The sequence below is a fragment of the Halorubrum sp. Atlit-28R genome (assembly GCF_003665955.1).
GTDB classification, from domain to species: Archaea; Halobacteriota; Halobacteria; order Halobacteriales; family Haloferacaceae; genus Halorubrum; species Halorubrum tropicale.
The window spans coordinates 1-56,199 of record NZ_QPLS01000014.1 but is presented as its reverse complement, the minus strand read 5'-3'; the positions used below and the strand labels follow the sequence as shown (position 1 = coordinate 56,199).

Annotated in this window: 51 protein-coding genes, 3 tRNA genes and 2 pseudogenes (1 of these 56 only partly in view); 20 read left to right on the top strand and 36 right to left on the bottom strand. The window is 69.8% G+C overall.

Annotation, left to right across the window (positions count from 1 at the left end; all coding sequences use genetic code 11):
* From DVK06_RS16010 to DVK06_RS16000, 3 genes are all read right to left on the bottom strand, one after another.
* A protein-coding gene (locus DVK06_RS16010; protein ID WP_121601036.1) for a glycoside hydrolase family 97 catalytic domain-containing protein crosses the window boundary here: on the bottom strand, positions 1–982 show its beginning. It extends 2,903 nt beyond the left edge of the window; the window shows 982 of its 3,885 coding nt (coding positions 1–982); its start codon is at positions 980–982; the stop codon falls past the left edge of the window.
* Positions 983–1,164: 182 nt separating this feature from the next.
* Entirely contained in the window at positions 1,165–2,649 is a 1,485-nt protein-coding gene (locus tag DVK06_RS16005; RefSeq protein ID WP_121601026.1) for a DUF402 domain-containing protein, read from the bottom strand.
* 2 nt (positions 2,650–2,651) lie between these two features.
* On the bottom strand, positions 2,652–3,044 hold the full coding sequence (locus tag DVK06_RS16000) for a hypothetical protein (protein WP_121601025.1): 393 nt from the start codon (positions 3,042–3,044) through the stop codon (positions 2,652–2,654).
* Positions 3,045–3,212: 168 nt separating this feature from the next.
* Between DVK06_RS16000 and DVK06_RS15995 the strand changes: the two genes are divergently transcribed.
* The gene (locus tag DVK06_RS15995) at positions 3,213–4,223 is read left to right on the top strand and encodes a PrsW family intramembrane metalloprotease (protein ID WP_121601024.1); all 1,011 of its coding nucleotides are present in this window, start codon (positions 3,213–3,215) and stop codon (positions 4,221–4,223) included.
* 27 nt (positions 4,224–4,250) lie between these two features.
* Here DVK06_RS15995 and DVK06_RS15990 read toward each other — a convergent pair whose 3' ends face one another.
* The 4 genes from DVK06_RS15990 to DVK06_RS15975 form a co-directional block, all read right to left on the bottom strand.
* On the bottom strand, positions 4,251–5,228 hold the full coding sequence (locus tag DVK06_RS15990) for an ROK family protein (RefSeq protein WP_053770225.1): 978 nt from the start codon (positions 5,226–5,228) through the stop codon (positions 4,251–4,253).
* A gap of 87 nt (positions 5,229–5,315) precedes the next feature.
* Positions 5,316–5,774 carry a universal stress protein gene (locus DVK06_RS15985; protein ID WP_053770224.1) on the bottom strand — a complete coding sequence of 153 codons (459 nt, stop codon included), beginning with the start codon at positions 5,772–5,774 and terminating at the stop codon, positions 5,316–5,318.
* 182 nt (positions 5,775–5,956) lie between these two features.
* Positions 5,957–6,340, bottom strand: coding sequence for a DUF5611 family protein (locus DVK06_RS15980; RefSeq protein WP_053770223.1), 384 nt, complete (start codon positions 6,338–6,340; stop codon positions 5,957–5,959).
* Between the two features lie 90 nt (positions 6,341–6,430).
* Positions 6,431–7,498, bottom strand: coding sequence for a hypothetical protein (locus DVK06_RS15975; protein WP_121601023.1), 1,068 nt, complete (start codon positions 7,496–7,498; stop codon positions 6,431–6,433).
* Positions 7,499–7,658: 160 nt separating this feature from the next.
* On the opposite strand from DVK06_RS15975, the gene DVK06_RS15970 reads away from it, so the two are divergent.
* Positions 7,659–7,973: a 2Fe-2S iron-sulfur cluster-binding protein gene (locus DVK06_RS15970; protein ID WP_053770221.1), complete on the top strand. Its 315-nt coding sequence runs from the start codon at positions 7,659–7,661 to the stop codon at positions 7,971–7,973.
* A gap of 183 nt (positions 7,974–8,156) precedes the next feature.
* Here DVK06_RS15970 and DVK06_RS15965 read toward each other — a convergent pair whose 3' ends face one another.
* Entirely contained in the window at positions 8,157–8,351 is a 195-nt protein-coding gene (locus DVK06_RS15965) for a cold-shock protein (protein WP_004599158.1), read from the bottom strand.
* Positions 8,352–8,536: 185 nt separating this feature from the next.
* Here DVK06_RS15965 and DVK06_RS15960 point away from each other — a divergent pair, with 185 nt between their 5' ends.
* Positions 8,537–9,127 carry a hypothetical protein gene (locus DVK06_RS15960; RefSeq protein WP_121601022.1) on the top strand — a complete coding sequence of 197 codons (591 nt, stop codon included), beginning with the start codon at positions 8,537–8,539 and terminating at the stop codon, positions 9,125–9,127.
* Positions 9,128–9,159: 32 nt separating this feature from the next.
* Here DVK06_RS15960 and DVK06_RS15955 read toward each other — a convergent pair whose 3' ends face one another.
* Both DVK06_RS15955 and DVK06_RS15950 read right to left on the bottom strand, forming a co-directional pair.
* Positions 9,160–10,155, bottom strand: coding sequence for a phosphotransferase family protein (locus DVK06_RS15955; protein WP_121601021.1), 996 nt, complete (start codon positions 10,153–10,155; stop codon positions 9,160–9,162).
* A complete protein-coding gene (locus DVK06_RS15950) occupies positions 10,152–10,871 on the bottom strand; it encodes an HAD family hydrolase (protein ID WP_121601020.1) in 720 nt (239 codons plus the stop codon). The genes DVK06_RS15955 and DVK06_RS15950 overlap by 4 nt, the downstream gene beginning before the upstream one ends.
* Positions 10,872–10,930: 59 nt before the next feature.
* Here DVK06_RS15950 and DVK06_RS19100 point away from each other — a divergent pair, with 59 nt between their 5' ends.
* The 3 genes from DVK06_RS19100 to DVK06_RS15940 all read left to right on the top strand — a co-directional run bounded on the left by DVK06_RS19100 (position 10,931) and on the right by DVK06_RS15940 (position 18,018).
* The gene (locus DVK06_RS19100; protein ID WP_199241373.1) at positions 10,931–11,101 is read left to right on the top strand and encodes a hypothetical protein; all 171 of its coding nucleotides are present in this window, start codon (positions 10,931–10,933) and stop codon (positions 11,099–11,101) included.
* 87 nt (positions 11,102–11,188) lie between these two features.
* Complete coding sequence (locus DVK06_RS15945) at positions 11,189–11,482, top strand: zinc ribbon domain-containing protein (protein ID WP_053770217.1); 294 nt, start codon at positions 11,189–11,191, stop codon at positions 11,480–11,482.
* Between the two features lie 557 nt (positions 11,483–12,039).
* On the top strand, positions 12,040–18,018 hold the full coding sequence (locus DVK06_RS15940; protein WP_121601019.1) for a PGF-pre-PGF domain-containing protein: 5,979 nt from the start codon (positions 12,040–12,042) through the stop codon (positions 18,016–18,018).
* 207 nt (positions 18,019–18,225) lie between these two features.
* On the opposite strand, the gene DVK06_RS15935 is transcribed toward DVK06_RS15940, so the two are convergent.
* From DVK06_RS15935 to DVK06_RS15900, 8 genes are all read right to left on the bottom strand, one after another.
* Positions 18,226–18,299, bottom strand: a tRNA-Phe gene (locus tag DVK06_RS15935).
* 76 nt (positions 18,300–18,375) lie between these two features.
* Positions 18,376–18,446 (bottom strand) — tRNA-Pro (locus DVK06_RS15930).
* A 49-nt stretch (positions 18,447–18,495) separates the two neighbouring features.
* Positions 18,496–19,515 carry a DUF5305 family protein gene (locus DVK06_RS15925; protein WP_147438129.1) on the bottom strand — a complete coding sequence of 340 codons (1,020 nt, stop codon included), beginning with the start codon at positions 19,513–19,515 and terminating at the stop codon, positions 18,496–18,498.
* Positions 19,516–19,643: 128 nt separating this feature from the next.
* Complete coding sequence (locus DVK06_RS15920) at positions 19,644–20,477, bottom strand: hypothetical protein (protein ID WP_147438128.1); 834 nt, start codon at positions 20,475–20,477, stop codon at positions 19,644–19,646.
* On the bottom strand, positions 20,474–21,565 hold the full coding sequence (locus tag DVK06_RS15915) for a signal peptidase I (protein WP_121601016.1): 1,092 nt from the start codon (positions 21,563–21,565) through the stop codon (positions 20,474–20,476). The genes DVK06_RS15920 and DVK06_RS15915 overlap by 4 nt, the downstream gene beginning before the upstream one ends.
* Positions 21,566–21,628: 63 nt before the next feature.
* Positions 21,629–22,222: a hypothetical protein gene (locus DVK06_RS15910; protein WP_121601015.1), complete on the bottom strand. Its 594-nt coding sequence runs from the start codon at positions 22,220–22,222 to the stop codon at positions 21,629–21,631.
* A gap of 90 nt (positions 22,223–22,312) precedes the next feature.
* The gene (locus DVK06_RS15905; RefSeq protein ID WP_121601014.1) at positions 22,313–24,313 is read right to left on the bottom strand and encodes an ATP-binding protein; all 2,001 of its coding nucleotides are present in this window, start codon (positions 24,311–24,313) and stop codon (positions 22,313–22,315) included.
* The gene (locus tag DVK06_RS15900) at positions 24,310–25,419 is read right to left on the bottom strand and encodes an FIST signal transduction protein (RefSeq protein ID WP_121601013.1); all 1,110 of its coding nucleotides are present in this window, start codon (positions 25,417–25,419) and stop codon (positions 24,310–24,312) included. The genes DVK06_RS15905 and DVK06_RS15900 overlap by 4 nt, the downstream gene beginning before the upstream one ends.
* Before the next feature lie 337 nt (positions 25,420–25,756).
* On the opposite strand from DVK06_RS15900, the gene DVK06_RS15895 reads away from it, so the two are divergent.
* The 3 genes from DVK06_RS15895 to DVK06_RS15890 are packed head-to-tail and all read left to right on the top strand — an operon-like array spanning position 25,757 to position 28,242.
* Entirely contained in the window at positions 25,757–26,647 is an 891-nt protein-coding gene (locus tag DVK06_RS15895) for a winged helix-turn-helix transcriptional regulator (RefSeq protein WP_199236335.1), read from the top strand.
* The gene (locus DVK06_RS19095; RefSeq protein ID WP_199236336.1) at positions 26,634–27,110 is read left to right on the top strand and encodes a response regulator; all 477 of its coding nucleotides are present in this window, start codon (positions 26,634–26,636) and stop codon (positions 27,108–27,110) included. Before DVK06_RS15895 ends, DVK06_RS19095 begins: the two co-directional genes overlap by 14 nt.
* Before the next feature lie 46 nt (positions 27,111–27,156).
* Positions 27,157–28,242 (top strand): hybrid sensor histidine kinase/response regulator, encoded by a 1,086-nt coding sequence (locus DVK06_RS15890; RefSeq protein WP_137710712.1) that lies wholly within the window; start codon positions 27,157–27,159, stop codon positions 28,240–28,242.
* 330 nt (positions 28,243–28,572) lie between these two features.
* Here DVK06_RS15890 and DVK06_RS15885 read toward each other — a convergent pair.
* From DVK06_RS15885 to DVK06_RS15855, 8 genes are all read right to left on the bottom strand, one after another.
* Positions 28,573–28,643, bottom strand: a tRNA-Pro gene (locus DVK06_RS15885).
* Between the two features lie 72 nt (positions 28,644–28,715).
* The gene (locus DVK06_RS15880; protein WP_121601011.1) at positions 28,716–30,770 is read right to left on the bottom strand and encodes a DEAD/DEAH box helicase; all 2,055 of its coding nucleotides are present in this window, start codon (positions 30,768–30,770) and stop codon (positions 28,716–28,718) included.
* Positions 30,771–30,908: 138 nt separating this feature from the next.
* Positions 30,909–31,439, bottom strand: a complete 531-nt coding sequence (locus DVK06_RS15875; RefSeq protein WP_053770214.1) for a 50S ribosomal protein L16 — start codon at positions 31,437–31,439, stop codon at positions 30,909–30,911.
* Between the two features lie 128 nt (positions 31,440–31,567).
* Positions 31,568–32,320, bottom strand: coding sequence for an endonuclease NucS (gene nucS, locus DVK06_RS15870; protein ID WP_121601010.1), 753 nt, complete (start codon positions 32,318–32,320; stop codon positions 31,568–31,570).
* 89 nt (positions 32,321–32,409) lie between these two features.
* Complete coding sequence (locus DVK06_RS19090; RefSeq protein WP_017341828.1) at positions 32,410–32,559, bottom strand: hypothetical protein; 150 nt, start codon at positions 32,557–32,559, stop codon at positions 32,410–32,412.
* A 73-nt stretch (positions 32,560–32,632) separates the two neighbouring features.
* A complete protein-coding gene (locus tag DVK06_RS15865; RefSeq protein ID WP_121601009.1) occupies positions 32,633–33,922 on the bottom strand; it encodes an adenosylhomocysteinase in 1,290 nt (429 codons plus the stop codon).
* 123 nt (positions 33,923–34,045) lie between these two features.
* Entirely contained in the window at positions 34,046–35,425 is a 1,380-nt protein-coding gene (locus DVK06_RS15860; RefSeq protein WP_147438127.1) for a DNA primase, read from the bottom strand.
* A 567-nt stretch (positions 35,426–35,992) separates the two neighbouring features.
* Positions 35,993–37,312, bottom strand: a complete 1,320-nt coding sequence (locus DVK06_RS15855) for an amidohydrolase (protein ID WP_121601007.1) — start codon at positions 37,310–37,312, stop codon at positions 35,993–35,995.
* A gap of 108 nt (positions 37,313–37,420) precedes the next feature.
* Here DVK06_RS15855 and DVK06_RS15850 point away from each other — a divergent pair, with 108 nt between their 5' ends.
* From DVK06_RS15850 to DVK06_RS15840, 3 genes are all read left to right on the top strand, one after another.
* Positions 37,421–38,653: an LEA type 2 family protein gene (locus DVK06_RS15850; protein ID WP_121601006.1), complete on the top strand. Its 1,233-nt coding sequence runs from the start codon at positions 37,421–37,423 to the stop codon at positions 38,651–38,653.
* Positions 38,654–38,718: 65 nt separating this feature from the next.
* The gene (locus DVK06_RS15845; protein ID WP_121601005.1) at positions 38,719–39,096 is read left to right on the top strand and encodes a dihydroneopterin aldolase family protein; all 378 of its coding nucleotides are present in this window, start codon (positions 38,719–38,721) and stop codon (positions 39,094–39,096) included.
* A 68-nt stretch (positions 39,097–39,164) separates the two neighbouring features.
* Entirely contained in the window at positions 39,165–39,662 is a 498-nt protein-coding gene (locus tag DVK06_RS15840) for a hypothetical protein (protein WP_053770208.1), read from the top strand.
* Between the two features lie 64 nt (positions 39,663–39,726).
* Here the strand turns inward: DVK06_RS15840 and DVK06_RS15835 are convergent, their stop codons facing one another.
* The 6 genes from DVK06_RS15835 to DVK06_RS15810 all read right to left on the bottom strand — a co-directional run bounded on the left by DVK06_RS15835 (position 39,727) and on the right by DVK06_RS15810 (position 47,924).
* A complete protein-coding gene (locus DVK06_RS15835) occupies positions 39,727–41,091 on the bottom strand; it encodes an ABC transporter ATP-binding protein (RefSeq protein ID WP_053770207.1) in 1,365 nt (454 codons plus the stop codon).
* Positions 41,088–42,209, bottom strand: coding sequence for an ABC transporter ATP-binding protein (locus tag DVK06_RS15830; RefSeq protein ID WP_053770206.1), 1,122 nt, complete (start codon positions 42,207–42,209; stop codon positions 41,088–41,090). Before DVK06_RS15830 ends, DVK06_RS15835 begins: the two co-directional genes overlap by 4 nt.
* 1 nt (position 42,210) lies before the next feature.
* Positions 42,211–43,197 (bottom strand): ABC transporter permease, encoded by a 987-nt coding sequence (locus DVK06_RS15825; protein WP_053770205.1) that lies wholly within the window; start codon positions 43,195–43,197, stop codon positions 42,211–42,213.
* Positions 43,197–44,192 carry an ABC transporter permease gene (locus DVK06_RS15820; RefSeq protein WP_255410388.1) on the bottom strand — a complete coding sequence of 332 codons (996 nt, stop codon included), beginning with the start codon at positions 44,190–44,192 and terminating at the stop codon, positions 43,197–43,199. The genes DVK06_RS15825 and DVK06_RS15820 overlap by 1 nt, the downstream gene beginning before the upstream one ends.
* Before the next feature lie 206 nt (positions 44,193–44,398).
* A complete protein-coding gene (locus DVK06_RS15815) occupies positions 44,399–46,054 on the bottom strand; it encodes an ABC transporter substrate-binding protein (protein ID WP_053770203.1) in 1,656 nt (551 codons plus the stop codon).
* A gap of 220 nt (positions 46,055–46,274) precedes the next feature.
* Positions 46,275–47,924 (bottom strand): GTPBP1 family GTP-binding protein, encoded by a 1,650-nt coding sequence (locus tag DVK06_RS15810; protein ID WP_121601004.1) that lies wholly within the window; start codon positions 47,922–47,924, stop codon positions 46,275–46,277.
* Between the two features lie 128 nt (positions 47,925–48,052).
* On the opposite strand from DVK06_RS15810, the gene DVK06_RS15805 reads away from it, so the two are divergent.
* The gene (locus DVK06_RS15805) at positions 48,053–48,898 is read left to right on the top strand and encodes a DUF6293 family protein (RefSeq protein WP_053770201.1); all 846 of its coding nucleotides are present in this window, start codon (positions 48,053–48,055) and stop codon (positions 48,896–48,898) included.
* Positions 48,899–49,238: 340 nt separating this feature from the next.
* Here the strand turns inward: DVK06_RS15805 and DVK06_RS15800 are convergent.
* Positions 49,239–49,946, bottom strand: a pseudogene (locus DVK06_RS15800) (transcription initiation factor IIB family protein); the annotation flags it as partial.
* A gap of 207 nt (positions 49,947–50,153) precedes the next feature.
* Between DVK06_RS15800 and DVK06_RS15795 the strand changes: the two are divergent.
* On the top strand, positions 50,154–51,170 hold the full coding sequence (locus DVK06_RS15795; RefSeq protein ID WP_121601003.1) for a tyrosine-type recombinase/integrase: 1,017 nt from the start codon (positions 50,154–50,156) through the stop codon (positions 51,168–51,170).
* 73 nt (positions 51,171–51,243) lie between these two features.
* Positions 51,244–51,477, top strand: coding sequence for a hypothetical protein (locus tag DVK06_RS15790; RefSeq protein WP_121601002.1), 234 nt, complete (start codon positions 51,244–51,246; stop codon positions 51,475–51,477).
* 241 nt (positions 51,478–51,718) lie between these two features.
* Here DVK06_RS15790 and DVK06_RS15780 read toward each other — a convergent pair whose 3' ends face one another.
* Positions 51,719–52,273, bottom strand: a complete 555-nt coding sequence (locus DVK06_RS15780; protein WP_121601000.1) for a hypothetical protein — start codon at positions 52,271–52,273, stop codon at positions 51,719–51,721.
* Positions 52,274–52,616: 343 nt separating this feature from the next.
* A complete protein-coding gene (locus DVK06_RS15775; RefSeq protein ID WP_121600999.1) occupies positions 52,617–53,318 on the bottom strand; it encodes a hypothetical protein in 702 nt (233 codons plus the stop codon).
* A 559-nt stretch (positions 53,319–53,877) separates the two neighbouring features.
* On the opposite strand from DVK06_RS15775, the gene DVK06_RS15770 reads away from it, so the two are divergent.
* The 5 genes from DVK06_RS15770 to DVK06_RS18735 all read left to right on the top strand — a co-directional run bounded on the left by DVK06_RS15770 (position 53,878) and on the right by DVK06_RS18735 (position 56,077).
* Positions 53,878–54,099, top strand: a complete 222-nt coding sequence (locus DVK06_RS15770) for a hypothetical protein (RefSeq protein WP_121600998.1) — start codon at positions 53,878–53,880, stop codon at positions 54,097–54,099.
* Positions 54,099–54,392 (top strand): hypothetical protein, encoded by a 294-nt coding sequence (locus DVK06_RS15765; RefSeq protein WP_121600997.1) that lies wholly within the window; start codon positions 54,099–54,101, stop codon positions 54,390–54,392. Before DVK06_RS15770 ends, DVK06_RS15765 begins: the two co-directional genes overlap by 1 nt.
* Positions 54,393–54,394: 2 nt before the next feature.
* Positions 54,395–55,111 carry a hypothetical protein gene (locus tag DVK06_RS15760; RefSeq protein ID WP_121600996.1) on the top strand — a complete coding sequence of 239 codons (717 nt, stop codon included), beginning with the start codon at positions 54,395–54,397 and terminating at the stop codon, positions 55,109–55,111.
* A gap of 86 nt (positions 55,112–55,197) precedes the next feature.
* Complete coding sequence (locus DVK06_RS15755; protein WP_147438126.1) at positions 55,198–55,926, top strand: hypothetical protein; 729 nt, start codon at positions 55,198–55,200, stop codon at positions 55,924–55,926.
* Entirely contained in the window at positions 55,919–56,077 is a 159-nt protein-coding gene (locus DVK06_RS18735) for a hypothetical protein (RefSeq protein ID WP_158600097.1), read from the top strand. Before DVK06_RS15755 ends, DVK06_RS18735 begins: the two co-directional genes overlap by 8 nt.
* Before the next feature lie 6 nt (positions 56,078–56,083).
* Here the strand turns inward: DVK06_RS18735 and DVK06_RS15750 are convergent.
* A pseudogene (locus tag DVK06_RS15750) lies at positions 56,084–56,199 on the bottom strand (IS630 family transposase); the annotation flags it as partial.

Genomic DNA, 56,199 nt, shown 5'->3' with positions numbered 1-56,199 from the left:
TGTCGGGGCCGTTCCCCGCGGTCGGCAGCGCCGACTCGTCGAGCGAGTCCGCGAGCAGCGGGACGAGCTGCGACTCGATCAGCTCGCCCGGCCGGTCGACGACTTGGATCGTCCGCCACGGCGTCGCCGCCGGCAGATCGAGCGAGGCCCGCGACCCGTCGGGCAGCGGGGTGAGCTCGGTCGCGAACGCCGTCCCGCCGCCGTCGCTCCGGGGCGCGAGCGTCGCGGCCGCGTAGTCGTCGAGGTTCGCCTCGTGGACGCTGAGGTACGCGTCGCCCGCGTCCACCGTGAGCGGGGTGTGCGCGCCCTCTCGCATCGGCGTGCCGTTCGGTCGCCGGTTCTCGACCCCGCCCGGGATCTCAGACAGCGGCGTCTCGGCGTACTCCTGCTCGAACCGGGGGTTCGTCACCGCGTTCGCGATCCACCAGGCGTCGTAGTCGTCCGCGAAGTCGACTCCGGTGTTCTCCGCGTCGATCACCGCCTTCTCCGAGTTGCTCGCGAACTCCTCGCGCAGCACCGTCCGGAACCCGATCCCGTCGTCGAACACGCGGACTTGGAGGGTGGCGGTGCGGCCGTCCTCGGCGGGGGAGCCGTCGGCGGCCGCGTCCGCGAGCCCGACGCTGAGGGCGTTGTACTCGGCCTCGACCTCGTCGTAGGCGCCCCACACCGGCTCCCACTCCTCGGTCGAGACCGCCCGGATCGTCCCGGTGACCGCGACCGGCCCGTCCGCCCCCCCGGCGCTCGCGCCGAACGCCGACTGGTTCCGGAAGTCGAACCCGAGCCGCGACGGGCCGACGTAGGTCGTTCCGTTCCGCGCGACCTCGTAGGTCGGGACGCCGTCCGAGACGTCGACCGTCACCGCGATCGACCCGTCCGGCGATTCGATCGTCTGAACCGGGTCGTCGGCGTCGTTGGCCACCGGCGCGGCGTCGTCGGCCGACACGTCCCGCGAGTAGGCGGCCGCCGCCACAAGCGCCCCCACGCTCCCGAGGAAGCCGCGGCGCGTCGTCCCGCTCGACGTTTGCTGTGATCGTTTCTCACGCATTCCGTCAACACCGTGTATACGATGAATAATAATGCTATTGTAACCAATCGAAGTGATTGGATTTCGAAACGACCGAGCCGACGCCCCCGTCGATCGCCGTGCCGTCCGCGGATCGGTCGCTACAGCGCGTTCTCCAGCGCCGACGCGACGCGCCGCGCCTTCTCGGCCAGCGGCTCCGGCGTGCGCCCCGCGGCGACCGACTCGTCGAGTTCGTCGTCGTCGACGCGCTCGACCGTCCCGTCCGGCCGCTTCACCACGTCGACGTGGAGGTCGACGTAGCGGGCCGCGTCGGGGAACACCTCGACGGGCGTACAGACGTTGACGTACGTCCCGCGGACGCTCCCGTCGCGGCCGCGATACGTCGTCGGGTACCACCAGCGCCCCTCCTTCAGGCTCGTCTCGGCGACGTCGCCGGCCACGCGGTCGACCCCGAGCCCGTCGTAGGTGCCGCCGCCGCTCATCTCCCGCTCGACGGTGACGGTCCCGTCGGGGTCGACCCCCGTGACGGTCGCCTCGCCGAGGGTGATCAGCCGCCCGTCGGGCTTGCCGTGGTCGATCCGGAGCGCGTCGCCCTCCCGGGGCCCGAACGCGTCGCTCACGACCGCGAACGGGAACTCGGCGTCGGCGTCGGGGTCACAGAGCGCCTCCGCGAGGTCGACGCCGGCCGAGGCGTCCGCCGAGCCCGCCTTCACGCGGTGATGGCCCGGCATCGTCGCGGTCGCGCCCCGGCGCGCGTCGTCCAGCCCGAACCGGCTCTCGCGGCCGAACCAGACCCAGACGCCGGCGTCCGGCGCGGCGACCGGCGCGTCGCGGAGCCGACCCCGGTCGTCGAGGACACCGAGCCCCGACGTCGTCCCTTCCGTCGGCGCGACTGCGTCACGCAGTTCCTCGGCGGCGTCGACCGCCGCGTCGAGGCCCGCGCTCAGCGCCTCGGTGTCGGCGTCGACCGCGGGGGGTCGCCACACCGCGCGCCACCCGTCCGGCGGGTCGAGGTCGAGCAGGTCGAGCATCCCCGACAGCTCGCGGGCGGCCTCGTCGTCCCGGACGTCGACCCGCGTCCCGGAGCCCGGTTCGAGCGCGACGAGGTCGCCGCCGACCCGCAGCTCTCCGGCGAGCTCCGGGCGCCGGTCGGTCCACGGCGCCGCGGACTCGCGCACCTGGACGCGGACCGCGTCCCCCGTCTCCACCCGGGCGTCGACCGCGCCGTACGGGAGGTACCCCTCGGCGGCGGTAGCGGGCGCGCTGGCGGCCTCCCCGCCCTCGCCGCCGACCCGGAGGTCGACGACGGCGCCGCCGCCGAGCGTTTCCGTCACCTCGCCGTCGAGGACCGCGCCGGGCGGCGTCGGGTCCGCCCACGCGAGCGCGTCGCGGCCGGCGTCGACCAAGAGGTCGCGGACCGCATCGAGCGCGTCCGGGTCGCCGTGCGCGCCGACGCCCTGCCGGTCGTCGCTCGTCTCGACCCGGACGTCCGGCGGGTCGGTCCCGAACGGGGCGTCGAACCGCCGGCGGATCGGCGGCGAGGCGTCGACCACCTCGTGACCGGCGTCGAGCAGGCGCGCGGTGAGCGCCGTCGCGTAGATGCCGCGCACGCGGGCCCGTGCCATCGTCACAGCTCTCCGCGCTCGCGCGCGAACCGCACCCGGTCGTTCACCGTGTCGCCGAGCGAGAGCTCGACGACGACCGGCTCGCCGCCGTCGTCCTCCCGGAGGATCCGCCCGCCCTCGACCGGGACGCCCCAGCCGTCGAGCGAGAGGTAGCCGCGGAGGTCGCTCCCGTGAGTGAACAGGTCGACCTCGGCGGTCGGGTGCTCCTGGATCGCGTCCACGCTGTGGGCCATCTCCATGTCCGAGTGGTAGGGGCCCTCCGCGCCGAAGAACGACCGGAGGCGGTCGGCGTCCCGCGCGACGAGTTCGGCGACGCGGTCCGAGGCGTCCGCGACAGCGTCCGCGTCCAGCCCGGCCTCCCGGAGGGCGCGCTGGACCCGAGGATCGAAGTGCATACCCCGCATTCGGGCGCCGCCGTTTCAATCCTGTCGGCCGCGTCGCCCCGCGCCCCCGGTTCCGATCCACCGCCGCCGCCGCGCGGTCCGGGCCGGCGCCGCCTTCGGCTCCCCGCGAGTCTTCCGCCGACACCGACGGTTAAGTCACCGCGGGGGTAATCCGCTCGCATGCCATCCGAGCAGGACCCGATCGCGTCCCGGGCCGACGACGACCGCGACCTCTACGACGTCGCGACGTGGGAGGAGCGGACCTCCCTCGACGGGCTGTCGGTCGCCCTGTACTGGCTGCTGACGCGGTCGGCGAAGGCGGGGGTCGTCTTCGTCGCCTTCGTCGGTCTGTTGGCGATCCTCGGCTCGTTCGGGCTGGGGCTCATCTTCGATCCGGCCATCGCCATCCTCCTCGGGCTCTCCGCCGTTCCCGCCCTCGGCCTGGCCGCGTACGTGTACCGGTCCGACGTGACGACCGCCGAGCCGCTGTCGCTGCTCGTCGCGACGTTCCTGCTCTCCATCCTCACTGCCACCTTCGCGGCGATACTGAACAGCGTGCTCCAGCCGTACTTCCGGCCGTTCGGCTTCCTCGGACTCGTCGTGTTCTTCTTCGTCGTCGTCGGCCCGATAGAGGAGACGGTCAAGCTGCTCGCGGTGCGGCTGTACGCGTACACCGACGACCGCTTCGACGCCGTCATCGACGGGGCCGTCTACGGCGCCCTCGCGGGCCTCGGCTTCGTCGTCATCGAGAACTTCGTCTACATCGCCCAGAACGTCGACATGGGGGAGCTGTCGGTGGGCATCGCGACGCTCGGCGCGGGCGATGGCATCGCCGCCCTCCGGGCGCTCGCGGGCCCGGGTCACGTCGTCTACTCGGCGTTCGCCGGCTACTACCTCGGGCTCGCGAAGTTCAACCCGGAGAACCGCGGCCCCATCATCGTCAAGGGGCTCGTCCTCGCGGCGGCGATCCACGCGCTGTACAACACGCTCGTCGGTCCGGTCACCGGCGTCGCCTCCGGCCTGCTCGGCCTCCCGCAGGTCGTCGCGCTGTTCGGCTTCGTCCTCGTGTTCCAGGGCACGTTCGGGTACGTCCTCCTCCGGAAGATCTGGCGGTACCGCGACGCGTACCTCGACACGCGCGACGCGGTGGGCGAGGACGTGGCGCCGGAGCTCGACGAGTTCGAGCAGTAGTCAGCGGACCGGGATCCCTCGCCGCCGTCAGGGCCGCGCCTCGACCCGCGAGCGGTCGCCGGTGCCGTCCGTCAGCGCGCTCGCGAGCGCTCCCTTCACCACGACGTCGTCGCCGAGGTCCGTGAGCCGCACCTCCGGGACGTTGATGAACACCATCTCCGGGAGCTTCTCGCGGATGGGGTCGAGGACGCGGTCGGGGTTGTTGAGCGCGACCGCGCCGCCGACGCTCACGACGAGCGGGGCGTACGCGTGGATGACGTTGGCGATCCCCATGGCGTTCCAGTGGGCGACCTGGTCGATCACGTGGTCGGCGAAGGTGTCCTCGCCCGCGGCCTCGAACACGTCGACCGCGGAGAAGTCGGGGTCCTCGATGGGGAGGCTCGTCTCGATCGGGTCCTCCTCGTGCAGCTCGCGGGCGTAGTTCGGGATGTTGTTCCCCGAGCAGTACCCCTCCCAGTGGCCGTCGAGCCCGCAGCCGCAGGTCATGAACCCGTGCGGGTCGACGGTCATGTGGCCGACCTCGCCGGCGTTGCCGTCCCATCCGGAGAGCACGTTGCCGTCGACGGCCACCCCGGCGCCGATCCCCGAAGAGATGGTGAGGTACACCATGTCGTCGGGGTTGCGCTCGGAGTGGAACCGCTCGCCGATGACGCCCGCGATGGTGTCGTTGTGGAGGTACACCTCGTCGGTGTCGAGCAGCCGCCCGACCGGGCCGACGAGCGGGATGCGCTCGACGGTGTCCGGGAGGTTCGCGGGGCCCTGGACGACCCCCTCCGCCAGGTCGAGCGGGCCGATCGATCCGATCCCGGCCGCGACCGCCTCGTTCGGCGCGATCCCCGCGTCGGTACAGGCTCCCCGGACCACCTCCAAGACGGCCTCGGTGACGGCGATGCCGTTCGGTCCTCGCGGGGTGCCTCGCGACGCGGCGCCGAGGACGGCCGCGGTCTCGTCGCCGACGACCGCTCGGACGTTCGTCGCCCCGAGATCGACGCCCACGTAGTACATCGGGTGTAAGCGCGACCCCGTCTCACTTAAGCGGGACGCTTCGGGCGGTCGAGCGGGGGTAAAGAAGCGCGGCGGCGCGAAACCGCGTTACGAGGCGGTCTCGCGGACGAACGTCACCGGACACGGCGCAGAGAGCATGACCTCCTGGGCCGCGCTGCCGAAGACGGCCTTCCCGGTCGGCGAGCGCTGCCGCCCGCCGACGACGACGCGGTCGGCCTCGACCCCCTCTGCGGTCTCGACGACCTCGGTCGCGAGGTCGCCGACCGCGCCGCGGATCGAGTGTCGCACGCCGGCCGCCGAGAGGAGGTTCGAGAGCTCCCGGGTGGTCCTGTGTCGCCCCGCGACCGCGTCGGGCGTCGCGTTCTCCGCGTCCGCGTCGAAGCCGAGCCGCGCGCGCGTCTCGTCGAACTCCTCCTCGTCGAACACGTGGGTCAACACGACCTCGGCGTCCGCCGGTCCCGCGAGCGCGATGAGCTCGTTCGCGAGCCGCTCGGTCCGTTTCTCGTCTGCGCTCCCGACCGCCAGCACGACCGTCTCGATGCTCATACAGGCCTTTCGTCCCCGACCGAGTTAAGATTGGCGGAGTTTTAACTCGAATCTGAATAAATATTTGTCCGATCGATCCTGACACTCCCGCCGGCGCGCGGCGTCGCGACTAACAGCCGATCGAACGCGAAGCCGACGGCTCCTGGAACGGGGCGTCGACGAGAAACGGCGGCGGGGTCCGGTCAGTAATCGGGGGCGTCGTCCTCGACTTCGCGCTTCAGCGAGTCGCGGCGGGACTTCGCGTCGCGGCCGGTCGCCTCCAGGAGGAACTCGTTTTTCGCGTCCACGGCGTCGGCGGCGGCGTCGGCGTTGCCCTCGGCGATGACGTCCTCGGCGGGCCGCTCCTCGAAGTGGACCGCCAGCTTGTCCTTCTTACTCCCGTACTCGGCGGCGCCCGCGACGATCCGGTCGAACACCGGGTTGTCGGGGTCCGAGACGACGTACAGTTCGTGGCCCTCCCACTCCTCGGTGCCCGTGACCTCGCCGAAGTACTCCTCGATGGAGCCCTTCAGGTCCGGCATGCGGTCGTCCAGATGCTCGCCGCGTCGCATCTTGTACTCCTTCATGCCGCGACCGTTCGACAGGCCGGCGTAAACCAGTTTCGTCACGGCCGCTCGGCGGGTTCGGCCGGCAACGCGACGCCTTTTACCGCCCGACTACCGCGGCCGCTCGTCGACGTACCCGCGCTTGCACTCCGGGCAGATGTCGCCCGCGCGCATCGAACTCCCGCCGGCGGCCCGGACCATCCCGCACTCGGGGCAGTAGTACTCCGTCGGCTCGTCGTCCCCCATCGTCTCCAGGTCGGGGCTCTCGCCGCGGGTGATGCCGGTCTCTCCCGGGTCGCCGGCGTCGAACGAGACCGCCTCGCCGTCGTCCGGCGCCTCGACGTACTCCGTCTGTTCCCCGTCTTCCGGCCGATCCGCGGCCTCCGGGGTGAGCCCGTCGCCGAACTCCACCTCGGCGTCGCCGCCCTCGCCGACCTCCGCGCTGAACCCCTCGTCCTCGCCGCCGTGGTCGGGCCAGGCGGTCGACCCGCCCGCCTCGGCGTCCGCCTCGTCGACGGACGGCCACGCGCCCCGCTCCCTGTCGTCGTCGGCGTCCGCCGCCCCCTCGTCGAGGATCACGCCGTCGTCGGTCTCGGCGTCCGCCTCGTCGGTCGGCCGGTCCTCCGGCTCGGCGTCGGCCGCGGGCGACGACGCGGCCGCCGACTCCCCGCCGGCGTCCAACAGCTCCGCGTCCTCGTCCGCCGGGTCCGACTCCGCCGCGGCGTCCGACGCGCCCGCTGCGCTCGGGTCGGCCGGGCCGTCGTCGCCCCGCGGCGGCTCGGCCCCGTCGTCGCCCGCCGCGCCGTCGTCGAGGATCACGGCGTCGTCGCTCCCGGCGCCGGGCTCCTCGTCGAGCGTCAGTCCCTCGGCGCCGGCCGCGGCGCCGTCCCCGTCGACGGTCCCCGGCGCCGCCCCGTCGCCGGCGTCCGGCGCGCGACCGCCCCCCGGCGTCGCGGTCGCGCCCGCGTCGCTCCCGGCGTCCGCGTCCGCGGCGGCTTCGTCCGCCAGTTGCTCCATCGTCGTCACCTCGGTGTTTTCGCTGACGATCTGCGTCTCGCCGCAGCGAGCGCAGGTCTTCACCTCCTTGACGGTCGTGACGACCTCGTCGCCCTCCTCCTCGCGCTCGCGCCGGAGTTCGGGTTCGCCGAAGTCGTGTCCGAGCAGACACCTGAGTCCCATTGTGCCACCCTGCGGTGCCGAGGGTAAAAAACGCCCCGTCGGCGTCCGACGCTCGGCACACGACCGGTATCGCCGCCCGACGCCGGCGTCCCGTCCGGGTCCGGCCTCGCGCCCCGCGGACACAGACTCTTTGTGGATCGCTCGCGTACCCTCGCTCGACATGCCTACTGTATCCTACAAGGGCGAGGAAATCGAGTGCGAGGAGGGCGCCAACCTACGCGACGTGCTCAAAGAGGCCGGTCTCTCCGTCTACAACGGCAAGATGGAACAGCTCAACTGCCGCGGCGCCGGGTCGTGCGGCTCCTGTGCGGTCCAGGTTGAGGGAGAGGTCAGCGAGCCGAGCAAGAAGGAGCGCGCCCGCCTCTGGCTCCCGCCGCACCACCCGAACCACGACGTCCGCCTCGCCTGTCAGACGAAAGTCGAGGGCGACGTGACCGTCACGAAGGGCCGCGGGCTCTTCGGACAGCACATCTGAGCGCGGACGCGCCGCTCTCGCGGACTCTCTTCGAGGCTCGACGGCGCGCGACGAGCGGAGCGCTGGTCGAGGCTGAAATACGGCCGCGGCGGACGTGAGCCCGCGACGCGGACGAAAACGTTTGGTACCGTGTGTCAGAGTCGCGTTCGGCGCCAGCCGGACCGACCCACCTTTCGGATCGGCTTACTGCCGAACGACGTTGGTCGCGCGGGGGCCCTTCTCGGAGGACTCGATGTCGAACTCGAGCTCCTGGCCCTCTTCGAGGTCCGGGCCGCCGACGTCTTCCATGTGGAAGAACACGTCGTCGTCCGCGTCGTCAGTCTCAATAAATCCGTAGCCGCCAGTGTCGTTGAAGAAATCAACCTTTCCGGTCGCCATTGCGAATGTAGAGAGGCCCCGACCCGGCATAAGAATTGCGAGTGTACAGTTACCACGACGCTCGCTGAACGTTCGTTTTCGAAAAGTCCCACTTTCCGGGGCGTATCTTGACCGCACGACGAATTCTCGCTCCGACGTCGGCCGATCCGTCGGGTTCTCCGACGGTCCCTCCGACGCGGACGTTTATGCGTCCGGCCGCGAAAACGGCGCGTGTGTCTCACGCGCACCGAGCGGACGGCCCCGGCCTGCTCCTCCGCGAGAACGGCCCCGCACTGCTGGTCCCGGCGGCGTGGGGGGTCGCCGCGGGAGCGGTCGTCGGCCTCGTCTCCGCGCACGCGCTGTTCGTCGCGCACGTCGTCATGAGCGTCCTGCTCGTCGCCTTCGTCGCCGCCTCGTGGCGCGACATGGCGACGGGGGTCCTCCGCGCGTGGAAGCTGGTGATCCTCGCCGGCACGCCGGTCACGGTCGCCGGCGTCGCCGGGTTCCTCGCGCGCGACGGCGCCGCGCCGGTGCTCGCGGCCGCGGTGCCGGCCGACGCGCTCCTCGCCGTCGCCTTCTACGGCTGGATGCTGCTGCCGGCGCCCGCGTTCGGCTACACGGCCCTGCGCGACCCCGACGGCCGGCGGTCGGCGGTCCACGGCGTCGCCGCCGCCTGTTCGGTCGCGGGCGCCGCCGTCGCCGCGCTCGCGGGCTCCCAGACCGGCGTCGTCGCCGGAATCGCGCTCGTCGGCCTCGGGCAGACCGCCGGCATCCTGACGGCGACGGCGCTGTACTGACCGGCCGCCGCGCCGCCCGCACTCGTCCCTGCTCAGCCGCTTGGCCCGTCGAGCGCCCGGCGGAGCGCCCCGCGGTGGAACTCGACGGCCGCGTCGCGGTCGACCGGCGGGTACCGCGGGTTCGTCACCGCGCCCCCGCCGTCGACGACCGCGCTCGCGACGGCGGCCGCGCGGTGCGCGCGCCCGACCGCCGGCAGCGGGGCGACCGACTCGTACCCCTCGCGGAAGGCCCGGCGGAGCGGTCCGGTCTCGCCCGCCGGCACGTACCAGTCGACGACGAGGTGTTCCGCCTTGGCGACCGACACCCCGGGCGGGGCCGCGAGCGGCGCCTCCCAGTCGAGGACGGCCGTCACCGCGCCGTCCGCGACGAGGGCGTTCCCGGGGCGGAAGTCCCACGGGAAGAGGCGCGGGTCGCCGTCGGCCCCGATCGGCCCCCGGAGCGCGTCGCGGACCCGCTCCCGGAGGTCGTCGAAGTCGGCCGGCAGCCGCGCCGCGTGCCGCTCGCCGAACCGCCGCACCCACTCCGCGGCGTCGGCGGGGTCGCTGACGGACAGCGACGAGCCGTGCTCGGGGGCCGACTCCGCTCCCGTCGCTTCGTCGGCCGGGGACTCGTCGGCCGTCAGCCCCCCGCACCCGGAGAACCGGAACGCCTCGTGGAGCGTCGCGAGGAACCGACCGAAGGAGCGCGCGACCCCGCGCCGGTCGGTCGGGTCGAGGTCGACGAACGCCCCGTGGAGGTCGCGCCCCTCGATCAGCGGCGTGACCAGCCACCCGGTGCCGTCGACGACGCCGTCGCCGAGCGGTCGGGGGACGGGCACGTCGGTCCGCGCGTCGATCGCCGCCAGCAGCGCCGCCTCGGTCCTCGTCGCCCCCGGCGCCTCCGAGCACTGGACGACGACCGGCTGCTCGGCCGCGAACCGCACCACCTCCGTCCGCTTGCGGTTCCCCCGCTCCAACGACTCGACGCTCACGGGCGTCGCCCTCGGGCGCGTGGCCGCGAGGGCCCGCTCGCGGACGGCGTCGCTCACCCGTTCTCCTCCGTCCGGGTCGCCGCCTCGCCTCCCGCCCCGCCGTCCGCCGTCAGCAGCGCGGCCACCTCGTCCAGCGAGTCGACGACGTAGTCCGGGCGGTACGGGGCCGCCGCGTCGTCGGGGTCCCGCCGGAGCCACGCGGACCGGAGGCCGGCGTTGTGCGCGCCGGCGACGTCGTACGCCAGCGAGTTCCCGACGTACAGCATCTCTCGCCGCTCGACCGACAGCGTCGCCGCCAGCCGCTCGAACGGTTCCGCGTGGGGCTTCCGGCGCGGGAGGTCCCCGGCGTACACGATCGCGTCGACGCGGTCGGCCAACCCGAGCGCCTCCACCTTCGCCCGCTGGCGCGCCTCGGGACCGTTCGTGAGCACGCCCACGGGCCCCGCGTCCGCCGCGGCCGCCAGCGCGTCGGCGGCGCCCGGCAGGTACGCCACCCGCGACTCGTCCGCGACCGCCTCGAACGCCGCGGCGAGCGCGACGGGGTCCACGTCCCGGCCGTGCTGGGCCGCTAGCCGCGCGAACCCCGCGCCGAGGTACCCGACCCGGTCGTCGGGGTCCGGCGGCCCGTCGAGGAGGGGCCACAGCTCTGACGGCTCCCCGAACGGCTCGACGCCCGCCCGCTCGAACGCCCGTCGGTAGAGGGCGTCCACGTCGTGGTTGTGGCGGCACAGCGTGTCGTCGAGGTCGAACGCGACCGCCGCGAACCGGCTCATGGGAGGAGGTGGCGCCGCGCGGCGAAGTCGGTTTCGGCGACGGGCCCGTACCCCCGACGATGGTCGACCCCGAGGACACCTACGACTGCGAGACGTGCGGCGCGCGCGTCGCCGTCGCGGACGCCCGCCGCTCCGAACCGTTCGGCGACCTCGACCCCGAGACGTGGCAGACGCTGAACTGCCCGCACTGCGGGGACCGGCTCGCGACCGTCCTCGTCGGCGACGAGTGAGCCTCGGCCGAAGCCCCCCGGGTCGATACTCGTCACGTCTCATGGTGACACCCCACAATACCTACGTCTCCGGTTCGTAGCCGCCCCATGCTCGACGTCGGGACGGTCTACCTCGTCGCCGCCGGCGCGCTGCTGCTCGCCGCGCTCGCGGTCGGCCTCCGCGCTCTCGTCGGCGTCTTCCGCGAAGGCCGCGAGCGCAGCCGGAAGCGCCGGGAGGGCGAGCTCGAACGCTACACGATGGACCCGGTGTACGACCGCGAGCCGCCCGATTCGGACGGCGTCGCGGAGACGCCCTCGACCTGCCCCCAGTGCGGCGCGGACAACGACGCCGAGTTCACGTTCTGTCGCGAGTGCGCGGCGCCGCTCGGGCCTGACCCGTGACGTTGACGATTCCCGACTGACTGTTCTCAAAGTTATCAACTCTCGGAATCAGGGGCGAACTGTTTATTACCTGATCGGCGTTCGTTCCGAGGAACGGACCACGGCCGGCCGACTGCGGCGCACGCGCCGAATCACACTCCATGATACCTTCACAGCGGGCACGGACCGTGCTCGCGGTCTCGCTCGTTGCGGTCGTACTGGTGTCAGTAACAGTGTTCGCGGGCGTGGCCGTCGGTAGTATATATACGCTTGAAGTTGCTGAGGATTCGATACAGCCCGGAGAGGACCTAGCATTCGATGTTTATGACGACAACAATACTTCTGATGACGGAAATAAAATATTCGTCGTAATCGACGAAGACGATGATGAAGAGTTCGACCTTGGTGAGAGGAATATTTCTATTCCGAGTCTCGACGATCGTAGTCAAACTGGGACGTTTCCTGGTGCTGAAACCTCCGGACTAAACGGGACTTACACGCTTTTTTCAGTTGAAACTGACTCGCTCTCACCCGGGCAGAACTTATCCTCCGATACGTACGCAAACGAGGATCAAGTCATGATCGATGGGGTCACACCGTACGTCTCCGACGTAACCCTCACGAACCCCACCGGACAGGACCTCAACGTCTCCTTCACCACGAACGAGCGGTTGAACGCGACGACCGTCGAACTCACCGGTGCCGAAACCGCGACGTTCGGACTCGGCGACTTCACCGAGACCAACGCCAGCGGCACGTACACGTACGATCTGACGTACGACGGGAGCTCGGACGGCGAGTACACCGTCAATGTCACGTCCGCGGTCGACGCCGTCGGCAACGACGCCGGGACCAACCAGACGAGCGCCGAACTCGACGACTCCGCCTCGGTCGACACGGTCCCGCCGGGAATCACCGGCGTCGAGGCCGAAGTCGGGAGCGACACCGTGACCGTGTCGTTCAACGAGAGCGTCGAGAGCGCGAATGGTGGCGGACTCTCGGCCGCGAACGTCACTTACGGCGACGCCGCGGGCGGCGGGGCGACCGGCGTGGCGTCGGTCAGCCACGCCGCAGGCGACGCCACGGCCACGCTGACGCTCGACGCGCCCGTGAACCGCACCGACCTCGGCAACGACACGATTGCGGCGGCCGCCGCCGCGATCACGGACGGCGCTGGCAACGACGCGCCGACGACCGGTGTCGTCCTCGCGGACACGGTCGTCCCGAGCGCGCCGATCGACGCGACGGCCGGCGTGGTCAACGCGAGCAACGCGGGGAGCTACGACCTCACCGTCGACCTCCCGGACGACCACGAGGCCGGGACGGTCGCGGTGTCGCTGTCGAACGGCGGGATAGTCACCGCGAGCAAGGCCGTCGCCAGCGAGGACGACGGCGACGCGGACCCCGACACTATCGCGTTCACCGGACTGGACGTCTCGTCGCTCGCCGACGGCGCGGTGACCGTGGACGCGACCCTGACCGACGACGGCGGCAACGACGCGACGGGAGGCGGTCTGGCGTCGCCGACGAAGGACACCGACCTCCCGGGCGTCACGGACGCGACGATCACGAACGCGACGATCGGCACCGAGGACGCCGGCGTCGCACAGACGGTGACCGTCGAGTTCGACGAGGACGTCGACCAGGGCGTCGCGCCGAACGTCACGGTCCTCGGGTCGAACCTGAACCGGACCTACGACGTGACCGGGAGCTTCGACGATGCCCGGACCTGGACGGGCACCGTCGAGATCGTCGACGACAACGAGGCGGCCACCGCCACGATCCGGGTGGCGAACGCGACCGACCCCGCGGGGAACGTCCAGTCGCCGGACGAGTCGAACTCCTTCGAGGTGGACACCCGCGGGCCGATCGCGCCCGTCGACACCGTCGCCGGGAACGTCACGGCGAGCAACGCCACGACCTACGCGGCGACCGTCGACCTCGTGAGCGGCTCGAACGCCGACGAGGTCGAGGTCCGCGTCTCAGACGGGACGACGAACGTGACGAAGACCGCCTCGACGGGCGGCAGCGACCTGGTCACGGTCTCGGGGATCGACGCCTCGTCGCTCGCGGACGGGCCACTCACGGTGACCTCGCGCGCGCTCGACGGCGGCTTCGAGAACGCCGAGGGGTTCGTCCAGCCCGTGACCGTGACGAAGGACACGGTCCGGCCGGGCGTGGCGTCGGTGTCGGTCGGCGACGGCACGGTGGACGACGGCGACGCCGACACCCCCCAGTCGGTCACCATCACGTTCGACGAGGACGTCGACACGAGCGTCGCGCCGGGGGTGACCCTGACCGGACTCGCGCAGGACGACACCGCGGTCTCGGGAAGCTTCGCCGATGCGCAAACCTGGACGGGCACCGTCGCGGTGACCGACAACGACGAGGAAGCGACCGCGACCGTCGAGGTCTCCGGCGTCGAGGACCCCGTCGGGAACCCCCAGACGCCGGATCCGGATACCTCCGGGTCGGTCGGTGTCGACACCCGGACGCCGAATGTCACCGGCTTCACGGCCACACACGACGGCACCGGCACCGTCGAGGTGTCCTTCGAGTCCGACGAGTCGCTGGCGTCGACGTCGGTGTCGCTCGACACGCCGACCGGGTCGACGACGCTTACCCCGACGACGGCTGACGGGAGCGCGCCCTACGCGTACACGGCGACGTACGACGGCGCGGACGGCGACTACACCGCGACGCTCGATGCGGCCGCGGACGCCGCCGGAAACGACGGCGCCGCCGGGGACAGCGACACCGCGACCGTGGACACGACCCCGCCGACGTTCTCGGCGGCGTCGCCGGCGGGCGCGACCGTCACGACCGACCGGCCGGAGATCTCCATCGAGGTGACCGACGCCACCCGTGGGGTGAACGCTTCCAGCGTCGCGGTGACGGTCGCGGACGCCGACGGCGGCGACGGCGCCGAGTTCGACGCCGCAACGAACGCGACGACCGGGATCTCCGTCGACGGCGCGACCCTCACGGTGAACACGACCGAGGCGGGCGTCTCGCTCGCCGACGGCGCCGTCGACGTGACCGTCTCGGCGGCCGACGACGCCGGCAACGGCAACCAGACCGCGTTCTCCTTCACCGTCGACACGACGCCGCCGCAGTTCTCGAACGCCGCGCCCGCCGACGAGACGGTGACCGACGACCGGTCGGTCGTCTCCGTAGACGTCGCCGACGCGACCGCGGGCGTCGACGCGTCGACGATCGAAGTCACGCTGTCGAACGACACCGACACGATCCTCGCCGGGGCCGGCACGAACACCGACGGCGTCGCCTTCGACGGGGCAACGCTGACCGTCGACCCCGCCGGATCGGGCGTGCCGACGCTCCCGAACGGCAGCATCGACGTGACCGTCGACGCCGCCGACGCCGCCGGCAACGCCGACCAGACCGCCTTCTCGTTCGCGCTCGACACCCCGCCGGTCGTCTCGGGCTTCTCCGCGAGCGACACCGGCAGCCCCGAGCGTGACGTCAGCGTCTCGTTCTCCTCCTCCGACGAGCTCGACGCCGTGTCCGTCTCCGTCTCCGGCGCCGAGACGGCGACCCTCTCGCTCGCGGACTTCTCCGTCACGCCGGACGGCGACGGCTTCGACTACGACGCGACCTACGAGGGACGCACCGACGGGACGTATGACTTCACGCTCGACACCGCCGACGACGGCGTGACCGACGGCGCCGCCGGGCAGACCGCGTCCGTCCTCGTCGACGAGGCGGTCCCGGACGTGACCGTCGACGCGCCGAACGGCGGCGGCCTCTACCGCGGCGGCGAGACGGTGACGGTCGAGTGGGCCGCGACGGACAACGTCACTGTCACGGACGACGTGGTCGTGGAGTACTCGTCCGACGGCGGGGGGTCGTGGCAGCCGGTGGCGTCCGGCCGCGCGAACGACGGCGCCTACGACTGGACGGTTCCCGACGACGACACGACCGACGCGCTCGTTCGAGTGAGTGCGAGCGACAACAGCAGCAACACCGGGTCGGACGTGAGTGACGGGGCCTTCGACGTGGACTCGACTCCGCCGACCGTCGAGTCGTTCTCGGTATCGAACCCGAGCGGGCAGGCCGTCACGGTGGCCGTCGAGACCGACGAGGCGCTCGGCGCGCTGTCGGTCGACGTCTCGGGTGCCTCCACGAGGGCCCTCTCGCTGTCGAACTTCACCGAGACCGGCACCGGCCCGTACACGTACGAGGCGACGTTCAACGACGGCACCGAGGGCACCTACGACGCGACCCTCAACACCGCCGCGGACGCCGCCGGTAACGACGGCGCCGGCGGCGAGTCGGACTCCGTCGAGGTCGACACCGTGACGCCGACGATCTCCGACTTCTCGGCGTCGAACCCGAGCGGCCAGACGGTGAACGTGAGCTTCGACGCCAGCGAGCGGCTGTCGGCGACCGCCGTCGAGCTGGAGACGCCCTCCACGACGGTGACCCTCTCTTCGCTCTCGGAGACCGGGTCAGGACCGTACACCTACACCGCGACGTACGACGAGGGCGCCGACGGCGTCTACAACGCGACGCTCGTCACCGCGGACGACGGGCTCGGAAACGACGGTGCGGACGGACAGACCGCGGCGGTCGAGGTCGACACGACCCCGCCGACGCTGTCGAACCTCTCGGTGACGAACCCCTCGGGCCGACAGGTCCGAGTCCACTTCGACGCCGACGAGCCGATCGACACGGTCGCCGTGGAGTTCTCCGGGCCGGAGACCGCGAGCGTCAGCACGGACAACCCGACCGTCGTCGACGGGTCGTACGTCGTCGGCTACACCGGCAACACCGACGGCGAGTACACCGCGACGGTGACCGGCGCCGTCGACGCCTTCGGCAACGACGCGCCAGACCGCTCGGGAACGGTGAACGTCACGACGGCGACCCCGATCATCTCCGGGTTTGCGGCCTCGAACCCGAGCGGCCAGAACGTCACCGTCGCGTTCGGCAGCGACGAACCGCTGGCGAACGTCACCGTCGACATCTCCGGCGCGGAGTCGGCGACGCTGACCGAGGCGGCGTTCGCCACCAACGGGAACACCTACACGGCGACCTACGAGGGCTCCTCGAACGGCACCTACACCGCCGTCCTCCGAACCGCGGCGGACGCCGACGGCGACGACGGCGCGAGCGGCCAGACCAACAGCGTCACCGTCGGTCCGACCGACGCGGCGCCCGCCGGCCCGGCCGTCTCCGACTTCTCGGCGACGAGCCCCGCGGACCGGCGGCTCCGCGTCTCCTTCCGGAGCGACACCCCGCTCGCCGACGTCGGCGTCGCCGTCTCCGGCCCGGACGCGACGACGCTCACCCGCGAGGCGTTTACCGAGGCGAACGGGACGTACACGGCGACGGTCGCCGTCGACGCGGCCGGCGACTACACCGCGACGCTGTTCGAGGCTGCGGCCGGCGCCGGGGCGAACGGCGCCGACGGCCAGTCCGCCTCGGTCGCGGTGGCCGCGAGCGCGCGGCCGGTAGCCGGGGGCGGAGGCGGCCCGAGCGGGACGGCCGGCGGCGCGGCGAGCGGGGGCGACCGCGGGGCCGGCGGCGACCGCGAGCCGACGGTCTCCGTCGCGCCGACCGGACCGACGGCGGCCGCGGTGACCGTCGAGGACGCCGGCGTCGGCGCTCCGGTCGGGATCGACCTCCGGAACGCCACGGACGGCCCCGTCGCCGTCGCTGACCTCTCGGTCTCGGTCGACCGGCCGACCGACTACTCGCTGTCCGTCTCGTCGTTGCCGACGGCCGCCCCCGACGCGCCCGCCTTCGACGGCCGCGCGGTCGGGTACCTCACCGTTGAACACTCGATGCCTGACGACGCGGTGACCGGCGCGACCGTCCGCGTCCGCGTCGACGCCGACCGCTTCGCCGACGCGGCCGTCGACCCGCAGACGGCGGCCGTCTACCGCTACCACGACGGCGCGTGGCGCCGGCTCGAAACCGCGGTCGCGGCCCGCGACGACGGCTCGTACCTCCTGCGGGCGGAGACCCCGGGCTTCTCGACGTTCGCCGTCGGCACGGCGAGCGCCGACGCCCTCCGGATCGCGGGCGCGACCGCCGGCGCGTCGACCGCTGCGGTCGGCGAACCGATAACCGTCTCCGCGACGCTCGTGAACGACGCCGGCTGGCGCGTCGACGGCGCGTTCTCCGTCGTCGCGGGCGACGAGGTCGTCGCCACCCGGAGCGTCTCGGTGCCCCCCGGGTCGACGGTGACGACCGGCGTCACGGTCGCCTTCGACGAGCCCGGCGACTACCGGCTCACCGTCGGGAACACCACTGCCGGCACGCTCGCGGTCTCCGCCGGCGACGCGGCCAGCGGCGAGGCGGGAGACGACGGTTCGGAGGACGACGGCGAGGGCGCCGCCGACGACGGGACGGATGCGGAGTCGACGGCCGACTCCGGCGACGCGTCCGCCTCGGAGGGTAGCACCGCCGACGGTTCCGCACCCGCGAACGCCACCGGCTCGTCGGACGAGAGCGTGCCGGGCTTCGGGCTGCCGGCGACCCTCGCCGCGCTCGCCGGGGCCGCCGCGCTCGCCCGCCGTCGGTCGGCGTGACCCCGGGCTTACCGGTCTTCACCTGCAGGGACGGAGTCGATCCGATTTTCAGTCACGACTGACGAATGTGAATTGCGCCGAAAAGCCATGCCGCCTCCCCGATTTGAACTCCGGAAGACGTGCTCGCCTCGCTGCGCGCGACTTCCGTGCTCAAATCGTCCCGGCGTCGTTTTCTCGACGGTTCGCTCCGCTCTCCGTCTCGAACTATGCCGCCTCCCCGATTTGAACGGGGGACAGCTCGATCTTCAGTCGAGTGCTCTCCCAGTCTGAGCTAAGGCGGCTCGCACTCGGACTAACGCCGATTCCGAACAAAAGGATTTCGAAAGACCGCAGTCGACCGATCGCGCGCCGCAGGAGTGGGACCGCCCGGATTCTAACGGGGGTCACGAACACCCAAGGCCCGGAGTATACCACTAACTTACGGTCCCGCGTCCATACGCCCCCCGATGACCTGCCAAGGGGTTTCGCTGCGCGCCGTCACTCCTCGTTCGCGAGCGTCCGCTTCCGAGGGACGAACGTGTACGTCACCCCGTCGTCGAGCACGACGTATATTCCGCGGTCGGGGTCGTGGACGACGCGCCGCCCGGAGTCGATGGCGACGTCGACGAGGTCGCCGAGGGTCCGGACCGACACCCGGTTGCTCCCGAGGCGGCCGACCGTTCCGGTCGAGACCCACTCGCCGTACCGGACGCGGCTCGCGGTGGCGGCCGCCTCGGGATCGCTTTCGCGCCGTCCGAGCACGGCGATGCCGAGCCCGCCGATCGCGAGGAGCGTCCCGCCGGCGAGCCGCGACCCGGAGACCTCTCTCGCGGCCGGAACGGTGCGCTCGACGGGCGTCGCCCGGGTCGTCGACGCCTCGCGCTGGTCGCCGAACCGGTACGTGGCGGCGTCTGTCACGAGCGGCGTCTCGACGGTGAGCCGGTCGGCGTACCGGCCGGAGTCGACCTCGGTTTCGGCCACGACGACCGTCTCGACGCGACCGGCCGTCCCGACCTCGCTCGCGACCGCAGCGAGCCGCGTGTTCCGGTACTCGGTCACGTTCAGCGCCCCCTCGGTGGTGTGCGTACCGTCGGTCACCTCGATGGTCTCGCCGGCGAGGAGCCGGCGCTCGGTCCAGAACACCTCGCCGTCCTCGACGGCCCGAGTGACGAGGTAGACGCGCTGGGTGACCGTCACGAGCCGGTCGTCGGGGACGGTGCTCGTGACCGAGAGGTCGACGACCGGCGTCGCGGCGGCGAGGTACACCGGCGGCTCCGCGAGTCGCTCGCCGGGGGCGAAAAGGGTCGTCTCTCCGGTCACGACAGCGCTCGTCGCCAGTTCGAGGTCGAACGTCTCGACCGCCTGCTGTTCGGTGACGGTCGTCGCCGTCGGTGACCCGGCGTAGGCGATCCCGACCGATCCGAGCAGGATCGCCCCGGCGACGAGGAGCGCGAGGCCGACGAGCGTGCCCCGCGTCGTGAGGAACCACCGTGCGCGCTCCGCCCACGGCCCCATCATCGGCCCCTCCGCGAACTGGTGAACTGGTGTGCGTACATGTACTGAACCCCGACTCGGACCGGTATAAACCGGGAATCACCTCGTCGTGACTCGTCGCGTAACCCGGAGGTAACCTCGAACTGCCACGCTCACGACGATTCGGATTCGAACACTTCCTCGTCGCCGCCGGCGACGTCTTCCACCTCGATGCGCTCGCTCTCGACCTCGCCGCTCGCGTCGAACAGGCGGACCGTGATGCGGTAGGGATCGCCGAACCGCTGCCCGCGTTTGCTGAACGATAGCTCCCCTTCCAAGGCGGACGACGACTTCGTCTCCGTCTCCTCCCGATCGAGATTGTCGAACTCGGCGGTCACCCGCTCGAACGTGTTCTCCGGGTCGTCAACCTCGTATTCGACGACGTACACCGCCGGCCCCCCGTTCCTCCGCCTGGACTCGTCTTCGATCTCGACTTCCTCGAACGACGGCCGCGCCGCCGGCGGCGCACAGCCCGCCGCGTCCACGCTCGCCCGCCGCGTCGCGACCGCGGAGAAGCCGTCTGCGGCGGTCGCCTCGACGGAGAACGTCACGGCGGCCGGCGCGTCGTCACAGGAAACCTCGACGGCGACGACGAGCGAGTCGCCGGACGCGAGCGTCCCCGCGTCGTTCGAGAGGGTCCCGACCGGCTCCGCCAGCGTCGCGGTCACCGCGACGGGCCGACCGACGCGGTTCGTGACCGTCACGAGCCGGCTCTCGACCCCGGCCGCGACGCTGGGAGCGACGTCGAGACCGAGCACGCCCGCGGCGTCGCTCGCGACGGGCAGCGCGGAGCCCCGACCGAGCGAGGCGGCCGTGTAGGCCCCGGACCCGCGCGCGGCGCCGAGGCCGACCAGTGCCGCGCCGGCAGCGAGGAACCCGCGACGCGTGCCCCGAGGCCCGGCGCTCGCCGCTCGCGGGCGTCGGCGTCGCGGCGGCCGGCGCGTCACCGCGACCACCGCCGGAGGACCGGCGCGCGCAGGGTCGCCAGCGGGCGGAGCGGCACCCGACCGTCGAAGCAGATGCGGTAAGCGACCGCGAACGGGAGGAGACCGGCGCCGGCCGAGGTGACGGCCGCGAGGAGGGGATGGAGCCGGTGGAGCGCGAGGAGCGTCCCTTCGGGCAGCGTCGCGGGGTACGGGTACACCCTGAGCGTGGCCGTGATCGCCCCCGGCTGCGGCGGGGTCCGCATCGCGAGCGGGAGCGCGTATGCGCGCTCGGACAGCACCGGGATCGTCGCGTCGACGAACGGGACCGGGACCGCTCGCCGGTCGTTCGCGGTTGTGTACGGCGCGAGCGCCGACGCGGTGACGGTCCCCTCGGGGAGCCCGTCGACGGCGGCGCCCTCGGTCTCGACGAGGAGCGTCGCCACGGGCGACCGAACGACCGACACGCCCACCTCCCGGACGACCTCGGCGTCGGCCGGGAGTGACGACCCGACCCCGGCCTCGGTGACGACGAACGAGGCGTCGTAGCCGGCCGGAGCGATCGCTACGAGGGCGACCGTGACGACGAACGTTGTCGCGACGACCGGCCAGACGACCTCTCCCGACCGGACTACTGACCGACCGACGCGGCGACGGGGACGGAGCGTCGCCGCGAGCGCGAGGAGCGCGAGCCCCCCGAGGAGGACGCCGAGGCTGCCGCTGACCGCGCCGGCGACGCGTCCGAAGCCGGGCACGACGACGGGGCGTCCGCCGACTTCGAGGAGGACGCCCCGGACGGCCGCGTCGCTCACGACGGGCGCGCCCGCCGCTTGGTCGGTCGCGGAGTTCGCGTCGCCGCGGGTGAGGTACCCGCCGGCCTCGCGGCCGACGACGCGGTGGGTCACGAGCTCGCCCGTGCGGGCGTCCTCGTAGGTGACGACGTCTCCCACGTCGACGTCGCCCGCGGGGACGAGGACGAACCCGTCGTCGACCCCGAGCGTCGGCTCCATGCTGTCGGAGTAGACGTACCCGAAGCCGAGCGGGGTCACCGCGGAGAGGGCGAGGGCGACCAGCGCGACGAGGGCGACGACGGTGAGTGCGGTCCGGAGCATGGTGTGAGTGTACTGAAACGGTGGGAAGCGGGCGGTGCTGGTGGCGCGGCTACGTCAGCGACGCTATTGCACCGCCGCGTTCGCGTTGTCGTCGATGTCGAACGAGAGCGTGCCCGAGAGGTCGCTCCCGCTGGTGAGGACGGCGGCGTTGCCGTGGCCGGTGTCGACGGTGATGACGACGTAGAACGTCTGGCCGGCGGTGGCGCTGAACGACTGCCCGACGGTCTCCTCCGAGAGAGTCGCGACGGCGTCGCCTTGGCCGTCGTAGACGACGAACTCCACGTTGTCGTCTTCGTTCGCGTCGTCGGTCGCGGCGGCGTACGTCGCGACGATGTCGTGGGCCTCGGCGTCGTTGTTGGTCACGCTGAACGCGTGTGCGTTCTTCGCGTCGGTGCCGTCACCGAGGACGAACTGCGCGTCGGTGTTCGCGCCGGTCGCGGTCCCCTGCTCGAAGTCGATGGCGAGCTGCTCGTCGTCGTAGTAGACGAGCGGGCCGGAGGTCCCGTCGGTGAGCGCGAGGAGGCCGTCCTGGTCGGCGACCACGTCGATGTTCGCGGAGCGGTCGACGTTCGCCGCGGTAAACGCACTGGTGCTGATGGACGCGCCCGCCGCGAGGAGCAGCAGGGCGACGATCACGGTGGTGAACAGTCGGGTCATTGCAACCGTACCGGCGACGAGGCGGGGTATATACGGGCCGTAACCACGGGATCGCCGGGCGGGTCACCTCGCGGTTACGACGGGGGCCGGTCAGGCCGGCGCCGGGAGCAACAGGTCCACGCGCGTCCCCTCGCCGCGGGCCGAGGTGAGCCAGATCGCCCCGTCGTGGTACTCGACGATGCGCTGACACAGCGCCAGCCCCACGCCGGTGCCGTCAACGTCCGTCCGCCCCAGCCGCTCGAACACGTCGAACGCTCGCTCGACGGCCGACTCGTCCATCCCCGCGCCGTCGTCCTCGACGTACACGTGGCGCCACTCGCGCGACGCGTCGAGGCTGTCGGCGACCGACTCGGGGAGCGTGGCCGGGTCGACGGCGCCTCTCGCCCCCACGTTGACGCTGGGGCCCGCCGAGTCGTTGTACTTCACGCCGTTGTCGATCAGGTTCTGGAACAGCTGGACGAGCAGGCGCGAGTCGCCCCGCACCGTCGGCAGCGACTCGGCGGTCACCGTCGCGTCCGCGTCTTCCAGGCGAACGGTGAGGTTGAGCCGGGCTTTGTCGACCACGTCCGCGAGCGGGGTCGGCTCCAGGGCGCCGCCGCGGCTGTCGACGCGGGAGTACTGGAGCAGCGCGTCGATCATCGACTGCATCCGCTCGGTCGCGTCGACGGCGCTCTCGACGAGGTCGAACGCGCGCTCGTCGAGCGTCGACCCGACCCCGTAGAGCTCTTCGAGCAGGGTGAGGTAGTTCCCGACCGTCCGGAGCGGCTGCTTCAGGTCGTGCGACGCCGCGTACGCGAACTGCTCTAAGTCCCGATTCGAGCGACGCAGCCGGCGTCGCGTCTCCCGGAGCTCGGCCTCGCGCTCGGCGCGCTCGGTCACGTCGCGGTACACCCAGAGGTTCGCCTCACCGTCCGGCAGCTCGTACGGTACGTAGTCGCGTTCGAGCTGCCGCCCGTCGGCCAGCGTCAGCGGTTCGTCGGTCACCGGCTCGCGCGTCTCGATACGCTCGTCCACTCGGTCGACGAACTCCTCCGGCGCCTCAAACACGTGTTTCAGGTCGTGTGCGGCCGCGCCGCAGTCCGCACCCACGAGCGACTCCGCGTCGACCGGCACGTCGAGCAGGTCGCACAGCCGCTGGTTCACCGCGAGGATGTCTCGGTTCGGGTCCTCAACCAAGACGCCCGCCGGGAGCGTGTCGAGGACCGTCCTGAGAACGGTGTTCGTCCGTTCGAGCGTCTCCTCGCGCTCGACGCGCTCTGTCGTGTCCGCCGCGACGACCAGCGCCTGCCGCCCGGCCTCGCCCGGCACCGAAAGCGGGACCACGTCGGTCGTCACCGTCCGAGCGCCGCCGTCGGCGTCGACCAGCTCCTCGTCCGCTATCCTGACCGGGTCGCCGGTCTCGATGACCCGCTGCTCGGCGTCGCCGACGCCTCGGTCCCCCCGGTCGCCGAGACGAGACGGACCGGTCGACCCCTCGAGCTCCTCGACGCGGACGCCGCGAGCGGCCGCCGCCGCCTCGTTCGCCAGCCTGTACCGCCCGTCGGCGTCCGCGACGACTACCTCTTGGGGGATCGTGTCGACGACCGTCCGGAGCGTCTCTCGGGCACGTCGCGCCTCCTGTTCCGCTCGTCGGCCGGCGCAGGCGTCCGCCAGTCGCTCGTGTAGCGGGGCGAGCGCGGCGAGCGTCCCCTCAGAGAAGGGCGCTCCGTTCTTCACGACGACGAGTGCGCCGAAGTCCGGCAGGTCGAACAGGTAGTAGTGGGACCCCTCGTGGGACCCCACGACCGGCAGCGCCTCGTCGTGCCAGGCGGAGTCGGGCTCCGCGCCCTCAGCGAGGTGGTCGGTCGCCGCCTCGAACGCCTCGTTGAACGTCGGCTGTCGCGGGATGCCGGCGACGAGGTCGTACGTCGCACCCCCGTCCGGCGCCTCGCGGCGCTCGAACACCCCGCCCGTCGAGCAGTTCAGCCGCCTGAGATACGACGAGAGCGCCGTCCGAGCCACCGCCGCGACCGTCTCCCCCCGGCCGATGGAGAGCGCGATCTCGTAGAACACCTGGATCTGCTCCGGCGGGGTCGCCGTCGTCCCCCTCACAGCCCCTTCACCACGCCGACGACCGCGGTCTTGTTGTACAGTTCGAGGAACTCGCCCCCGGAGTTCGCGATCTCTCCGACGGTGAGCGCGCCGACGAGCGGCCCCGCGCCCTCCTCGCCGACCGCGGCGAGCTCCCGGTCGAACTCGTCGCCGAGGTAGAGCACGCGCGAGATGCAGTCGAAAAACAGCGCCTCGCCGCCCGCGGTCGACGCCGACTCGCGGGCGGCCGCCGCGGCCTCGCGGGCGGCCGCGATGAGCGAGTCCGGCTCGCCTTTCAGAACGTGGACGAACGAGCCGGCGGGGACCTCGCCGAAACAGCGGATCCCACCGTCGGCCGTCGGTTCGAACGGGTCGCGGACGATCTTCTCGGCCTCGAACCGGCTCAGCCCGAGCGGGTACGACTTCGCCACCTCAAAGAAGTTGTCGGCGGTCAGCTCCCGGCCGACGTCCGGCTCGACGAGGTCGCGGTACACCTCGAACGCCGGCCTGTCACCGATGAGGCGCACCACGGGACCGTCGGCGTCCGTGACGCGGAACGGCCCGGCGAACTCCCGCCAGCCGTGGCTCACGCCGACGCTCCCAGCCGCGCGGGTGGCCGCAACGACGGCGGCGTCCTCGACCCAGCCGTCCTCGGTCAGGAGACACGGCGCCTGCTCCATCGAGAGCGACCCCGCCCCGCCTCCGAGGACGGTGACCTCCACGCCGTAGGCGTCGAACAGCGCCCCGACGAGCGCCTCCGTCCGAGTGGCGAACGCGTCCGCGAGGACGAACACCGTCCGATACCCCTCGACGAGCAGGTCGGGAAGCTGCGCGTCGAAGTCCGCGTCGGGGTCGCTCAGCCCTTCGACGAGGGTGACGGCGGGCGCCTCGCGGAGGCCGAGCAGCAGCGTCCCCGTCTCGCGGGCGGTCCCGTCGGCGATCACCTGTGGGAACGCCCCTCCGAACGCCGCGAGCGATGAGCCGGCTAGTCTCTCGGCGAGGTCGGTCGCGTGGGGGCCCGCGGCGTCGGTCGCGAAGACGAGGAGGCCGGACACGTCGGGGTCGGCTTCGAGCGCGTCGAGCGCGGGGCCGACGGAGGAATCGGGGGGAACGTACGTCTGCTCCATGAGGCAACTGGTCGTCCAGAGGGTGGCGAGATATATTAGCGCATCGTCAGGTCAGGGGAGTCCGCCGCCCTGTACGGCGCGGTCTCCGACCCCCGAAGGGGGCGGGAGTCTCTCGAGCCGGTCGGGGACCGAGGGTGGGGTGCCTCTGACAGCGAACCCGACGAGGCGGCCGGTTCGGGTTCGACCCCCGACAGATCGTCCGCATCGCCGGACCTGTAGCGGCGGTGACGCGCGGGCCACCCCCGAGGGTCACCTCCAAGTTATTAGCCAGCCTGTACTTCGACACGGTAACAGAGGCGAGACCACAGATGACCACGAACACCCCCGCCGAGGGACCATGACCGACACGGACGGCACCGACTCCGCGGCCCGCTCCCTCCTCGGAGCGAAGTGGAAGCCGCGCATTCTCGCAGCTCTCGCGCGGAACGGGCGGCTGGGGTTCGGGGACCTCCAGCGGGAGCTCGGCGGCATCTCGAACAAGGTGCTCTCGAACGACCTAGAGGACCTCCTCGAGTACGACACCGTGACCAGAGACGTCGTACAAGAACAGCCCGTCCGCGTCGAGTACGAACTCACCGCCGCCGGGGGCGACCTCTACGACATCGTCGAGCGGATGGCCGACTGGGACGCGCAGTACGTCACCGGCGCCGGCCGCCCGACCCTCCTGATCGCCGAGGACGACGTTCGCCAGATCGAGCTGTACTCGCTGTGGCTCTCCGCGACGTACGACGTGGTGACCGCGACGGACGGGCGCGAGGCGCTCGACGTCCTCGACGCGTCGATCGACGCGGCCGTCCTCGACCGGAAGCTTCCGGTCCTCCACGGCGACGAGGTCGCCGACGCGGTCAGGGGGGCCGGCGAGTACGTGCCCGTGGCCCTCCTCAGTTCCGAGCGGGTTCGTCCGACGGACGTCTCCCTCTCGGCTGACCTGCTGCTCTCGAAGCCCATCGGCCGGACGATGCTGGAGAACGCCGTCGCGGAGCTCCTCCGATTCGAGAAGCTCTCCCCGGCGGCCCGCGACGTCCGTGGCCGACGACACCGGCTCGCGTTCGTCAGGGACCAACTCGGGGCGACGGTCGAAGAGACCGGCCCCTTCGCCGACGCCGCCGAGGAGTTGGCGCGAATCGAGGCGGAGCGGAGCGTCGCGTTGCGTGAGCGCGAGCCGTGGCGTCGGCTGGTCGACGAGGCGGGCGACGCCCCGACGGAGGACACGGATGCCGGGGGTTGACCGCCGCGCGGAGGCGCAGCACCTCATCCCCCGGCTCGCGTACGTCGAGGACAGCGACCACGACGCCCTCATGTTCGAGACCGCGGTGGAACGGCGAAGCCTCGCCGCCGAGGTGGTTCGGGTCGCGAGCGTCGCCGCGGCCGAGCGGTTCGTCGCCGATCTCGCGAGCGGCGACGAACCGCTCCCCGCGCTCGTCTTCGTCGACGTCGACCTCCCGGACGGCTCGGGGCACTCGGTCGTCGCCGCCCTCCGGCGTCGGTTCGACGAGGCGACGCTCCCGGTCGTCGTGTTCAGCGGGTCCGACGACCCCGGCGACATCGACCGCGCGTACGACGCCGGCGCGAACTGCTACCTGATCAAGCCGCTGGCGTTCGGCGAGTACGCCCGCCGCGTCGCGGGAGCGTGCCGGTTCGCTGCGACAACGACGGGCGGTGAGCGCCGGCCCGCGCCCGAGGGCCGCTGACGCCCGCCGGGTAAAACTACTTTTAACCACCGACCGACGGTCGAGTGTGAACACCGTGGCCGCCGACCAGTCCGTGCTCCTCGTGGAGGACAACCCCTCCGACGCGCAGGTGTACCGGACGATGCTCCAGGAGTTACAGGCCGACCCGCTCGAAACGGTGGAGACGACGGGCGTCGAGCACGTCGAGTCGGTCGAGGCGGCGCTCGACGCGACCGCGGCGTCCGACGACCCTTACGACGCGGTGTTACTCGATTTAAACCTCCCCGACTCGCGGGGGCTGGCGACCGTCGAACGCGTGCTCGCCGCCGACCCGTCCGCCGCGGTGGTCGTCCTCACGGGCGCAGGCGACGAGAGGATGGGGAAGCGAGCGGTCGCCAGCGGCGCCCAGGACTTCCTGATCAAAGACCACGTCACGCCGCGGGTCCTCGTCAAGACGATCAGTTACGCCGTCGAACGCAAGCGGCAGGCCGCGGCGCTGGAGCGACAGCGCCGCCGGCTCGCCGCGCTCAACTGGCTCGTCAGACACGACATCCGCAACGACGCGGCCGTCGTCCTCGGCTGGGCGGAGGGGATCGACCCCGACGACCCGGCGGAGGCGCGCGCGGTTTCGCGCATCGTCGAGGCGGGCGAGAGCATCGTCGCGTCGACGGAGTCCGCCGGCGCGCTCCTCGAGGCGCTCGACGGCGACGGGGACGCGCTCGTCTCGGTCGTCCTGAACGACATCGTTGAAGAGGAGATAGACAGGCTCGAACGACGCCACGAGGGCGTCCGGACGGCGGTCGGCGGCCTCGACGACACGGTCGTCGCTCGGGCCGACCGATTCCTCGGCGTCGTCGTCCGGAACCTCCTCGACAACGCGGTCGTCCACAACGGCGCGGATGCCCCCGAGGTGACCGTCGACGTCCGCGAACGCGAGGAGACGGTGGTCATCGAGGTGGGCGACAACGGCGCCGGGATGCCGGAGCGAGTTCGGCGCGTGGTCGCCGAGGCCGACGACCCGACCGATCTCACCGACGTCGGCCTCGGCCTCTTCCTCGTCGGTACGTTCGTCGAACGGTACGGCGGGACCTTCTCCGTCGAGGCCGATCCCGACTCAGGGACGCGCGTTCGGGTCACCCTCGAACGAGCGTAAAACGATTCCGCTCGCGGGAACGGGGGACGGCTCGGTCTTCGATCGGGTGTTCTCCCAGCCTGACATAAGGCGGCTCGCATCTCGATGAATGGCGATCCGGGGCAAAACGACTTCGAAAGGCGGCGGGACGGTGCGGGGTCCGGGGCGACGGTGTCGATTCACCGGCTTACCCCTCTCCACGGCCGCGGCGCTCGCGGAGTCGCTCGCGCCGCAGGAGTGGGACCGCCCGGATTCGAACCACAGTCGCTCCGCTCACGTCGCTCGCTCCGCTCCCTGCTTCGAATCCGCTCCACGGCCGCGGCGCTCGCGGAGTCGCTCGCGCCGCAGGAGTGGGACCGCCCGGATTCGAACCGGGGTCACGGGCACCCAAGGCCCGGAGTATACCACTAACCCACGGTCCCGCGCCTACATCTACCCGCATCGGCCGCTAAAGGGTTTCGTTGCGCTCCGCGCGCGGGCGACCGCGGCCGCCCTCACTCCTCGTCGTCGCGCAGTTCGAGGTCGGCGACGATGTCGTAGGGGTCGGTCCCCTTCCGGACCGCGTCGAGAATGAAGAACGCCTCGTCGGGCGCGAGGAAGTGCCTGGTGACGCCCCGACCGAGCGGCGTCGGCTCGAAGCCGTCGATGAACTCCCACTCCAACAGCTTTCCGAGCGCGTGCTTGGTGGGGACTTCGCCGATCATGCGGTCGTTGAGGCGCTTGGCCTTCTTGCCGGCGACGACGACGTTCGCGAGCGTCTCCTCGGCCGCGGCGGTCTCGTCGTAGTGGGTCGCCACGTCCTCCATCTCGCCTTTCAGGAGGGTGAACGCCACCTCGTCCTCGGTGCGGTCCATCGAGCCGTGGTAGACGCCGTCGGGCTCGACGAGGAGGTAGACGCGGCCGCGGTCGTGGTAGTCGGGGCGCCCGGCGCGCCCGAGCATCTGCGAGAACTCCTGCACGGAGAGCCACTCGATCCCCATCGCCAGCGAGTCGAAGATCACCTGCGAGGCCGGGAAGTCGACGCCGGCCGCCAGCGCCGCGGTGGTGACGACCGCGGAGAGGTCCTGGTTCCCGAACTGGCGTTCTACCTTCTTCCGACGCCCGTAGTCGAGGCCGGCGTGGTACGGTGCGGAGTCGTACCGCAGCTTCCGGCTGATCTCGTGGCAGCGCCGCCGCGAGTTCGTGAAGATGATCGTCTGCCCGCGGTACCCCTTCGAGGACTTCGTGTCGAACTCGCGTTTCACGAGTTTGTCGGCGATCTGCGCCTTCTCGCGGCCGTCCGCGAACGTGACGTGGCGCTCGATCGGGACGGGCCGCTCCTCGTACTCGATCAGCGTCGCCCGCAGCTTCTCCGCGAGCCACTCGGGGTTCCCGACGGTCGCCGAGAGGTAGACGAACTGCGTGCCGTCGTATCCCGAACGCGTCCGCATCCGCTCTTCGCTGTAGTACTTCAGCCGCGAGATGAGCCCGTCGAGCCGGTGGCCGCGCTCGCCCTCCTTCAGCGTGTGGACCTCGTCGATGACGACCGTGCCCACGTCGCCGAGGTCCTTCCCCGTTCGGAGCGCGTGGTCGATTCCCTCGTAGGTGCCGACGATCACGTCGGCGCTCGGGTCGAAGCGGTTGCCGTCGTCGTTCACCCGCGAGGAGCCGACGCGGATCGACACGTCGAGCAGGTCGCCGTAGCGGTCCTCGAAGTCCTCGTGCTTCTGGTTCGCGAGCGCGACGAGCGGCACCAGGAAGAGCAGCTTCCCGTCGCCCTTCAGCGCGCGGTCGACCCCGGTCAGCTCGCCGACGAGGGTCTTCCCCGTCGCGGTCGCGCTCACGACCAGCTGGTCGTCGCCGTCCAAGAGCCCGTTCCGCACCGAGAGGCTCTGGACCGGAAGCAGCTCCTCGAACCGGCCCTGGAGGTGCGCGGAGAGGTCCGGATGGAGGTCTAAGTCCTCGGTCCGCACCGGCGAGACGTCGTCGACGTTCGCCGAGACCTCGTCGTACTTCGTGAGGTCGGGGTCGAGCCCACCCTGAAGCAGACTCACGATCCGGTCTAAGTCGCCCGACTCGTACAGCAGCTCCTCTAAGCGCTCCTCGGCCGCACCCGTGAACTCGCCTTTGTACGACAGCTCCCGCTCTAGCTCTCGGCGGGCACAGTCCCGGCAGATCAGCTCGCCGTTGTGTTCGATCGCGTCCTCGCTCGTGATCGGTCCGTACCGCCCGTCGCTCGCGCAGCGCCGGCAGGTCCGGACCGCCGTCGCCTCCAGCTGGTAGCCGTCCAGCATCTCCTTCAGCCGCGCCCGGTTCTCGGGCGTGGTCTGCTCGGAGATGCGGATCCGGCCGGCCGCCCGCGCGAGGTCGACGAACTCGTCCGGCTGGCGGGGGTGGTCCTCGCCGTCGCGGATCACTCGGAACTTCCCCGGGCGGGGGCCCGCGGAGGTCTCCTTGAGTTCGAGCCGCCCCCGGAGCACGCGCTTGCCGTCGCGGTTCGCGACCACGGTGTAGTCGCTCCGCGACTCGTGGAGGAACAGCGTCTCGACCTCGGCCAGCTGCTGTGACACTGCCGTGCGGTACGCGAGCGAGGTATTTCAGGAGTTCGGCTCGCCGCGCGGCGCCCCGAACGGCTGCGAAGTGCCGCGGCTACGTCACGCGAACGCGCGGAGAAGAACCCGCCTCACGGACGGGGCGGTCGGGGGTCGTTACGAGACGAGGAGCTTCTCGCCGCGGTCGACCGTGATCCGGCACGGCGGCGAGAGCTTGTTGTACGCGCGGCGGAACGCCTCCTTCACGACGGGCGCCTGGTCGACGTCGCAGTACGCGGTGAAGATCACGTCGTCCTTGTCGAGCCGCGCGGCGGTGCCGACCGGCTTCCCGAACGCCTGGCGCATGCCGTCGGAGACGCGGTCCGCGCCGGCGCCGGTCGCCTGCTTGTTCTCCCGGATGACCTGGTGGGGGAACTTGCGGAGGGTCATCTTGTAGTTGCCCTCGCCGAGCTCCTTGATCAGGTGGCGGTTCGCCGACAGGCGCGCGCTCTCGAGCGAGCCGTGTCGGACCTGGAGCTCCTCCTCGACGCGGAGGCTGATCTGGACGGGGTAGTCGTCCGGCTCCGCGGAGAGGTCGCCCATGTTGTGCTGGGCGATCTTCGAGCCGGGGATGCCCGTGATGTACTCGCGGCGGGTGTACGACGGCTTGTCGATCGTCCGATACATGGAGGCGGGTTTGTCAGACATGGCTACTTGTCCGATGTAGCCCTCGCTGCGGCGATAAACCCTTCGATAGCGAGGCGCCCTCGTCGGCTCCGCGGGCGTCAGCGCCGCCGTTCGGCCCGATCGCGTCCCGCGTTGGCACGCCGCTCGGCTCACTCCTCGGGCGTCGGTTCGAGCGCGACGTGGTCGAACCCGCGGTCCGCGAGCCGCTCCGCGGCCCGGTCGGTGACCGACGGCGCGACCAGGATGCCGCGGACCGCGGGGGAGTCGTCGTCGGCCTCGCCCGCGTCGCCGACGCCCAGTTCCTCGCGGAGCGCCCGCACGTACCGCGCCAGCTGTCCCACGGCGTCCGGGCCGACCCGGCGGCGCTTCAGCTCGACGACGACCGGCGTCCCGTCGGCGTCGACGCCGAAGACGTCCATCGGGCCGGCGCTGGAGGGGCGCTCGGTCTCGCGGGGCTCGAACCCGGGTTCGACGAGGTCGGGGCGCTCTACGATCCGGGTTCGGAGGTCCTCCTCGCTGCCGTGGAGGGTGAGGTCGCGCCCGCCCGTGACGGCCATCGCCGAGAGCTGGTGAACGTCCGAAAAGCGGACCGTCAGGGTCTCGTCGGGGTTGCTCCTGGTCGAGCGCACCCGGAGCCGCCCCTCTCGGACCGCGGCGTGGTGTTCCGACCCCGGCGGCTGCCAGTTGACCGGCTGGCGCCCCTCGTCGGTGTGGACGAGGGCGGCGCCGTCGGGCTTCAACACGAGCAGCCGGTCGCCGGCGCCGAGGTCAGAGGCCGCGCGTCCCTCGTAGGAGACCGTACAGCGGCCGAACAGGCTGACGAGGTCCCCGCGTCCGAAGGCGTCCTCCAGCTCCCAGAGGGCCTCGCGGTGGCTCGGGTCGTGGACGCTCGTGACTGTCACTGGTGCGTCGTAGGCGGTTCCGAGTGAAAAAGGGCGCGCGCCGGGGGCCGTAGCCGCTCGGTCGGGACCGTCAGCGCGTCCGCTCCCTCTCAGTCGCCGCGCCGCGAGACGACGATACCGGCGACGAAGAGGACGACGCCGAGCGCGAAGGCGGCGATCCGAAGCGTCGTGTCCGAGACGAGGATTCCGGCCAGCACCGAGACACCGAATCCGGCGTGTAACACCGCGGTGAGGTTCATGGGATCGGTACGGTCGGGCGGCACAAAAACGGGTCGAAGGCGGCTGGGCGACCGCCGGGCGTCCCGCGCCGTCTCAGGTCCCGTGTTCCCAGCTGCCCATGTACTCGCGCTGCTCGTCGGTGAGGGCGTCGTACTCGACGCCCTCGGCGGCCAGCTTGATGTCCGCGACCTCGCGGTCGAGCTCGTCGGGCACGTCGTGGACGCCGGCGTCGTACGCGTCGCCGTTCGCGGCCAGCTCGCGCACGACGACCGCCTGGACGCCGAAGCTCTGGTCCATCACCTCGACCGGGTGGCCGAGAGCGATGGGCGCGGCGAGGTTGACCAGTCGCCCCTCCGCGATGACGTTCAGGACGCGGCCGTCCTCCATCTCGAACCCCTCGACGCCGTCGCGGACCTCGTAGCGGTCGACGGCGAGGTCGTCTAAGTCCTCCAGGTTCACCTCAACGTCGAAGTGGCCGGCGTTCGCGAGCAGGACGCCGTCGTCCATCGCCTCGAAGTGCTCGCGGGTGATCACGTCGCGGTTGCCCGTCGTCGTGATGAACACGTCGCCTTTCTTCGCGGCCTCCGCCATGGGGAGCACCTCGTACCCCTCCATGTGCGCCTCTAGGGCCTTCCGCGGGTCGACCTCGCAGACGATGACGTTCGCGTTCTGTCCGGCGGCCTTCTTGGCGACGCCCTTCCCGCACTGGCCGTAGCCGCCGACGACGACGTTCTTCCCGGCCCACGAGAGGTTCGTCGTCATCGCGATGGTCGCGAGCGACGACTCGCCCGTGCCGTGGACGTTGTCGAACAGCTGCTTCATCGGCGTGTCGTTCACCGCGAAGACGGGGTAGTGGAGCTCGCCGTCGGCGTCCATCGCGCGCAGGCGGTCGACGCCCGTGGTCGTCTCCTCGGCGCCGCCGACGATGGAGTCGATCAGGTCGGGGTACTCCTCGTGGACGAGCTTCACCATGTCCATCCCGTCGTCGACGGTGATGGTCGGCTCGTGGGCGATGCAGGCGTGCATCGCGTCGTAGTACTCGTCGTCGTCCACGCCGCGCACGGCGTAGGAGGTGATCGACTCGTGGGCGTCGAGCGCGGCCGACACGTCGTCGTGCGTCGAGAGGGGGTTACAGCCGGTGATCGCCACCTCGGCGCCGCCCTCTGCGAGCAGTTCGACGAGGTTCGCCGTCTTCGCTTCTACGTGCATCGCCATCGCGATCGTCTCGCCCGCGAGCGGCTGCTCGTCGACGAACTCCTCGCGGAGGGCGTTCAATATCGGCATGTGCTGGAGCGCCCAGTCCATCTTCCGGCGCCCCTCCTCTCGGGCCGTATCGACGTCCGAGAGGTGCTGTGACACCGGCGGATACGCGGTCTCGCTCATACCGATCGCTTCGCTCACGGCGCACTAAACCCTGCCGACACCGGACCGAGACCGCGAAAAGAATCCCGCGTCGTCTGAAGGGCGACCGGTTCGGGCCGTCAGTTCGCCGCTCGGTTCGAGCCGTCAGTTACCGCCGGGGCCGCCGGCGTGGTCCGGCGGACCGCCGTCGTCGCCTTCGTCGTCATCCGCTTCCTCTTCGTCGTCCTCCTCGTCCTCGTCGTCTTCCTCGGCCTCATTTTCATCTGCGTCGTCTTCCTCGGCCTCATTTTCCTCTGCGTCGTCTTCTTCGGTCTCGTCCTCGTCCGCGTCGTCTTCCTCAGTCTCGTCCGCGTCGTCGTCATCGTCGTCGCCGTTCCCGGCGTGGTCCGGCGGGCCGCCCTGACCGTTGCCGACGCCCTCGGGCGCGTTGCCGTTGCCGGGCGCGTCGGTCTCGTTGTCGGCCTCGTCGTCATCGTCGTCCGCCTCGTCGGGGCCGCCGGGGCCGCCGGCGTGGTCCGGCGCGTTACCGGGGTTGTTCTCCGTCACGAAGTCCGAGACGGCGCCGCCGATGCCGCCCTCCCGGTCTTCGAGCCCCTCGATGAACTCCCGGACGAGCTGGCCGAACGGCGTTCCCGCTTCGGACTCGTCGTCCTCCTCTTCGACGGTCAGCTCGACCGTCTCGGAGACGCTCTCGTTCTCGTACGCCGCCGTCACGTCGACCGTGACGTCCTCCTCGGGAGCGGGGAGCTCGACGGTGCCGTTCGCGTCGGTCTCGTACTCGCCCGTCCCCGCGTACGAGGCGTTCTCGTCCGCGTCGTCTGCGAGCGCGACGACGACCGAAGCGTTCGCGACCGGCTCGTCGTCGTTCGTCACCGTGACGACGGGCTCGCCGTCGGTGTCGTCGACCTCCAGTTCGAGGCCGTCGGGCGCCTCGAGGTCGACCGTTTCGGAGACGCTCTCGTTCTCGTACTCGGCCGTGACGTTCACCGTCACGTCCGCCTCGGCGGCGGGGAGTCCGACGGTGCCGTTCTCGTCGGTCTCGTAGTCGCCCGCGCCGGCGTACGTCGCGTTCTCGTCGTCGGCGACCGTCACGTTGACCGAGGCGTTCTCGACCGGCTCGTCGTCGTTCGTCACCGTGACGACGGGCTCGCCGTCGGTGTCGTCGACCTCCAGTTCGAGGCCGTCGGGCGCCTCGAGGTCGACCGTCGTCGCGGCGGTGTCGTTACCCGCGGCGGCCGTGACCTCGACCGTCACGTCCGCCTCGGCGGCGGGGAGTTCGACGGTACCGTTGGCGTCCGTCTCGTACTCGCCCGCTCCGGCGTACGACTCGTTCTCCGCGTCGACCACGCTCACGATCACCGTCGCGTTCTCGACCGCGGTGCCGTTCTCCGTCACCGTGGCCGTCGGTTCGCCGTCCGCGTCGTCGACCGCCACTTCGAGGTGGCCGTCGGCGGCCGCGACGCCGGTCATCGCGCCGAGCGCGACGACCGCGATCAGTAGGATGGCTGTCGTGCGTTCGCTCATGTCCACTCGGGTCCATCCCCTGTTCACACATAAAGAGCGAACTCCCTTAACGCGGTTTAATTCGGTTTGTATTCGGCTTAACGGCGCTGTACCGTTTGTTTCGGGTGATCGGGGAGTCGGGAGCCGGTTTCGGGCGCGATCGGACCGTTTCGGGCCCGGACGCGCGTCGGTCGCCGCTCGTGCGCGATACGATTACGCAGTCGCGTCCAGAGGGAGTGTCACGATAACCACGACCGAATCCCTAGCTGTTCTCTTATAAACAACGCATAATCGGTCGGCAGCGAAAACCTCCAAAGCCCCAGCCGTGAGGGCGGCGCACGCTCGTTGCGCTCCTCGCTCGTTCGCTCCGCTCACTCGCTGCGGTGCTTACGTCGCCTGCGCCGCCCTCACGGCTGCCCCTTTGAGCCCCACCCGACAGCATCGCACCCGCGCCTCACGCCTCCCCAGCCTCGTCGCTCACTTCGTTCGCGACTCCCTCGCGCGTGCTGTCTCGCGGCCGCCGTCGGCGGCCGCTCGAAGGCACGCGCCACCGTCTCCGTGTCGTTCTCGCGCGGGTGTTCGCCCGTTTCAGTTCCCCTCGACCCGGTCGACGAGGCCGTTCGCGGCGGCCGCGGCGCGCTCTTGGACCGCGTCGGCGTCCAGCGTCAGCACCTCGCGGTCGCGCATGAGGACCTCGCCGTCGCAGACCGTGTGGCGCACGTCGCTCCCGCGGGCCGCGTACGCGAGGTGCGAGACGGGGTCGTGGACCGGCGTCAGGTGCGGGGCGTCGAGGTCGACCACCGCGAGGTCGGCCGCGGCGCCCGCCTCGATCCGACCGCCCGGGAGGCCCAAGGCGTCCGCGCCGCCGGCCGTCGCCATCTCCACGACCGCGGCCGCGGGGACCGCGCTCGCGTCGTCCGCGGCCAGCTTCCCGAGCATCGCGGCGTCGCGCATCTCGTCGAACACGTCCAGGTCGTTGTTCGAGGCCGCCCCGTCCGTGCCGAGCGCGACCGTCACGCCCGCCTCGCGCAGGCGCCGGACCGGCGCCATCCCGCTGGCGAGCTTCATGTTCGAGGCCGGGCAGTGGACCACCGCGGTCCCCGCCTCGGCGAGCCGGTCGATCTCCGAGCCGTCGACGTGGACGCCGTGCGCGAAAAAGTCGTCCGGGCCGAGCGCGTCGAGGTCGTCGGCGTACGCGATCGGTCGCTGCCCGCGCTCGTCGACGATGGGGTCCACCTCGTCCGTCGTCTCGTTCGCGTGGAGGTGGACGGGGACCCCCGCCGCCCTGGCCTCGGCGACCCCCTCGCGGAGGAACTCCTCGCCGACCGTCGTCAGCGAGTGCGGCATGAACGCGGTGCGGATCCGCCCGTCCGCGGCGCCGTCGAGGTCACGGGCGACCGCGAGGCTCTCCGCGACGTCCGCGCGTGCGTCCGCGCCGTCTTTCCCAACGGTCACGACGCCGTGGCCGAGCCGCGCGCGCAGCCCCGCGCGGTCGACGACGTCGGCGACGCGGTCCATCGCGAAGTACATGTCCGCGAACGCGGTCGTGCCCGACCGGATCATCTCTAGGACGCCCAGCTCGGCGCCCGCCTCGATGTCGTCGGGCGTCAGTTCGGCCTCCGCCGGCCAGATGTCCTCGCGGAGCCACGGGTCGAGCGGCTTGTCGTCCGCGTACCCGCGGAGCAGCGTCATCGCGACGTGCGTGTGCGCGTTGACGAGCCCCGGCATCACCAGCGACCCCGACGCGTCGAGCGTCTCGGCGGCCGCCCCGCCGAGCGCCTCGTCCACCTCGTCCGGCGGCCCCACGGCCCGGACCGTTCCCTCGTCGCGGTCGACCGCGACGTCCGCCCGCTCGACCCGGCCGTCCGGCCGGAGCACTCGTCCGCCGGTGACGCGGAGGTAGTTCATGTCCGCCCGTTCCGCCCGCCGCACCAAACGCCTTCGGTTCGCCTCCCCGCCCGCCGACTCCCGCCCCCCGAGCGACACGCCTTTATCCGCCGATCGAAACGCACTCGTATGGCTCTGAACGGCCTCGTCTCGGCGCTCACCGCTGGCAAGCTGCGGGTCGCGCTCGTTGGACTGCTCGTCGTCGCCGCCGCCGTCGGCGGGGCGTTCGCGCTCGGCGTCCTCGGCGTCCCCAGCGTCGCCGCCGTGAACAACTCCTTCGGCGACGTGACGACCGAGACGACGGTCGTCGAGACCGACCTCGTCGTCTCGAACCCGAACCCGGTCGGCGTCGGCCTCGACGGCGTCTCGGTCAACTACACCGTCTCGATGAACGACGTCGAGATGGCGCGCGGCGGCCGCGAGGGGATCGGCGTCGCGTCCGGCAACTCCTCGATCGCCTTCGAGACGGCCCTCGCGAACGACGCGATCCCGCCGTGGTGGACCAGCCACGTCCGGAACGGCGAGCGGACGACGGTCGCGATCGACGCGACGGTCACCTCCGACCTCCTCGGCCGGAGCGCGGACCTCACCCGCACCCGCGAGATCGAGACTGACCTCATCGGCGCGTTCGCGTCCGAGGAGACGCGCCCGGTGAACGCCGACGCGCCGCTCGTGGACGACCCGGTCCTCTACGTCAACGAGACGCGCGGCCGCTGGGGAACGGTAAGCGAGGCCGAGACGCCGATCGAGATGGAGTTCGACGTCTACAACCCCAACCTCGAACCGTACGTCGTCACCGAGATCGGCTACGACGTGACGATGAACGGCGTCGCGATGGGCTCCGGGTCGACCGAGGAGGAGTACGTCATCCCCTCGCACGGCTCCGAGACGGTCGAACTCACGGCCGCGCTCCGCAACGAGCGCCTCGACGAGTGGTGGGTGACCCACCTCGACGAGTCCGTCAACGGTCACCAGGTGAGCGACCTCCGGATCGAGTTCTACGCGGTGGTCGAGCTCCCGACCGGCGAGGAGTTCACCGTCCCGCTGGACGCGCTGACGTACGAGGAGACGATCGAGACGGACATCTTCGACGAGGGGCTCCATCGCGGAGACGGAACGAGCGCCGACCGCTCGTCCGGTGACGACGGCTCCGACGACGGGGGAACCGCGACCGATGGCGACGGGACGGCGAGCGACGACGGGACGACCGATGACGGCGACAACACTACCGACGGGAGCGGAGACACGAGCGGCGACGACACGACCGACGGCGGTTCCGGCGACGGCACGAGCGGGGACAACACCAGCGACGACGGGTCCGGGGACGACGACGGCCTGCTCCCGCTGAGCGCCGACGGATAGCCGCGCGCCCGACCCGCGTCGGCCGCCGTCCGAACCTTCTTGCCCGCTCGCGGCCGCGTTCCGCCATGGCAACCGACGCCCAGCAGGCGTGTTTCGAGGCGGGGATCAAGTTCGGCTCGCTGTACCACCAGTTCGCCGGGACGCCCGTCAGCACGTCCAGCACGCGGAGCTTGGAGGCCGCGATGGCGGAAGCGATCGAGAACCAGCCGTTCTGTGAGTCGGTGACCGTCGACATCCACGACGACCGCGTCGCCGACGCGATCGACCACGAGAACGGCTACACCGAACTCACCGGCTCGCTGATGGACGTCGAGATGCGAATCGACTACGAGGGGGTCGCGGTCCGCACCCGGATGGCGATGGAAGACGGCTACCCGCTGATGGAGCTGGTCGACGTGGTCGACGGCGGCGAGTCGTCGGAGTCCGCGGACCCGAACGCTTAGTACCGCGACGCGCCTACCGCGACCCGAACGCCGCCGGCATCGCCGGGTTCCCGCCTTCAGAGACGCACATGGTCGACAGACGACACGACAGCCAGTCGGACCGGACCGGCTTCGACGAGACGAAGAACTACCTCTCCGAAGCCATCGGCCGCGTCGTGCCGCGGTCGGTGGCGCGGCGAGCGATCGAGGTGACGGTCAGCACCGACGCCGCCGAGTATGCGCCCGACGAGCCGGTCGCGATCACCGTCGCGATCCGCAACCGCCTCCCGGTCCCGGTCGAGGTCCCCACGTCGACCGGCCGCCTGTGGGGGTGGGCGGTCGACGGCGTCGTCGAGGCCACCGACGAGCGGCGCTACGTCCGCGGTGAGGGCTCGTCGCTGTCGCTCCGGGCCGGCGAGACGAAGCGCGCGACGGCCACGTGGAACGGTCGGTTCCGCCGCACCGACGACGACGGGCTCGACCGGTCCGTCCGGGCCGAGCGCGGGGACCACACGGTTTCCGTGTTCGTACCGGTCCCGGGTGCCGACGAGCGCCACGAGGACGCCACGCAGATCCGGATCCGATAGCCCGGCGACTCGCGCTCCCGAAAGAAGATTCCCTCCCGGAGCGGCCGGCGAAGACCGCCGGCGCTCAGTCGTCCGCTTCGGGCGCTTCCGCGCCGCGGGGAGCCGTGACGTCCGCCGCGGCCTCGTCCACGGCGCTCGCGAGCGCCTCGTCGCGACGCAGGTGACACGCCGCGTAGTGACGGCCGTCGGTGAGGTCGGACGGCACCTCGTAGGCCGGCGTCGTCGTCGCGCAGACGCTCCGGTCCGCGAACCGTTCGACGAGGAGCCGCTCGGCCTCGTCGAACTCGTCGCGCTCGATGTGCCCGAGCGCCTCGTCGAGCAGGGTGCCGGCCTCGCCGCTCGGCGCCGCGTCCGCGAAGTACCGCGACCGGAGCGCGTCGGGGTCGGTCTCCTCGAACTCCCGGCGGTCGACCGCCCGCTGGAACGCTATGACGTTCCGCCAGGCGTCGTCGCTCATGTCGTACTCGTCCGGCTGGATCACCTCCGGGCACCGCGTCCGGAACCGGCAGCCGGAGGGCGGGTCGATCGGCGACGGCACGTCGCCGGACAGCAGCGCCGTCCGCCCGCCGCTCCGGGGGTCCGGGACGGGGATGGCGTCCAGCAGCGCCCGGGTGTACGGGTGCTTCGGGTTCTCGAACAGCTCCTCTTTGTCGGCCAGCTCGACGATGTTCCCGAGGTACATCACCGCCACGCGGTCGGAGATGTGGCGGATGACGCTCAGGTCGTGCGCGATGAACAGGTACGTGAGGTCGAACTCCGCTTGGAGCTCCTCCATCGTGTTGAGCACCTGCGCCTGGATCGACACGTCGAGCGCCGACACTGGCTCGTCGCAGACGATGAAGTCCGGATTCACCGACAGCGCCCGCGCGAGGTTCACGCGCTGGCGCTGCCCGCCGGAGAACGCGTGCGGGTACCGGTTGTAGTGTTGCGGGTCGAGCCCGACCTTCTCTAACAGCTCCTTGGCGCGGGCCTCCCGCCCCTCCTCGTCGAGCATGTCGTGGGCCTTCATCGGCTCCTCGACGATGGGGCCGACCTTCATCCGGGGGTCGAGCGACGACTGCGGGTCCTGAAAGATCATCTGCATGTCCTTCCGCATCCGCCGCAGCGGCTCGCCGGACAGCTCGGCGAGGTCCTCGCCCTGGAAGTAGACGCTCCCGCTCGTCGGTTCGAGCAGCCGGAGGACGGTGCGCGCCAGCGTCGACTTCCCGCAGCCGGACTCGCCGACGAGCCCGAGGGTCTCCCCCTCCTTGATGTCGAAGCTCACGCCGTCGACGGCGCGCACGTCGGAGGTCGACCGCGAGACGTACGGGAACTCGTCGTCGAGCTCGACGCCGGCCAGCAGGCCGCTCTCGTTGTCGAAGTACTTGCAGAGGTCGCGGACCTGTAACAGCGCCTCGGGGTCGGACTCCGGCGGGCCGACTCGGCTCATTCCGCCTCACCCCCGGTCTCGGTGAGGCCGGCGGAGAACCCGCCGGTGGCCTCCGTCTCGATCGCCGGGCTCTCGTCGTAGCCGACCTCGAACGCGTCGTGTTTCACGCACGCCGCGGTGTGGGGCGGCTCGCCCGCCTCGCTCAGGTCCCGCGGCTCGGGGTGGACCTCGCGGCACACCTCCCTGGCCTCGGGACACCGCGAGTGGAACCGACAGCCCGAGGGCGGATCGATCGCCTCCGGCATCACCCCCTGGATCGGCCTGAGCTCGTCGACCGTCCGGTCGGGCCGCGGCATCGAGTCGAGCAGCGCCGAGGTGTACGGGTGTTTCGTGTCGTAGAACAGGTCGTCCACCTCCGCCTGCTCGATGATCTCGCCGAGGTACATCACGTTCACCCGGTCGCAGATCTCCGCGACGACGCTCATGTCGTGGGTGACCCAGATGAACGAGGTGTCGTACTTCTCCTGGAGCTCCTTGACCATCTCCAGGATCTCGCCTTCGACCGTCACGTCGAGCGCGGTCGTCGGCTCGTCGGCGATGATCAGGTCGGGCTGGCAGGCCAGCGCCATCGCGATCAGCACGCGCTGTCGCATCCCGCCGGAGAACTGGTGGGGGTACTCGTCGTACCGGGACTCCGGCGCCGGGATCCCCACCTCTCTGAGCATGTCGATCGCCTCCGCTTTCGCCTCCTGTGCCCCGAGGTCGCGGTTGATCTCGATGAACTCCCGGAGCTGTCCCCCGACGGTGAACACGGGGTTCAGCGACTCCATCGGGTCCTGGAAGATGATCGCGATCTCGCGGCCGCGGATCCGCTTCCGCATCTCCTCTTCGGTGAGCATCTCGTCGCGCGGGCGCAACTCGCCGCCGTCGCCCTCTTCGAGGCCGAAGATCGTCTCGCCTTTGAACTCGATCTCGCCGCCGACGATCTCGCCGGGGCTGTCCACGAGCCGGAGGATACTGGAGGTCGCGACTGACTTGCCCGCGCCCGACTCGCCGACGAGCCCGACGATCTCCCCCTCGTTGACGTCGAAGGAGATGCCGTCGACGGCGCGGACCGTCCCGTCTTCGGTGAAGAACTGTGTCTTGAGATCGCGTACGCTGAGTAGTGGTTCGCTCATATCAGTTGTTGATCCGCGGATCGAGGGCGTCCTGGAGGCCGTCGCCGAGAATGTTGAAGCCGATGACGGTGATCAGAATGGCGATGCCGGGGAAGATGCTGAACGTCGGCGCGGGGAGCATGTAGCCGCGCGAGGCGGACAGCATCTGCCCCCACGACGGCGTCGGCGGCTGCGCGCCGAAGCCGAGGAACGAGAGGCCGGCGACGATGAGGATGCTCACGCCGACCTGGAGCGTCGCCTGGACCAGCACCGGCGCGAAGCTGTTGGGGATGATGTGCCGGAAAATGATGTTCCGGTCTTTCACCCCCGCGGCCCGGGCGGCCTCGACGTAGTCCTCCTCGCGGATGGAGACGACGCGAGACCGGATGAGCCGGTTGAACACCGGGACCGCCGTGATCCCGACGCCGATCATCGCGAACGTGAGGTCCCGCCCGAACGCGGTCATGAACGCGATGACCAGCACGAGGAACGGGATCGCGTAGATGGTCTCGGTGACGCGCTGGAGCACGTCGTCGACCCAGCCGCCGTAGTAGCCGGAGACGGCGCCGATGACGGTGCCGCCGCCGAGGCCGATGGCGGTCGCGAGGAACCCGACCGTCATCGCGATCCGCGTCCCGTAGATGGTCCGGGAGAGCAGGTCGCGACCGCGGTGGTCGGTGCCGAGCGGGTGTTCGATAATCCCCTGCCCGAACTGGTTCTCCATACCGACCGGCGGGAGGAGCCGCTGGACGTTCTCCGGGTCGGCCTCGGGGTTGTACAGCACCGCCTCCGCGATCGCGTAATCGAGGACGTAGTAGTCGAACGCGGCGAAGATCGCGACGAAGGTCATGAACCCGACGATGTAGGTCCCGATCCGCGCCGTCGTGTCCTGTCTGACCTGCTTGAGCGTGTACCGCAGGCCGACGCGGGCCTCGACCTCCTCGGGCCCGCCGCTCTCGTCCCCGTCGTCCGGCGTGTCGTCGTCCGAAGTCGCGCTGTTAAAAGACATTACTCGTCACCGTAGGTGACCCGCGGGTCGAGGTAGCTGTACGTGATGTCCGTGACGATCACGCCGATCACGTAGACGAACCCGAACACGAGCGTCGTCCCCATGATCAGCTGGTAGTCCTGGTTCTGGATCGCCGTGATGATCAGTCTCCCCATCCCCTGGATCCCGAAGACGGTCTCCGTGAGGACGGCGCCGCCGAGCGCGGTCGAGAGCCCGAGCCCGATGATGGTGATCACCGGCAGCTGCGCCACCTGGAACGCGTGCTTGCGGACGATCGTCGACTCGGGCACGCCGTACGCGCGGGCGAGCTTCACGTACTCGCCCTGGAGCGAGTCGACCATCGACGAACGCTCGATCCTGGTGATCTGCGCCATCTGAAGCGTTCCGAGCCCGATCATCGGCAGGAAGAGGTGATGCGCCGACTGGCGTATCACCTCCACCTGCGTCGCCGCCCCGCGGACGTTCGCCGGGCTCTCCCACGGGAGGACGAGCCCCCGCGCGGGGAACCACCCGAGGTGGAACGCGAAGACGATGATCAACACCAGCCCGATCCAGAACGACGGGGTCGAGACGCCGATCAGCGAGATAATACGGGAGACGTGGTCGGCCGGCTCGTTCCGCCGCTTCGCCGAGATCACGCCGAGCGGGATGGCCGTGACGATGGCGAACGCGAACGCGGACAGCATGAGCAGCAGCGTGACCGGGAGCCGGAGGATGATCATCTCGAGGACGGGGCGGTCGTAGTAGATACTGAGGCCGAGATCGCCCGTCGCGACGCTGCTCAGGTACGCGAAGTACCGCACGTGTATCGGTCGGTCCAGGCCGTACCGGGCGCGGATCGCCTCGACCTGCTCCTGGGCCGGCGTCGGCCCGAGCATGATGTCGACCGGGTCGCCGGGGATCTGGTTTGCCAGGAAGAAGGTTATCGTCACGATACCTATCAGTACGGGTATCGCCTGTGCGAACCGCCGGAGTGTGTACCGAAGTAAACTCACTGTCGTGGATTCCTCGTTGCTTCGATTCGGTTTTTGCTGTCGCTTATCCGTTTCGCTCCCGCCGAGGCACCAATTCGGCGCCGCGAGCGGGCGGCCGGCCCCGTCGCCGACCGCCCCGAAGGGCCGCGTTTACGTCTCGATTCCGACCCGGGCGCGGACCGCCCTGGTCCGCTCTGCGGATCCGATCTCTCGGTCGGCGCGTCCGATTACCGGGTCACCGTGACGCCGCCCAGCTGGATCTCCGTCGAGATCGGGTGCGAGCTGAAGCCCTCCACGACGTTGCGCACGCCGTAGGAGTTGTTCAGGTTGTACGCCGGGAGGTGGACGCGCCCCTCGAGCAGCGAGGTCGTCGCCTCGATGTAGAGCTGCCGCCGCTCCTCGCGGTCGGCCGACTCGCGGGCCTGCGTCAGCTTCTGCGAGGCCTCCTCGTAGTCGTGGAACGTCCCGTTCGTCACGCCCTCCGTCTCCTGGCTCAGCAGGTTGTACGCGAACGTGTCCGGGTCCGGCGAGCCGGACCAACCGAGGGTGTACATGTTGTAGTCGTCCTCGCTGCCGGTGACGTACGCGTCGAGGAAGGTGCCCCAGTCGAGGCGCTGGACTTCGACGTTCTGGAAGCCAGCGTTCTGGAGCCCGTCGCCGATCGAGATGCCGATCTGTTCGCGCTTGTCGTCCGGCGGCACGATGATCCGCCAGTTGTAGTCCATCGGGACGCCGGCCTCCTCGAACAGCGCCTGCGCCTCCTCGAGGTCCTGATCGTGCTGGATGTCGGACCACTCGTCGGTCGGGAAGTCCCACTCCTCGGAGATCGAGGACGGGAACGGGCTGGTCTGTCGGACGCCGGCCGGCTCGACGAAGTTCTCGACCGCCTGGTCCATCGAGACGCAGTAGTCGACCGCCTCGCGGACGAGCGGGTCGCTCGTCGGTCCCTCGCCGCAGTTGAACGCGAGGTAGAAGTACCCGATGCCCGGCTCCTCGGTCAGCGTCGCGCTCTGGTTCGCCTCGACCGTCTCGTACAGCTGCGGCGGGATCGACTCGATGATGTCGACGTTCCCGGTCTCCAGCTCGGTGACGCGCGTCGTCTGCTCGACGATCGGCTCGAACTCGACGGCGCCGATCTCCGGGAGGTTGTCGCTGTCCCAGTAGTCGTCCCACCGCTCGAGCGTCGCGTAGCTCTCCGGCTCCCACTCGCTGAGCTTGAACGGCCCGGAGGTGACCGGGTCCATGTTGTACGCCTCGGTGTCCTCCTGCCGCACGGAGGCGTTGACGACGTTCCGCGCCATGGCGATCGTGAACGCGCCGTACGGGTACTTGAGGTCGAACTGCGCGGTGGTCTCGTCGACGACCTCCCCGGTGTCGATCATGTCCACCTCGGAGGCGTTCTCGGTCTGCTCCTCGACGGGCGCCATCATCGTGTGAACGACGTCCTCCGCGGTGACCGGGTCGCCGTTCTGGAACTGGGCGTCCTCGCGGATCGGGACGATGAACCGCGTGCCGTCGCGCTCGACGGTGGGCATGTCCGCGGCGATCTTCGGCTCCAGGCTGACGCCGTCGCCGTACTCGTAGAGGCCGTCGAATATCCGCCCGGCGATCTGCGCGGACGGCACGTCGTTCATGACCACGGGGTCCATGTCGAGCGGGCCCTTCGCCTGCGCGAAGTACAGGGTCGGGGCGCTGCCGCCGTCGCCGCCGTCGGACCCGTCACCGCCGTCGCCGCCGTCGGACCCGTCACCGCCGTCGCCGCCGTCGGACCCGTCGCCGCCGTCCCCCCCGCCGGCACACCCGGCGAGCAGGAGCGAAGTGCCGGCCGCGCCGCCGGCGAGGACCTTTCGTCGCGAAATGCGTTGTGTGTGTTGTCGACGCATACAACGGTCCTCTTGTTTCACTCTAATAAGTATTTTGGGAGGCCCTGCCCATACGGTCATCTCCGGTTGATTTATCATCATTTTGTGCGTATTCTTTTCCACGAACGCCGTCCGAATCAGGAAGAAACGACTGCCGGGATCCGAAATGCGCCGGTCGGTCCGCGGTCGGACGCGTCGGCCGGAGCGTTCGACCCTCGCGCGCGCCGCGCCGGGCGACCGCTCAGCGCCCGTCCGACGACGCCCCGTCGCTGTCGGTGTCCGTCACGGTCCCGACCCCCTTGCTCGACCCCTCGCGGAACACGAACCGCTGTCCCTCCTCGACCAGGTACGGGCGGAACTTGAAGCGGACGCGCGCCTCGCCCGTGTCGCCCGGGAGCAGTCGCCCCTGCTCCGGGAAGAACGCCGCCGCCTCGGAGAGGGTCTCGAGGTGGACCACGGGCTCGTACCCCTCCTGGATCCGGGTCGGGTGGTTGAGTACCATCACCTCGGCGTCGAACTCGCGGACCGGGTCCGGCTCCGCGTCGCGGGGGACCAGGGCCATCCCGCGCTCGATCTCGTCCTCGTCGACGCCCTTCAGCGCGATGCCCACGATCCGCCCGGCGGTCGCCTTGTCGACCCGGTGGTAGTGCATCTCGATCGACCGCGCCTCGACCTCGCGGAACGAGCCGTCGGGCATGGGGCCGAGCAGGAGCTCGTCGCCGGTCTCGACGGTCCCCGAGTTCACCGTGCCCGACGCCACCGCGCCCACGCCGGTCACCTTGTAGCTGCGGTCGACGTACATCCGGAACGTCTCGCGGTCGGGCGTCGCCCGCTTCGGGAGCCGCTCGAACAGCCGGTCGAGCGTCTCGATCCCGTCCTTCGTCACCGCGCTGGTCCGCAGCAGGGGGACGACGCCGTCGCCCACCTCCGCCACCGCGGTGTCGATCCCGTGGCGGCCGACGAGCAGCGGCGTCTGCCCGGCGTCGCGCAGCATCGACTCGACCTCGCGTTCCACCTCGGCGAGCCGCTCGTCGCTCACGGCGTCCGCTTTCGTGACCGCGACGACGGTCGGCAGCTCGGTGGCGAGGAGGATCCCGAGGTGCTCGCGGGTCGTCTTCGTCGGCCCGTCGTCGGCGGCGACGACCAAGAGTCCGTAGTCGAGCTTCTGTCCCACCAGCCCGCGGATCGTCGTCCGCAGCCACGGCTCGTGCCCGACGGTGTCGACGAAGGAGACGAGCCGGTCGGCCGCCTCGACGACGCCCGCGCGGTCGGCCTTCCGGTGCGGGTTGTCCATCCGCACCGGCTCGTCGGCGTCGTCGGCGAACCCGTACACGGCGTACGAGAGGTCAGCCGAGAGGCCCCGCTCGACCTCGTGGGGCTGGACGTCGAGGAAGCCGCGCGTGCCGCCCTCGCCGTCGTCGGCGCGCCCGGTGACCAGCGTGCCGACCAGCGTCGACTTCCCGTGGTCGACGTGGCCCGCGGTGCCGACCACGAGGTGGTCCTCGTCGGCCTCGAACACGCCGCCGTCGCGGAGGGTCGCGAGGCCGACGAGCCCCGCCTCGTCGCCGTCGCCGCCGTCGCCGGCGCTCCACGTCTCGGCGTCGGCGATGTGGGCGTCCGCCTCGTCGGCCAGGAGGGAGAGCACGTCCATCGTCTCGGAGAAGGCCTCCGGAGAGATCCCGGCGAGCCCGCCGTCGTCGGTGACCCCGAGGACGTACGTCGCCTCGCCGTCGCCGGAGAGCACCCGGTGCCGGAGCTGCGCGACCAGCGACTCCATGCGCCCGTCCGCGAGGTGGACCTCCCGCGTCAGCCGCTCTTTGAACTCGATCGCGCCGCCGTCCCGCTCGCCGCGCTCGATGGCCCGCCTGAGGGCGGACCGGTCAGCGCTCATGTCCGATCGTAGGCGAGGGCCGGGCTTAACGGTTTTCGTGGTACGTGCCCCCACGACACGTGATCGCTCGCTGCCCCTCCGGAGCGCTCCGGCGAGCTATTTAACCGACCGCCGCGGACAACGACTGTATGGACACCTCGGTCCCCAGCGTCGCCGAACGCCGCGTCCACGTGGTCCCGCTCGGCTACGAGCGCGACCGGATCGTCGAACCCCTCCGGCGCCACGGCGCCGACGTCGCCTACCTCCTCGTCGACGCCCCCGACCGCGACGGGGACCGCGGCGACGTGGACTTCGACGCGGCCGGCGCCGCCGACCCCGCAGACACGCGCGTCGACCCCGACGGGCTCACCGACTACCAGCGCGACGCGTGGACGGCCGTCGCCGAGTTCGCCGAGGTCAGGCCGATCCCCGTCGCGCTCGCGGACGTGTACGACGTGCTCGGCGTGACGACGACGGTCGCCGCCCGCCACCGGGCCGGCGCCGAGGACGGCGACCGGCTCTTCGGGAACGTCTCGACCGGGCCGCGGATCGCCGCTGTCGGCGTCGCGCTGGCCTGCATGATCGTCGGCGCGCGCCCGTACAGCGTCGAGCCCGAGCGCCACCGGCACGACCGGCGCCAGGAGCCGCTCACCGAGGGCGTCGCCCGCACCGTCGACCTCCCGATCTACCCGATGGACGCGCCCACCACCGACCAGGTGGCCGTCCTCGGTCGGCTCCACGAGCGCGCGGAGGAGAGTCTGACCACCGACAAGTGGAACCTGATCGAGTGGGCGCGCGAGCGCGGCCTCACGTTCCTCCGCGAGGCCGGCGAGAGCCGGACGGCGAAGTACCGCGCGCTGGAGACGCACGTGCTCTCGCCGCTGCGCGAGCGCGGCTACGTCGAGTTGGAGGACATCGGCCGGTCCGACACCGTCCGGCTCACCGAGGTCGGTCGCCGCGTCTTCTTCGCGTTCAAACACAAGATCGACGGGTAGCGGGGCCGCACTCGCTCGCTCGCCGAACGGTGGCTCCGACGCGCACGGCGTGACCGGTCCGATTCAAACGTGTTGTTCGGTCCGTCCGTACTATCGACGGCTAACGTAGAATTGTGCCCCGCCCTTCGATACAGATGCGTGACGCCCGCCGGGCGGTCGGGGCGCCCTCCCTGCCCTCCACACCGCCTGTCCGCTATCAGCGGTCGGTCGCCGCCCCCAACCGGCGGCGGTCGGTCGCCGCCGGCTTCCGGCCGGCGACGGTCCCCGCTGACGCCGCCGCGGCCGTCCGACGGATCGTCACGAGGCGACGGCGCCGCCGTCGCCGTTCTCCGCCGCGTCCTCACTCCTCCGTTAGGTCGACGTACGTCCGCCGGACGGTCACCGGCGTCACGCCGGCGGCGTCGGCGGCCTCCTGCTGGGTACACTCGGCGTCGAGCTCGCGGGCCGCGGTGTAGAGGCAGGCGGCCGCGACGCCGACCGGGTTGCGGCCGTTCGCGATCCCCTCCTCGACGGCGCGCTCGGCCAGCTCGCCGGCGCGGCGCTCGACGGCCGGGTCGCAGCCGAGGTCGCTGGCGAACCGCGGGAGGTACTCCGCCGGGCCGCTCGGCGCGATGGGGAGGCCGAGCTCGCGGTTCATCGCGTCGAAGGCCGCCCGGTGCTCGTCCTCCGTCGCCTTCGCCTCGGCGCACACCTCGCCGACGGTGCGGGCCACGTCGGCGGTGCGGCAGGCGACGTAGACGCAGGCCGCGGCGAACCCTTCGAGCGAGCGCCCGCGGAGCAGGCTCTCCTCCTGCGCGGAGTCGAACAGCGCGCAGGCGCTGTCGCGGACGCTGTCGGGCAGCTCCAAGACGCCGGTGAGCCGACGGATCTCGGTGTAGGCGTACACCTTGTTGCGGTCGCGCTTCGTCGAGATCTGCGCGCGGTTGTGCTGAGTCCGCATCCGGGCGAGCCGCCGGCGCTTGCGCCCCTTCACCTTCGTCGACCGACCGATCTCCGTCGAGAGGCCGCGGTCGTGCCGCGACCGCGTCAGCGGCGAACCCATGCGGTTATGCGGGTTATGTTGCCGCTTCATGCAGATTAAACATCAAACGGAGCCTAATTATTACCAAGACTCACCCGTTACCGACGGGTACGGAATTGCTCCGTTGAGTACCCCAACCGATAGCCGTGACCATGACACCAGATGGCAAACACCCACGCCGCGAGAAACCAGACCGCGAATCGACGCGCCTCACGGGCTTTGCAGAGTCAAACCATGTCGGACCTAAAGCCCATAGCGCCAGCAGAAGCGAAAGCCCAGTACCTTGAAGCAATCCGTACCGAGAAGGCCGAGAGTACGGTTCAAACCCGCGAGTACCAACTACGTCACTTCGTTCGGTGGTGCGGAGAGGAGGACATCGAGAACATGAACACCCTCGATGGCCGCGACTTGATGAACTATCGCAAGTGGCGGCGCGAGGACGGGGACTTGAATAACGTCACGCTCCGCTCGCAGATGTCCAACATCCGCCACTTCATCGACTTTTGCGGGCGGATTGATGCAGTCCCCTCGAACCTTCATGAGAAGGTCCTACTCCCGTCCCTCGATAAGTACGAGAATCGGCGGGACGAATCCCTCTCCGCCGAACGCGCCCGTTCCATCCTCGATTTCCTCGAACGGTTCGAGTACGCATCACGTGACCATGTGGCGTTCCTCGTACTATGGAAAACGGGGATGCGGACGGGCGGCCTCCGCGCCCTCGATGTGGAGGACTACTACCCACGGAAAGGAGCGTTAGAGTTGGTACATCGGCCCGATACGGGGACCCCGCTCAAGAATAAGGAGGCGGGGGAGCGCATGATTGCCCTGGGTGATGCGGAGTGCGAGGTGATAGATGACTACCTCGAACGCAAGCGGGAGAACGCGACCGATGAGCATGGCCGCGACCCCCTCATCACGACCAAGAACGGACGGATGGGGAAGGTCACGATTCGGCGGACTGCATACCGCCTCACGCGGCCCTGCATCTACGCAGGGGAGTGTCCCCACGATAGGGACCCGATGGACTGCGAAGCGCGGACGGACTACGATAAGGCCTCTCAGTGCCCCGATGCGGTGAGCGCACACCCCATCCGCCGTGGGTCAATCACGCATCACCTGGATAACGACGTTCCGAAGGTCGCGGTGAGCGACCGCATGGACGTGTCCCCCGACGTGATTGATGCCCACTACGATGCCGCCTCAAAGGAGGGCAAAATGAACCGCCGTCGGGAGTACGTGGAGAACATCTAACCGCAGAAATCTCTTTTCGTCACCGTTCAACTCCTCCGAAGGCTTATCGGATACGGGACATTTTTCGCTATATATGGGGCCGATTGAGAGGGCCATAGGCGTGGCGGGCGCTATCGGGGTCATCATAGCGGGCCTCATGCTCCTAACCTGCATCCCGCACCTTGGGGAGCCTGGCTTCAATATGCAAGCGTGTGTCCTCCCCGTCATTCCGCAGATAGCCGTCCCCAACTTTCCCCTGATAATTCTCCTTGCCCTGGTTTTCGGGGGATTACTGGTTTGGTCATGGGTGGATGACCAAGGGTTTTGAGCAGGGGAATTTATACGCAGAGATAGTCTCGTATTCTGATATGCCTGGCCGCATCCTCGGTATTATCGCACTCATCGGCATCGGAATGTTCGCAATTGGACTATTCGCCCTTTCAGGGTGCATTAACGGTGACATCGGCAATTTGGCTCAATGCCAGAGTGACCTACTCCTCACGGCAGTAGGTGCGATGATTACGATAGCGGCGGGAGGTGGAGGCGCGGCGGCGGCTTAAATTGAGCCGCTATTTCACTCTAAACCAGTCCTCCAAGTGTCTCCGAGTGAAATAGCCGTCTCCAAGGTCTACTTCGAGAGTTGGGCTATTCACGATGAACTCGTTGACCCTGATGTCGCGTGCGAGTTGGTAATGGAGTTGGTTCTCATCGTCCAATAGTGCGAGGTTGATGAGAACCGCTATAACCACTACCCCAATGGCGGGGAGGGAGCCGTCCCCGAGAATAGCAGAGAAAATCCACTTGATATGCGGGTATAGGATAATCGCACCAACGACGAGAGACGAGTATAAAATATGTGATATTTGGTAGTAGTCCCTACTGAGGCTTTTTTGCTTCATGTAGTGGAGGAAACCCCAAGCCCCGAGGAGCAAACCAAGGTCGACATATAGCCCAAGCCATAATCCCGACTCTCCGATAGTGAGGAAATGGACGTTGAGGGCCAGTGCGTTCGTAAAACACGTTACTCGGCTCACGTAGTGTTTCTCGACCACGTACCCGATGAGGAGCAAGGAGAGTTCGGGAATAAGGGCCGCGAGCGACGTGGGGAGTAGGTCAATGAGCATATTAGGAACGTTCACTATCCAGACACCATTAGATTACCCCCTGGATAGATTCGATTCACGTAGCGGGCGCAAATCCACCCCATACCCACCCGCGTATGGGACCCGTCCGCTCACTAATCTTGACGGGGGGAGGACACGGAGGTGCGACCGAGTTCCGATGCAACTCGTTCGGTTACGCGGAGGATGTTGCCGCATCTGACGCGAGTGCATTACCTTGGAGAATATCACCCGCCTCGAATCGGCCCGTTCGTAGGTAGGTTAGTGAGCCGAACGGCACGCCGCTAATCGGGATTTTGGCCTTTTTGAGCCCGCTAATCGAGATTCTGTCCCTTCATCGAGTGTGCTATGCAACCACGTGATTTCGTTGGTCCTCTGCGGGGTTGATGTCGATGTCGAATACCTCCCGCAGTTGGTCGATGCCCTTCTTGGGGAGAGACACCACGCCCTCCCGTACCGACGGGACGAAAAACGTCTCGCCGTCGCCCTCCGCGAGTCGCCCCGTCTGAATCCCGTAATCGTGAAAGAGGCGACGGAGGTGGTCCCCGCTAACGCCCGTGTCCCTCGTATCGAGGTGGAGAGACGGGAGAATAGCGGAGCCGTGATAGGCCCCGTGGAACTCGATAAACCACGTCACGACGTTGGGGGTCAACTCCGTAACGTCGTTCCCGTCCTCGTAGGCATCGAGGCGCGGATGCGGCATCGTGCGGAGCGCGTATAGGTCCGCACACTGCTCCGCCGTCACGTCCATGTCGGGGTACTTAGCCGCCAGGTGCTCCGCCTGCTCCGCCGCCGTCGCCTCAAGACGGAGGGACGTAACCAGGTCATCGAGACGGGCCGCCGCCGCTTTCAGAAACTCCACGTCGGTCGAGTAGTGCGTAATCGAGTGGTGCGCGCCCTCCGTCTCGACCGTGGCCCCATCGAGGAGGAGGAACCGCACGGTATCGAGTTGGTCCTCACTCAGGTCGGGGCGGTGGTCCTCGTTGAAAGCGTAGTGTTGCGCGATTCTCTCGTATTCTTCACCGCAGGTCGGGCATTTCGTCGTCATAGTTTGGTCAATAAGTGGGCTAAATCGCCGTTCTAACGGGGTATGAGGGTCGTTGCGAGCCGTTTTCGCCAGACGTTTGCCCCCATCCGTCGTGCAACGAGTTTCGCCCGTCCCACCACGGACTAGGGAGTTGAATCTTGAGCGGGCCGATTTCGTGTATCTTCACGTGTAACGTCACGTCGATGACCACGGATAAGCGACTCAAGCCAGCATCAACGGTCCTCAGTCCCTCACACCGTCACGGCCCTATCTCCCCGCCGTCCCCAGGTATATGATATTACGTCAATTACCACACTTAAGGGAGTGAGAGGCGGCCCTCCCCGCCCGTCGTGCCGTCGCATCGAGGAGCACGCGGGCGGCGGGCAAGTCTGATTGAACCTGGGGAAACCTGGCCGATTCTCTTTAAAAGGGACACTCTGACTACGATGGAAGTAGTGGGGGAGCGTTGAACGCGAGTGGCATTAGGACCACTCCCCGAGACGCCCGAAATCGCCCGTCTCTCACTTTTATTACGCAGTAAGTGAGGAGACGCGGTGAACGCGCGTGGCACTTATAAGGCGTGTTCGACGTGACCCCAACTGAGAGGAGATTACTGCAAGTTATGACCCGAGAAAAACGTGTCCGCCTGAGCGCGGACGAACTGGCGACGGCAAAGGCAACCCGTGATGCGGTTTTCGGGGACGAATCAGTGGCACTTGGCCACGTCATCGACGTGGCGTGCCGCAACCTCGTTGCGGAGGAGGTAGGCGAATCGCACGATGACGGCGGGGTGAATTTCTGATGAGTGAGATTCAGGCGGTCCCCATCGAGAACCCTGAGGAGGGGGACACGGTGGAACTCCCCAAGAAGGTCGGGCGCGTTGACGCCTGGCACGACTATCGGGGGTCCGCGGGCGGTACTCGATTTGAGATGACCGTGGTCGGGAGGGGCGAACTCGCGGAGTACGTCCTACTGAGCACGAGCATCGGGGAGAGTGAAATCGAGGACGGCGCGCAGGTCCTTGCGACGGACGTGGAGCACGCGGCGGTTTGGTACGCCGTCCCGCGCTCCGCATACGGAGCGGGAGGTAACTGAGCATGACCACGCACATGGACACCACGGCAATCGAGGAGGCAAAGGCGAGTAATCGAGACGGCGGCCCGCGAGAGGACCGCCCCGAGGAGGTGGATGCGTTCCTCGAACCCGAGGAGGCGGTCGGATTCGAGGAGGGGCTACCCCTTCTTGACCGTCCGTATGAGGAGTACCCCGATGACCCCCTCACGCCCGATGCGGGGGCGGACGTGGCGGCCCTGGCAGGCCACGAACTCGTTGGGTCCGTGGAGGACCTTGCCGCGGAACTCGATACGACGGAGGGCAAGGCCCGCACCGCCCTCCACCTCCACGACGTGGAGGAACCGAGCGCAGGCGGTTCGTCCGATTCGGTGGAGCGGGAGGGTGTTATCGAGGTGCCCCTTCACGGGGTCATCGACGTGGAGCACCTACGGACCCCAGTGTACGCCGATGCGCGCCTCCTTGAGCATCTATACGTCCGATGCGGCATGAGCATCCCCGAGATTCGGGAGACGCTTGAGGAGGGCATGAACGCGGGACGGGGCGGGAATAAGTCCCGTTGGTCCGTCACGGAGGCGGAAATCCGTTCCGCGTTGGAGGATGTCGCCCTTATCAGTGGTACGGACACCGAAGGGGGCGACTCCGAGAGGCTACGCCTGGGAGGGGCCACGCACGACTTTAGCGAGAGTGGCGATACCTCCCCGTCGGGTGGTCTGACGGTTTCGACTTCGGATTTCGAGTGAGGGTCTAACGACCGCGGTATCGGTCGGGTGTGGCGGTGCGTCGCACGTCCCAAGCGCAACGCAATCAGCACCAACGCACTCAGACCATGAGTACGCAGACCCAACACACGAACACCGAGGAGCATAGACTATCGAGGGACCCCGAGGACACCGACCGCGGTTGGTCGGATGGCCAGTGGGATGCGGAGCGGTTCGACCTTCGGGCGGATGACCCCGAGGATGACGGATTAGGTGGTCAGATTGCCGCCCGCGATTGCAAGACGGAGAAGTGGCGGCGGCTCCGCAAGGTCGATGAGGGGTGGATTGAGTACGACGGTCGGGAGTACGACCGTGAGGAGGCGCGGAAACTCCGCAATCGGACGGTCGATTCGGACGGACGCACGGAGCACATTTTCAAGATGCACCGTGCGGACACCGTGTGCGACCGCCTCAACGTCCGTAGCGCAACCCGCAACGAGACACGGCAAATCGTTGCCCGAACGGATTGCACGGGCCACTCCCTGGAGAAGGTCATCACTGGCGCGGCAATCGTGGCCCGAGACGCACACGTGGCCACGCGGTTGGCGCAGGCGAGTGAGTCGGTCGATGAGCCGCTCAGTGGCGCGCTCCGCCGTCTCGATTCACTCGATGACCGCGAGGACGTGGGGCAAACGCTAGATAATCTGGCGGCCCTGGCGGACGATGACGGTCCCGTGGCGGCCCTCCTTGAGCGGCGGTTAGTCGATGACCCCGCCGTGGTCGAACTAGCGGAGGAGTACGGCTTTAGCATCGAGAACGCCCGCGCAGTCCACTGGGGAGGTGAGGACGATGCGTGAACCGTACACCAACGAGGACCACCACTGGAATATCCGCGTGGCTCACGATGAAATCCTCCGCCGCCTGGTGGAACTCGATAAGCCGTGGTGGGACCGCGCGGTGTTAGCGTTCCTCCACCACGAAAAGAAGATGTCGCAGGCGGAGATATAGTAGTTGCTAGAAATAATTACTCACTTTTGGAATCGAGAGTTGATCAAGAGCACTGTCGATCGCTGTTGTAAGTTCGTCGAGTGAGTCGAAAAAGCGGTTGCTGAGAGCTGCTTGGAGCTGTC

What these genes read in the sequence shown, in the direction of transcription:
- DVK06_RS16005 (WP_121601026.1), bottom strand. Translation starts at nt 2,649, where the DNA reads ATGGCACGGGCCCGCGTGCGCGGCATCTACGCGACGGCGCTCACCGCG.
- DVK06_RS16000 (WP_121601025.1), bottom strand. Translation starts at nt 3,044, where the DNA reads ATGCACTTCGATCCTCGGGTCCAGCGCGCCCTCCGGGAGGCCGGGCTG.
- DVK06_RS15995 (WP_121601024.1), top strand. Translation starts at nt 3,213, where the DNA reads ATGCCATCCGAGCAGGACCCGATCGCGTCCCGGGCCGACGACGACCGC.
- DVK06_RS15990 (WP_053770225.1), bottom strand. Translation starts at nt 5,228, where the DNA reads ATGTACTACGTGGGCGTCGATCTCGGGGCGACGAACGTCCGAGCGGTC.
- DVK06_RS15985 (WP_053770224.1), bottom strand. Translation starts at nt 5,774, where the DNA reads ATGAGCATCGAGACGGTCGTGCTGGCGGTCGGGAGCGCAGACGAGAAA.
- DVK06_RS15980 (WP_053770223.1), bottom strand. Translation starts at nt 6,340, where the DNA reads ATGAAGGAGTACAAGATGCGACGCGGCGAGCATCTGGACGACCGCATG.
- DVK06_RS15975 (WP_121601023.1), bottom strand. Translation starts at nt 7,498, where the DNA reads ATGGGACTCAGGTGTCTGCTCGGACACGACTTCGGCGAACCCGAACTC.
- DVK06_RS15970 (WP_053770221.1), top strand. Translation starts at nt 7,659, where the DNA reads ATGCCTACTGTATCCTACAAGGGCGAGGAAATCGAGTGCGAGGAGGGC.
- DVK06_RS15965 (WP_004599158.1), bottom strand. Translation starts at nt 8,351, where the DNA reads ATGGCGACCGGAAAGGTTGATTTCTTCAACGACACTGGCGGCTACGGA.
- DVK06_RS15960 (WP_121601022.1), top strand. Translation starts at nt 8,537, where the DNA reads ATGCGTCCGGCCGCGAAAACGGCGCGTGTGTCTCACGCGCACCGAGCG.
- DVK06_RS15950 (WP_121601020.1), bottom strand. Translation starts at nt 10,871, where the DNA reads ATGAGCCGGTTCGCGGCGGTCGCGTTCGACCTCGACGACACGCTGTGC.
- DVK06_RS19100 (WP_199241373.1), top strand. Translation starts at nt 10,931, where the DNA reads ATGGTCGACCCCGAGGACACCTACGACTGCGAGACGTGCGGCGCGCGC.
- DVK06_RS15945 (WP_053770217.1), top strand. Translation starts at nt 11,189, where the DNA reads ATGCTCGACGTCGGGACGGTCTACCTCGTCGCCGCCGGCGCGCTGCTG.
- DVK06_RS15940 (WP_121601019.1), top strand. Translation starts at nt 12,040, where the DNA reads ATGATCGATGGGGTCACACCGTACGTCTCCGACGTAACCCTCACGAAC.
- DVK06_RS15925 (WP_147438129.1), bottom strand. Translation starts at nt 19,515, where the DNA reads ATGATGGGGCCGTGGGCGGAGCGCGCACGGTGGTTCCTCACGACGCGG.
- DVK06_RS15915 (WP_121601016.1), bottom strand. Translation starts at nt 21,565, where the DNA reads ATGCTCCGGACCGCACTCACCGTCGTCGCCCTCGTCGCGCTGGTCGCC.
- DVK06_RS15910 (WP_121601015.1), bottom strand. Translation starts at nt 22,222, where the DNA reads ATGACCCGACTGTTCACCACCGTGATCGTCGCCCTGCTGCTCCTCGCG.
- DVK06_RS15900 (WP_121601013.1), bottom strand. Translation starts at nt 25,419, where the DNA reads ATGGAGCAGACGTACGTTCCCCCCGATTCCTCCGTCGGCCCCGCGCTC.
- DVK06_RS15895 (WP_199236335.1), top strand. Translation starts at nt 25,757, where the DNA reads ATGACCGACACGGACGGCACCGACTCCGCGGCCCGCTCCCTCCTCGGA.
- DVK06_RS19095 (WP_199236336.1), top strand. Translation starts at nt 26,634, where the DNA reads ATGCCGGGGGTTGACCGCCGCGCGGAGGCGCAGCACCTCATCCCCCGG.
- DVK06_RS15875 (WP_053770214.1), bottom strand. Translation starts at nt 31,439, where the DNA reads ATGTCTGACAAACCCGCCTCCATGTATCGGACGATCGACAAGCCGTCG.
- DVK06_RS19090 (WP_017341828.1), bottom strand. Translation starts at nt 32,559, where the DNA reads ATGAACCTCACCGCGGTGTTACACGCCGGATTCGGTGTCTCGGTGCTG.
- DVK06_RS15865 (WP_121601009.1), bottom strand. Translation starts at nt 33,922, where the DNA reads ATGAGCGAGACCGCGTATCCGCCGGTGTCACAGCACCTCTCGGACGTC.
- DVK06_RS15860 (WP_147438127.1), bottom strand. Translation starts at nt 35,425, where the DNA reads ATGAGCGAACGCACGACAGCCATCCTACTGATCGCGGTCGTCGCGCTC.
- DVK06_RS15855 (WP_121601007.1), bottom strand. Translation starts at nt 37,312, where the DNA reads ATGAACTACCTCCGCGTCACCGGCGGACGAGTGCTCCGGCCGGACGGC.
- DVK06_RS15850 (WP_121601006.1), top strand. Translation starts at nt 37,421, where the DNA reads ATGGCTCTGAACGGCCTCGTCTCGGCGCTCACCGCTGGCAAGCTGCGG.
- DVK06_RS15845 (WP_121601005.1), top strand. Translation starts at nt 38,719, where the DNA reads ATGGCAACCGACGCCCAGCAGGCGTGTTTCGAGGCGGGGATCAAGTTC.
- DVK06_RS15840 (WP_053770208.1), top strand. Translation starts at nt 39,165, where the DNA reads ATGGTCGACAGACGACACGACAGCCAGTCGGACCGGACCGGCTTCGAC.
- DVK06_RS15835 (WP_053770207.1), bottom strand. Translation starts at nt 41,091, where the DNA reads ATGAGCCGAGTCGGCCCGCCGGAGTCCGACCCCGAGGCGCTGTTACAG.
- DVK06_RS15830 (WP_053770206.1), bottom strand. Translation starts at nt 42,209, where the DNA reads ATGAGCGAACCACTACTCAGCGTACGCGATCTCAAGACACAGTTCTTC.
- DVK06_RS15825 (WP_053770205.1), bottom strand. Translation starts at nt 43,197, where the DNA reads ATGTCTTTTAACAGCGCGACTTCGGACGACGACACGCCGGACGACGGG.
- DVK06_RS15815 (WP_053770203.1), bottom strand. Translation starts at nt 46,054, where the DNA reads ATGCGTCGACAACACACACAACGCATTTCGCGACGAAAGGTCCTCGCC.
- DVK06_RS15810 (WP_121601004.1), bottom strand. Translation starts at nt 47,924, where the DNA reads ATGAGCGCTGACCGGTCCGCCCTCAGGCGGGCCATCGAGCGCGGCGAG.
- DVK06_RS15805 (WP_053770201.1), top strand. Translation starts at nt 48,053, where the DNA reads ATGGACACCTCGGTCCCCAGCGTCGCCGAACGCCGCGTCCACGTGGTC.
- DVK06_RS15795 (WP_121601003.1), top strand. Translation starts at nt 50,154, where the DNA reads ATGTCGGACCTAAAGCCCATAGCGCCAGCAGAAGCGAAAGCCCAGTAC.
- DVK06_RS15790 (WP_121601002.1), top strand. Translation starts at nt 51,244, where the DNA reads ATGGGGCCGATTGAGAGGGCCATAGGCGTGGCGGGCGCTATCGGGGTC.
- DVK06_RS15780 (WP_121601000.1), bottom strand. Translation starts at nt 52,273, where the DNA reads ATGCTCATTGACCTACTCCCCACGTCGCTCGCGGCCCTTATTCCCGAA.
- DVK06_RS15775 (WP_121600999.1), bottom strand. Translation starts at nt 53,318, where the DNA reads ATGACGACGAAATGCCCGACCTGCGGTGAAGAATACGAGAGAATCGCG.
- DVK06_RS15765 (WP_121600997.1), top strand. Translation starts at nt 54,099, where the DNA reads ATGAGTGAGATTCAGGCGGTCCCCATCGAGAACCCTGAGGAGGGGGAC.
- DVK06_RS15760 (WP_121600996.1), top strand. Translation starts at nt 54,395, where the DNA reads ATGACCACGCACATGGACACCACGGCAATCGAGGAGGCAAAGGCGAGT.
- DVK06_RS15755 (WP_147438126.1), top strand. Translation starts at nt 55,198, where the DNA reads ATGAGTACGCAGACCCAACACACGAACACCGAGGAGCATAGACTATCG.
- DVK06_RS18735 (WP_158600097.1), top strand. Translation starts at nt 55,919, where the DNA reads ATGCGTGAACCGTACACCAACGAGGACCACCACTGGAATATCCGCGTG.